This window comes from Candidatus Lokiarchaeota archaeon (assembly GCA_014730275.1).
Classification (GTDB): Archaea; Asgardarchaeota; Thorarchaeia; order Thorarchaeales; family Thorarchaeaceae; genus WJIL01.
In genome coordinates, this window is record WJIL01000068.1 from 57,672 (window position 1) to 115,342 (window position 57,671).

A 57,671-nucleotide genomic window follows, 5' to 3' on the forward strand; every position below is an offset into this window, starting at 1 on the left:
ACCCAATGATGAATGCGAATATGAGTGGCCTCGCTACAATTCCAATAGCTAAGTTATAGACGAGCCGTACTTCAGGTGGATTATATTGCGTTGTATTGAAAACGGTGTAGCGAAGTATTGTATCAAAAGCACCATAGAGCAATCTGTAGCTTCCTGAAGCGTCAACAACTGAGATTGAAGTTGAAAGGACAAGGTCAACTGTGTGCTTCTCTACAAGGATATGACTCAAAGTACCCATAGGTAGTTCAAGTAGGCTTCCACCCGGTGAGGAACTTGTATACGCGTCCAGTTTCACATAGTAGTCTATTTTGAAAGTATAATCCCATCCAGGTTTGAACTTGCCCTCACCAAAACGGTCGCTCTGTAGATTGATCGTTAATTCAACGGATTCATTGAAGTTGTGTTCTGCTGTTGTCTGCGAATCTGCAAGTATACCTACTTTGTCATGAATTCGAATGCCTGACGCGTAGGCTGGAACTTCGAAAGATATCTTATCCTCGTTTGCGGTTCCGATATTGTGTATTGAAATTTCTTCAGTATAGACCAACCAACCCCAAGAGTTCAGCTTCACACTTGTGCTCCGATCAGCCGTCAGATATGGTGTAAAAGAGCTCATGTTGAGAATGAACATCTCAGAAGACATTGGCTCCAAGTTCTCAGTGGTATCATCGACTTTTTCACTAGCCAAAGAGTCTCCGCTTCGGAGATTTGTGGCCAAGCTGGCACGCCTAAGAACATATGGAACAACAGGATACTTCAAGAACTTCAATTCATAGATATTGCCTTCATCTTCAAGGAGTGTGTGAAGAGAGTGGAAGTACATCTCAGATGTGAAGTTGTATGTTTCCTCTACAGAAACAGGCTCAAAGAAATGCAGTCGCCAATGCATGAGATCCGCATCATTAGATATTCGAACTACTTCAATTTCACGATCATTTGCATCTGTGGCTGAAATTGAAAGGAAATGAGGTTCCCATCTAGTGGGTAAGAACACCTCAATCGAGTTGATGGGGGCGGATCCATTGTTCTTGACAGAGAACGTATCCTCCACCTTTGTTTGATGGTGTTCCAAGGTACTAACGGTTCGTGATACCCTTAACCGCATCCCAAGCAGAGGAATCTGCGGCCAGTAGAAAATAACATCCACTGATGCAATACTAGTTACATTGGATGCATCGGTAGCATTGAACCAGATAGTATGTGTTCCATTATCATAATCCGAGAGGTCAGTCTTGGATTCCCAGAGATCGGACTTGAAATTACGATAGAATTCAATCCATTCGCCATCATCAACTCTGTAGAAGCATCTTCGGACTAATCCATCATCAGACGCGTTGACCTTCAAAGTTGTAACCAAACCAAGTATTGCATTTGGTTCAGGATTGACTATCTCCAAAACGGGGGCAGTGTTTGGAACGACCTGCATACTTAGTGGGTTGGTCCATTCCGTATGTTGAGCAGGAAGCGAACTAAAATCATCATTCGGTCCACGAAGAAGAACAAAAGGAAATCGTGCATCAGTCGAGTTATACAGAGGAATGTCATAGGGATCTGTGCTGTTCATCCGAATGAAGTATTCAACCTGTGTTGTTCCGCCAACCAGACTTGCATTTGCGGAGAGTATTCTGCTTTGATTAGCATCTGGGAGATGCTGAAAAGTACTGATGCCATGCTCATCACTATAGGCTATCGAGCTCATATCTGCAGGGTTATCAAAACTCTCACCAATGCGCTTCAAAGTGATAACATATTCAAGGTCCTTTCCATACATGGGGTGTCCCGGTCTATTGTAGGCTTCTTCGGCGGGAATTATGAAATGGCGCTCTTCGCCAATACGCATGCCGATGATTTGGTCGATGTAAGCATTGAGAAGAGCATTCTCTTCAGCAACTTCGGGTCTCAAATCGCCAATAGGAGTATCAGATTCATCACCTGGTGCACTTCCCTCTTGCAAAAGGGTCCCATTTCGAGTATAAAGCTTGTAATCTACAGTGACCACATCATTTGGGGTTACACGTGGATAGCTCGATAGGGGGGTACCAGTAGCAGTTCCATAAATCAAATCACTCCCATTGAGACCATCTGTACTAAAAGTGCCGGTTTGATTCTTCCATCCAAGAGCTAACCAGCCAGATGTGGGGGCAGATAACCCTACGTATAGAACGGAGGAATTATGCTCGAAGAATACGGTTGTACCGGTTGCAGGATCAGTATAGTTTTGGCTATACTCTGTTGGGTCTATGATTCCATCTGCAAACCCGTAGTGGGTATCAACGTACGGAATCGATAGGTTCACGGGGGAATCCGCGGCCGATGCAATGTCTACAGGTTCAACATCAAACGCGGAATTGCCCCAGCTGTGGGGGTGAGACATGGTTGTTGCCATGCTGCTGGCAAAGAGTAATACCAGTAGTGCGAGTGTCACCGACCGTCTATGGAACATGCTCAAGATATGATCACCATGGTTTACTTGTTCGTGAAAATCCAGTTTACAATCAGGATGCTTCACGAACAATCCGCCCATCTTGTGTTTGGTTAAAATAGTTTCGGACAATACAAGTGCCGTACAATTATTGATTCCTAGAGAAGTATTAAAAGGAGGTAGAAACTGACCGGGATATGTGAGGTATGAGCTCGTGTTCACTATTCTGATGGCGTTTCTCATATCCATAGTAATTACGGTAGTGTTCCTGCCCACCACAATAGAAATGTTAGAAGAAAGGAACAAATTCGCTGAAGACGTCCATAAAAAAGACAAGCAAATGGTTCCTAAAGGTGGGGGATTTGTTCTGCTGTTTGCTGTTGTCGCCGCCTTATTGATTATTGTCGGTTTCTCCACGTTCATCATGCAGAATGCGGTTAATCCAGCTATACTTGGTGCATTGGTCTCGATACTAATGGCGGGAATGGTTGGTCTCTTAGATGACAACCTAGATTTCAGAGATAGAACAAAAATCGCTTTGCCCCTAGTTGCATCTATTCCCCTTATGGCACTCAATGTGGGGACAACAACGATGTCAATACCTCTCATAGGTGATGTTAATCTACAGTGGGCATATCCATTACTAGTGGTCCCCCTTATGACAACATTCATTGTTGACAGTACAAACATGTATGGGGGAATGAATGGGCTTGAGTGTGGACTCAGCATCGTAAATTCATCGGCCATAGTAGTCTATGCATTGCTAACCCCAATACTCACAGGAAATGGTCTGGTTCAAAATCAAATGGACGGAGCAACAATAGCAGCTTCATTACTTGGTGCCTCGATTGTGTTCTTCCTTTTTAACAAGTACCCAGCAAAGGTTCTGCCAGGGGATGTTGGAAGATTACCAATAGGAGCAGCTATGGCCGCCTCCCTGATTATAGGCAATATGGATCGATTAGCTGTAATACTGTATTTGCCATTTTTACTGAATTTCATGATGTATCTTGTCTATAGATTGAAGGTAAAGAGAACAGGCATGGATTATCAGAAATTCGCAAAGCCAAAAGAAGATGGTAGTCTTGACGTTGTTGGTCCCTATACCATGTATTGGTTACTCCCCCACTTCTTTCAAAACGTAACCGAGAGGAAGAATGTATTTTTCTTGATACTTTTACAGGCCATATTGGCTTATGGAGGTGTCATTCTTTTACTCGTGGTTGGAATCTAAAGAGTAGTGAGCCTAGGTCAGCTTATCTGAAAGATACACGTCAACGACATAATCCATACCATAACGACTGAATGCCTGTTGTTCAGCCTTCTTTCGTAGCTGCTTGAAATCGTCGATATATGCTTGCCATTTTGGAGTCTCGTAACGAACGTCTCGTTTAAGCTCATCCAAGCGCTTCATATCAGCATCCGTCATTGATTCAGTTGGCAAATCGTAGTTTACAATATCAGCAGCGGTAACACCAATCCACTGAGCTTCGGGGATGGTCAGACCCCTTATGTGAGCTGAACTTGCACTTCCACAAATAATCACCCGTGCAATATGGAGTCCCCAGGGGTCACCATCTGTGAATATGTACAATGGAAGATTCAGGTGTTCATGAAGTCGTTTCATCAACCGTCGTGTCGATCGTGGGGGTTGGCCTCCAAGCTGAACAAGGACAGCATTGAATGTTTCCCATGCTTTCGTTTCAATAAGGCGAGAGAACATGCCTCCAGATTCCACAGCGAGAATCATCTCTGCGTTGGTGTCCAATGGTTCTGCAGTCATTAGAGCTGGGCCTACTGGCAAACCATCCGGGCTTATAGTGAGGTCTACTTCACGACCCTCATATCCAGGGACAGTGTACTCCATAGTAACACGCCCATATATTGAGGAATGTTCCTCAGGAAAAATCCCAAAATCTTCACGTGCCAATCCAGTAAGGGATTCCAAATCAGCAACGATTCGGTCTGATTCCGATTGACTAGAGAAATCGATGTCTTCGCCCTCACTCGAGTAGTAGAGATCCCTGAGTGAGCTGGTACGCTGTGCACCGAGAAGCTTCTTTGCAAAAGCTGCAACCCACATTAGTTGAGAAAAGCTTTTGATATGTTTGATATTCTTGGAATCCCGTGTAATACTTGAGTCACCAAGAACAAATTGCCCTTTTGTTTTGTCAAAGACAATATTCCCCGTAGTCCGGTCAGGAAGCTCTAGAGTGGGAAACTCACCATCACGAAGTGAATCCAGAATCTCCTTGCCCAGTTTTTTCAGAGCGTTTTGAGCATCGTCGAATTTAGACATCAAGATTCACCTCGAAGAGCTGTTCAACCAAAGAGTGAACTGAGGGTACTTCGTCCTCTTCTGAGAGCTCTGCTCCAAGTTCAGCAATGAGAGCAAGCTGCTGAGAATAACTTCTTGCTTCTTTGATTCTTTGAGCCCGTTTTTTCTTCACCTTTGTCATTCGTCGCAAACATCTACCGAGTTCTTTGTAGAGCAAAGTAAGATGAGATTCGATTTCCGCTTCAGTTGCCACTGACTGTTTGCCAGCGGCTTTGTAAGGAACTCGGGTTGAGCAGAAATGAATAAACAAACCAACTTTTCTCGATTTTGTTAGACCGTATCTAGACCAATCAACTTCGTTGAGGGACTTTGTCATTACATCTTCACTGGCATCATAAAGAAGAGGAACTCTATTTGTGAAGCGGAACAAGCCAGGAGTCTTTGCTTTCCGTAATCTCCCGCCAATAGCAATTACTCCCTCAACAATGAATGGATGACCACCCCATTCTGATGGCCCTTTCTGTGCATAACCAACGTCTACGGCATCATATGTTTCAAGAACGGCATTCATGAACGGTTTCTCGCCTATCGGACTAAGAGAATCGATGGTTGGGCGACCCAACCCCTGGAAGTTCTGGAGAGCTGTGCTTAGCCGGCTTATGTCAGACCGCTCAAAATCGCCAACTTCTCGTTGAGGATTCATACCAAGGAATTCAATTATTTTAGAAGAAGTAACACGACCAACCTGTTGGAAAGATTTCCGAAGAAACTCCTGAAGTGGAGACTGAGCACATTTCTTGATCAGTCTTCGGAGTAGCTCCATATCGGCGGCATGAGGATGAGGTTTTGCAGAAACAGGAGGGGTGGGCAGTGTATCGCTGGATGGATGGATGGCGAATTGCTTTTCGCCATCTCGTACGAGCTCAATTTGAGAGTGGGGAGTGGAGACAGAAGTCAATCTGAGGTAATCAACTACTCGGTCATACGCTCTTGCAACTGCACCCTTCATGCTGATACGAACCGATGTGCCGACTTTATTTCGCTTAACCGAGTTTGAAGATACAATAATAGGCCTATTTTTTTCAACATCAATGAGAAGTTCATAGGTCCTGCCTGCCTCGTCATTCTCTGTGCAGGTATAAATCATAACAGGGGTTTCTGTAGTTATCTGGCCGTAGAGCACAGCCATAGTCACTCCAAGTCCAAAGGTACCACGTCTCTGGCGAGAGAGATACTTGCTACCGTAGAGAACTCTGCCAAATGAATCAGCTACATGTGCATGAGGTAAGCCTTCACCATTGTCCGATACAGTGATAGTTACAATCCCTGAGGGGGCTTCATCGATTTCCACCTTAATCTCGGGTCTCTTACGTGCATCCTCGCAAGAATCAAGGCTGTTTTCTACCAGTTCACGGACCGTAGAATAGACAGCTTGTGTAGGATTGCCAAATCCTGCCATCTGGCGATTCCGATAGAAGAACTCCGCTGGTGAAATGCTGGCAAATACTCTGCTTGGATTTTGAGGCATTCTACTCCAAACAACCTTTGATTGACAAGATTATAGGATTCAGTATTATAACGAAACAGCCCAAATTAAAACTCGGAATTTTCCCAAATCTGTGCTTTGTAGCGATTCAAGTCGCGCCGCATACTTTCTAGCCTAGAATAGACAGAGCTATGAGGAGCACCAGAAATCAGCATATCGATAGCTTTCCGAGCATAGTCAAGACCGGGATAATAGCCAATGATTGAGACCGTATAGCCATATACGGAAACCATTGTTTCGGTAGTTTGTTCAATGATTTTGCGCGTCTTGCCATCCTCCCCGATGATTCTGCCAGCAACCCTTCTTATTTGTCGAGGAGATGAGCCGACAATATCTCGTAGTGAGATTATCACAAGACGGGCATCATCATCCATAAGAGTGAATGCATTTCTTGGGCTAAAACCTCGTGCCATTGCACGAATAATGTTTCGAGCCTTCCATGCAAGCACAGGATCCTCTGAGTCTCTACGACCGGTAAGAGTGACTACTCCCTCTTCAGAGATTTCTACATCAACATTCGTCATGTTTTCCAATCGATTCTTGACTTTGCCATCTTGGCCTATGATTACCCCGATTCGGTCACGGGGCACCTTTATGGATTCTTGGAATAGCATACTAGTCTTCACCTCCAGAGGAAACGATTTCTTCAACCATTGTGACCGGGTCTTCGGTTTCGACACCCAGACGACCAAAGTAGCGGGCAAGGTTTTCAATGTCCCGAAACAGGAACTCTTTCGCATGGGGGTGTGCTTTCAGAACGGCTTGAGAAACATCAATGAGTACAGGTCCACCGTACCACATGATGTTGAACTCGCTCAAATCGGCATGAACAATTTCGGCATCCCGATATCCACAAAGAACCATATCCATGATTTCGTTGAATATCTTATCAGGCTCAGGTATTTCTATATCTTTGAGAAGGGGTGCTTGTAGACCCTCTTCGTCATCTCCGATGAATTCCATCACCAGCACATTGCGTTTCACAGCAATTGGTTCAGGCACTCTCACGCCTGCTTCATGGAATCTTAGGAGATTCTTGAACTCCTTGTTAGCCCACTGAGGGATTAATGATCTTGCACCAGTTCCAACTCGCTTGAAGCGAGGGTCACCAGCAATGTACTTCTGCATATACTCCTTTTGTGCAGTTGTCATACGGTAGATTTTGATAGCAACATACGTTCCATCTCGTTTCTGACCTCGATAGACATTCGCTTCTTTGCCGGCGCTGATAATACCATGTACAGCATCAATAATCCCACGATTCAGAAGGTTGTATAGCACCTTGAGCGTGGGTGGATCGATTACACCCTCTACAACTTTCAGTTCATCAGAGTCCTTTCGTTTCTTGCGGTCCTCGTCTTCTTGTGCTTTTTCGAATCGGGAGAGAATATCTTCATAATCTTCTTCCCGTCGATCCATATCCATCCTACCTAACAATCCAATGGTGTTCTTGACCCTGAGAAGACAAAACAAGAGGCAACAATCAACAATCTTTTGGGTATTCTAGAACATTTCCAAGATGCCTTTACGTTCTAGCCAATCGACTTCATTGCCTTTGTACCGCCAAATGACGTCACATTTCTCATCACTTTGAAAAGACCAAGGTACAATCAATACTGTATCTCCAACTCGCATCCAGATTCGCTTTTTCATACGGCCAGGTATTCGACCAACTCGCATCTCGCCATCCTCACAGCGAACCCGGACACGGTCATGTCCCAGCATCTGAACTATTATAGCAAACTGTTCTCCTTCTGATCTATTGGGAGTTCTTACGCGCATCGGTTGGTCTTCATCATTTGATCTATTCCCGCGGGCCAAAACGACATCTCCAAGGTCAACTAGAGTAATATCTAACCTTGCGAAAAGCTTCTGTAGAGAACATTTAAGGGTTGCTGAATATCATACAGAGGTCTCATCCAAAAAGACATCAACCAGCAATTTAAGATTCAGAAGGCCCCTCACAAGCGATTCACACAGCAGGTGAAACTGTAAGGAATAGGTCATACTTACATTTCCGAGAAGACGAATGCTTTTTCTCATGTTGTGTTAACTGGTTGCGGAACATAGTACACCGTACCCTGTAATTTGACCGCCCATATCTTGTCTCCGTTCTCCAAATCGGAGGGCAACGAATCCCCGGGTAGATTCTCCACCTCATACGTTTGAGAATTCATCAGCTGAATTGGTTCTCCATAGGCCTTGGAGATAACCATATACTCTTGCTTATCGGATTCCGGGGCAAGGAATTCAATCTCTTGCCATTTGCTACTCCGTTGTGATACTGTAAATTCGCTTTTGTCTTCGAAACTGTAGCAAACCAGACCTCCCCGTCCCAAAGCACGGACCTGGCAGGGGCTACCAGCAACTTCCACAAAATCACCTTCCTTGAAGTGAGGTAATCGAAGGAGTATAGTTGTTCTATACTTCTCCTTTCCATCGGATTCTTGACCAATCAGTTTGTATGTTTGCTTGCGAGCAGCCATGTAACGGGATTCCAAATCATCAGCAATCATTCTACACAGATGATTTGACCCAATCTTAAGATCAATGCCGTACTTGGTTCGGGTAATCTCATTTATGTATGCCATACTATCTTTGCCATATTCCCCAATTGTCAGGTCGGTTGCCGTGTCAAGAATTTCGTCTTCTTCTGCCTTGGTGAGCTTTCGATCATCAGCGCGAATCTGTAATATGGCCTCATGGTATCCCCCTCTCATCATTCCACAGCTGTCACAAGTCCCATAGTCAAGTCTGACTTCGACATCGTGTATTTCGGTATGAGGGGGTAATTCAGGATGTGAATGCCCTTGAGCAACCACTTCAATGTGCACAACTCGATCCAGTCTTTTCTGTGGCATCACAGAGTATGTCACATTTTCTCCAAGTACTTCGACTTGATCATCAAGAAGAATCTGCAATTGAAGGGCAAGAAGCTCCTCAGGGCTGGATATACGTTCTGTAATCTGTTTCCAGCGACCATGGATTTTGACAGCGCCACATCTATCACAGATGAGCATACGTAGAGGTGTTTCTACCTTGAGAATAGGATGCTCTTCATTGTAGCATCCCTCGCATAAACCCTCAACTACAGCGGGTTTTCCACACAGGTAGCAGGGAGGTCTCATAATCAGCTCATCTCAGACTATGTCATTCTAACTTTAAAGTCGCGGGATATCTAACAATTTTGTGATTAAGTATTGTGCACATAGATTTGTACAGGAAGAATCTAGACGAAAAACAGTCTTGAACAATCTACAGGGTTTATTCAAATCAAAAAGGGACTCGAATTATCTACACGTATAGTAGTTACAGTTGTACCCATTGAGCATGTGGGTGTCCCTGAATATCTACGACCGCGTCTTTGTGAACCATTCCCGCTTCGATAGCAACATCAACAGTGGTTTTACCAACTATATTCACAATCGTGGCTTTCTCAAGATGCTTAAGACAATCATCAACGTGCACCAGCTTGTCACCGTAAAACTCCTCGCTGACCTTGAACTCAAGATCTCCTTTGACCAAGGTTTTGTTCAGCAGAGCCTTATCACACATGGCTACCATGTAGTGATCGATGGTTTCGCGGACCCGCATATAGACCTCCATTTTCATTTCACTTCCATCAAACAGGTCGAATTGATGTACGTGCTCCACATGCTGAGCAGCGCAAATAGTATGCGTTTTTCTCTTTCTCCATGTGAGTATCAGGCCTGCCACAAACGGGGCATATTACGTAGTCTTGGATGTATTCTTCTAGGACATCTTGTACGTTATGTGAGTAGAATTTTCCATTGAAAATAGCATTTCCGCCTTCAATCGTCCCTGCAGTAGCTAGCTGACCAGACACATATTTCAGTACCTCCTTTCCAGGTCGATTCAAGACATCCACTATTTCTTGGAAATTCTGCCAGATAGTCCTATTACCTTGGACTATTAGCTGAACATCCGGCACTTGGAAACGTTCGCCAGATTTGTCAAACGCATCTTTAGGGACCTGAGATCGTCCCCTTTTCAGCAGGCTATCATATTCTTCCATATTATGTCTCTCTCCATTCTCCTTTATTGAAGCTTCTGTTCTCACATGGGAAGATATACGCCCACTTCCTTTTCACGAATCTTGTTTTCCTCCAGTAAGTCGAGGACCTGTAGCTGGATTCCTGCTTTATCTTCACCCTGGGATACGAAGCGCTCACAGATTTCACGCATTTTGATACCTTTTTTGCCAGCCGAGTTTTGAATGAACTGTAGAATTTTTTCAGAAAGAGTAGCCGCGGTATCATCCTCATCGGTGTATGATTCAAGAGTGCTTTCAGTAGATATAGCCTCATCTGATTTTGATTGTAGCTGCGATTGTTCTTCAGGGGGAGTCTCTAGGGTAGAAATACCAGCTTTTGTAAGCATTGCGCGATACCTTTCAAGTAGATGAACGGTCATAGTGTTGGAATCCTTGACTTCCTGAGTTATTTCAGGTACGATGTAGATTTCATCCTCATATTCGCGGATTTTACCAACAACAAGTATGAGCTTATCCTCAGGAGTATTCTCAAGCAAAGCAGCTTCAGTGCCCCAAGCTTTAGCCCTGATTGTTTCAGTACCATCATCTATTGTTATACTTGCAAAATTGCCGTCACCAACGTATTTGTTGACAACAAAGCCAAGTACTACTACACGGCGAAGCTCTACGCCATGGGGGGATACAACATGGGGACCATTCGTTTCATCAAATCTGCCATTTACTATATCATTTACACAGGCTCTAACAGCGGTCATTCGTTCAGCCATCATCTTGATTCACCGTGTATACCATCGTATTGGTATGAGCGTATTTATGATATCCCCCTGAAAGGCATTCTTGAATGTTTGTGATTATACCGATTTTCATGATAGTTTTCAGCTAGAAGAAATCCTCCAAAGCACTCTGTCGGGTGGTATCACGAATTTTTTCCAATGATGCTTCCAGCCTCTCAAGGGAACTATCTACCCGGTTTCTACTGAAGTCATGCTCATCACACAAGAGGGCTCGAATGGCATCAAAATCTGGATCCTTCCATTTCGGGGTTTCGATAGTTACTTCAGGTGGTTTCAAGAAGATGTTACGAATTTGCTCATAAGGAAAATCAAAATCATAGTCAGTAGCCGATTCAATTTCCTCTAGAGTGCCATGTTTCTTCACAAGCTTCAAGGCAGTTTTAGGTCCGACACCTGGAGGAGAATCATTGTAATCAGTGCCGATGAGAATAGCTATGTCTATTAGCTGTTCCCGACTGATTTCCAGTAGTCGGAGATTAAGGTCAAGATCAATGAGTTCCGGTTCAATAGTTACATAGCCGCTAGAAGAGGAGGATTTCCTGCGACCTGATATCGTCAGGTTCCGTATCATGCGCGGACAGCCGTAAAGGAGTGAATCGTTATCTTGGCTCGCACTTGCCCAGACCAAGTCATCTTGTACCAGCTGAGCTGCTAGCGCTTCTCCTTCCGAAGGGGCTTGTATGTGAGGAATACCGAGAGCAAAGAGTAACTCCTTACTATCAGTAACCGTATCCTCGGTAAGTTTGGAACTTGCTTGAGCCGCCTTTCGAGCATCCTCAATCCGGCCTTCCTCCTTCGCTTTCTTCCATTCTTTTCGAGCTTTCCTTCGCACTGTTCGTCTACGTTCGATTTCTTCAGATTTCAGCTCAGGAGGCTCACCATCAAAGACATATACTGGGTGAATGCCCTTCTCAAGCAGATTGATATTTCGGTAAAAGAGGCCGCTCAGATGGCTTGTTACCCGCCCTTTTCGATCTTTGAGAGGGGTACCATCAACTTGACGGATTATAGCCAAGAAGGAGTATATGGTATTGAAAGCATCTACCGCAATCTCACGGCCAGATAAATCCGATAGTGAGAGTGTCTCAGCCTGGACGATTGCTCCAAGTTTCGTACCCATGTTTGTGTCTCCCGCTTATGCTAACATGATAACGCACTATATAGGCATAAATCATTGGTGGCGAGTAAATCCCAATCATTCAAATCAGATTATCGCAGCTTACCCTTCGGTAGGTTTATAATTATTCCAAGACTGGCCCAATCTGTCCAGAGCGACTGGAAATACCGATTGGTGATAATTTGTCGTCTATGAAAGCTATAAGATGTACCTCATGCCATCGTTCCATTTCACCGAAAGAAAACAGCGTCAAGTTTCGATGTCCATCGTGTGGAGAATTCATAATATGGCGCTGTGAAAATTGCAGACGCTTTTCCATTAACTATACCTGCCCCAATTGTGGCTTTGAGGGCCCCTAAATCATGAAAGAGGCATACAAATGGCAAGAGTCATAATCACACTGAAGGTCATGCCTGAAGACGTTGACATCGACCACGAGGCATTACTAGAAAAGATAAAAGAGAATATCCCAGAAGGTACTGATGTAAGAGCAACTGAGATTACACCAGTAGCATTTGGTCTGAAAGCAATTAGAATGAATGTTGCGAGGGAGGAATCAATGGGGGGTACAGAGGATATCGAAGAAGCCATAATGGAGATTGAGGGTGTAGGTCAAGTCGAAGTTGAACGCGTATCAAGAATGTAACCAAGAATCCTCTATAGTAGATGTTACTGGGTGAGAATAGTCTATAGAAGGTACATTCTTATCAAGAAATGTGAGGTATACATTCGTGAACGCTGGTTTCTTTCACTGAATATGAAGCATGTTCACGGAAAGGAATCTAAGCGAGACTATCGCTACGGAAAACCTCATTAGCAGTAAAAATGGTTGAAAACTGTGCGGCAGTTGAGGCATGCCAAATATTGTCCTCAGTTCTAGACTGAAATCTGGAGGAAGCATTTAACCTTGGTTGAAATAGTGTTGAAAGTAGCCGAAGCTGAACACAGGGACATAGGCCGGTTCATAGTTCGAATTGATTCGATGTCCATGGATGAAATGGGAATCCGAACCGGTGACATAGTCCAAATTCAGGGTAATAAAGATACAGCAGCAATAGCTTGGCCCGCTTACCAAGGAGACAAAGGCCAAGACATCATCAGAATGGATGGTCGTATTCGACGAAACGCCGGTGTCAGCTTGGGCGAGAATGTCAAAGTTAGACGAGCTGATGAAGAACAAGCGCGAAATGTAAGTCTTGCACCAACATCAGTTCCAATCAGTCCAGAACCCCGATTTGAGGAGTTTGTTAAGAGAAAACTCCTCAACTGTCCCGTTACGAATGGAGATACCGTATTCATACCTATACTTGGGAGAGCAATTCCATTCAAAGTCACATCCACGAAACCAACGGGTACTGTGGTAGTCCAGCATTCAAGCGTGTTATCTATATCTGAGAAACCAACGGGTGACATTGTAGGAACCTCACAGGTAACATACGAGGAAATTGGCGGTTTGGAAGAACCCATTCAACGTATCAGGGAAATGGTAGAACTTCCAATGCGTCATCCCGAGATTTTCAAGCGGCTCGGTATTGAACCACCCCGAGGCCTCATATTGCATGGTCCACCAGGCACTGGAAAGACTCTCTTAGCCAAGGCGGTAGCTAGCGAATCTGAAGCAAATTTCACCCATATCAATGGTCCTGAAGTAATGTCGAAATTCTATGGTGAATCCGAACAGAAGCTCAGGAAGATCTTCGAGGATGCAGAAGAGAATGCTCCAAGCATTGTTTTTATCGACGAATTGGATGCTATTGCACCCAAAAGAGAAGATGTACAGGGTGAAGTTGAACGAAGAGTCGTTGCTCAGTTGCTGGCCACAATGGATGGACTGAAAGCGAGAGGACAGGTTGTTGTCATTGGGGCTACTAATCGAATAAATGCATTAGACCCTGCTCTCCGCAGACCAGGAAGATTCGATAGAGAGTTAGAAATCGGTGTTCCGGACGAACCGGGACGGCTTGAGATTCTACTCATTCACTCAAGGGGTATGCCTTTAACATCGGAAGGAAAAGGGAAAGTGAGTTTGGATGAGCTGGCAAAAGTAACGCATGGTTTTGTAGGAGCTGATTTAGAGGCCCTCTGTAGGGAAGCTGCTATGAAGGCGTTGAGAAGATATCTGCCAAGTATCGATCTTGAAGATGAACGTATACCACAAGAAGTTCTTGAGAAGCTTGAAGTTAATCGAATGGACTTTACCAGTGCGTTGCGCGAGATACAACCATCTGCTGTTCGAGAAGTCTTCGTTGAAGTTCCCGATGTACAGTGGGAACAAGTCGGAGGCCTTGATGATGTCATCCAAGAGTTAATTGAGGTTGTAGAATGGCCGCTGAAAAAACCCGAGATTTTCAACAGGATTGGAATTACTGTTCCCAAGGGTGTTTTGGTCTTTGGCCCCCCAGGATGTGGTAAGACCCTTTTGGCAAAGGCCGTTGCTACCGAGAGTGAGGCCAATTTCATCAGTGTTAAGGGACCAGAGCTCCTATCCAAGTGGGTGGGAGAAAGCGAAAAAGCTGTTCGTGAGGTTTTCAGAAAGGCAAGAACAGCCGCACCATCTATCATATTCTTTGACGAAATCGACGCAATTGCCCCAACGAGGGGAAGCGTAACAGGAGATAGTCACGTTAGCGAGCGCGTAATAAGCCAGCTATTGACAGAAATGGATGGGTTGGAAGGGTTGGAGGATATTCTCGTTCTGGCAGCAACTAACCGACCTGATTTGATTGATCCTGCACTCTTGAGAACCGGAAGATTTGATAGATTCATCTATGTAGATGCACCAGATAAGAAAGGAAGAGAAGAGATACTCAATATCTACACCAAAGATATGCCACTCGATGATGATGTAGATCTCAAGGAACTTGTAAGGAAGACCGAGCATTTTGTGGGTGGAGACATAGAAGCCCTCTGTCGGGAGGCAGGAATGCGGGCTCTGCGAGAAGATACACAAATCGAGGTTGTATCAAAGCGCCATTTTGATGCCGCCTTGGAGAAGATTCATCCTTCGGTCACAAAAGATCAACTAGATAAATTCCAGAGGCTTAATGAACAACTTAGAAGAGCTGCGTCGGTTTCTGTTGGACCGCAAGGCTATACAATATGAAGGGGAACTATAGTAAATGAGCGAAACTTGGACAGCAATTCCACTACGAAATCTAATAGTCAGCATCTTGAGGAAGCGACATGGGGTCATATTAAATGACGAGCTGAACCGGGCGGTACGAAAGGAGTGGGGAAAAGAGCCCAGTCGTTCTGAGATGAACGCGGCCCTTATGCAGCTTGAAATCAATGGAATCGTACATGTCAGTCAAATCACCAAAACTAAGCGTCGAATCGAAATAATTAAGGACGGATTAGAGTTTCTCGCGGTTGATGAAGATTGAACCGTGTTGATAGGTATGACCCGTAAGAAGGTACTTGCAGCTGGAAAATTCGACATTTTGCATCTCGGTCATCTAGCATATTTAAGACAAGCAAAAGACCTAGCAGGTTCAGATGGAACGCTTGTCGTAATTATTGCGAGAGATGATACTATAGAAAAGGAAAGGGGAGCACCGCCGGTGTTTCCACAAGAGCAGAGACGAAAGCTTGTCGAGGCTCTAGAAATGGTTGATGAGGCTGTTATAGGCTACGATAATGAAGATCATTCCGCTATTGTCATAGACATCAAGCCGGACATAGTAGCTTTGGGATACGATCAGAACGCAAATAGGGTCCACCTCAAGGAAAGCCTGAATAAGGCCGGACTTGAAGTACGAATCGCCAGGCTGAAGAAGAAGAAAGCAGATGGACTATGTTCTTCCACTAAGATCAGGAAACGGATTATCGCCTATTACAAAGAAAATGGCAGTATTCCAGGAATGGAATAGCAACCAATTCTCGCACTTAAAGGACTAATTCTCCACGTTCTTCAGCTTTCTTTATTACCATGTCTCGAGTCCGCCTTCGATCCACTTCCTTCTTCCAGATTACAAAAGCAATTCCAACGGATGCAAAAAGCAAACCTAGACCAAGGAACGTAAGCCATCCGAATGGAAAATGTCCTGAGAAATCCTCAAGTGGACGCTGAATGAAATACGGCCAATTGATGAACACTCCAAATGTATAGAGTAGTCCAACAATTGTGATTTGCTTAAGGTACCCTATCGCTTGTTCATCTTCATCAAACATCAAGCAAAGAGGACCAAGCCAGAAAAGATACCAAGGCATTACCCAGCGAAACACGAACAAGAAGGATGGGAGAAGATACAGATACAGAGGTTTGAGCTTGTTAATTCGGCCTTTCCAAGTAGCATTCTTCATGTCTTCCAAAGAAGGAAGATAGATTTGCACTGTGCTGAGCATGAATATTACATAGACAACAAGTGGAATTAGAGCCGGCGGCCACATGTATGATGGCTGATAATCACCGAATCCAGGGGTTGCAAGGAAAAGGCCCGGAAACAGTGGATTCACTATGTACTTGCTATATGAAGAAGCATTCAGGAAATGCTGAATCAACGAATCGAAATTTGCTCCCAGAAATGTAAATGGAATCACGGTCAAAAGAGTAGAAACGAAGAACCATATTACTGATAGTGGTGCTTCAATAAACAGTAAGGGTAAGAGGACCCCGGAGTAGATTTTTGTCTGAACTGATAAGCCCAAGGTAAACATTGACTTACCCATTTGGCCTTCCTTACGTAACACGAGGGCCATGAGCATAAGACAATCTACAATTGGTTCAAGCTTTCCGCCTCCAGCTGCCATAATCAGACCATAAACGTAGTATCCAGCAAAGAACATTCGTGCCCATTGTTGATTATAGATTTTATCTCCCAGAAGTACTGCTATCAGTACCAAATTCAGATTGAAAACAAGAGTGAGAACGAAATTTAGCCAAAGGGGTTGAAAGCCTCCAGCACCTGGGAAGAGCCATGTACCGATGGCGAAGAAAATGAGACCAAAAACGGGATACTCGTAGGTTATGTTCCCTAAATAACGTGGAAGTGTGTGATACCCGTCATTAAACGGAGGGCCCATTTCTTCTGCAAGCTGATGATCGTTCATATTGTAGATATTGAATCCGTAAATCCAGAATGCTTCACCATACATCTCATTCCTATTACGATCGCGTTCGATTACCAATATATTCGCGAATGGTATGGCAATCATTGAAATGACCAAGCTCAGCACGAGATATCTCCGCATCTCGTAGATTTTCAACGATATCGCATCAAGCATTCTGCATTGACTCCAATCCGTACGTTTCAGAAACGGTTTACGCTAGTTTCGCAGGGCTGGTCCGTAATTAACCTTTTGCAGTGATGAACCAATAATGAGATTATTCAACCGCTCAATGGTGTCTATTGGAGATATGTAGGACAAGGCCATTCATTGCATTCCAAACAACCAGAACATCTCTGCGAGTTGACTTGTATTTTGCCATTTACAAGTTCAAGTGCGTCATATTCACACCTTGTAACACAGCTCCCACAACCCTGACAGAGTGTGGCTCGTGTAACAGTATGCTTAATCTGATCGGCAAAATCTCGAATCTTCTCTGCGCGTCTCCCACGGATAGTAAGTAAGCCAGATCTATGTAGAAGTATCTCCAAATTGCCTCTTTTTGTGAGAAGCACCACGTCACCGTCAGAGAACGTCGTTTCTCCGAATATGGGCATAACCTTTGATACACGATGCAAATCTAGACCTGAAGAAAATTTGCCTTGTATCTCATAGCTACTATCGTCTGTGCGAATGGTGTCATTCAATGATAAGCTCAGTTCACTACTTGGAGAACCTCGATTACGAGAAATATCGAGATCCAATTTCTCAACCAGGTTCATCTGACCAGTTGGAAGGTCTTTCCATCTCCAGAAACCAAACTCGACCCACTCCTCAGGATATCCATATTCATCAGCCCAGTTCATCAACTTGTCTGAAAGACGCTTATGGAGGCGGGGGTGAGTTTCTTTCAATGAATCGAGTTCAGCCAATGACGAGGACGGGCACAAGAAACAGCCAATTCGCTGATAACCGTGTTTGTATAGAGGGTTGTAAGGTACATTCTCCTTGAAAAGATATAGCCAGACCTCCAACGCGTTCCAATCTTGAATGGGATTTGCAGATTTTTGTCCGGGAACCCAAGGATTAGAGGTTACCCTTGGTTCACGAGAACGCCGAAAAGACTCAAGCTTACGTTGACCCATAAAATTGAGAACATCTCCTGAGAATTCGTTCTTAATTGTCTGAGCTGCGGGGCCTAATTTGACTATTTTACAGCACCATCTATAATCTCTGGCAGGAGGACCAAAATCATCCATTGCCTGCCAAAACGCGTCATTCATCTCTTCTCCGATGAGGGGGACATTCTCTTCGCGAGCAAACTGTTTAACAAACTCGGTCGTTTCTGGTAGCTCAATCCCAGTATCAATGAAGAAAATGGGAGGAGGTTCATCTAGGGCATTCTTCACAACGAGATAAGTCGCAAGAGAGTCTTTACCACCACTGAAACCAACCACTACAGGTTTGTTCTCTTCTTCCACAACCCGTTTCACAAAGGATATTGCCTCATTCTCGATGCGTTCTAAGTCCTTTCTATTTGCGGCTACTGCGTCATCCCAAGTCGCTTGTGTGGGATTGATTTGTGGCGCAACAGGTTCAGCCGCTTCTCGCACCTTAATCGCATAGCCTTTCTCTTTTTCATGCATCTCTTCTCCACTCATACGTGCCAAACCGGTTGCAACAACAAGGCCCGAAGGATCGGTAACATATACTTCATCACCAATCTCAATTTCTGCATCACACCCAGACACCCCGGGCTGCATCAAGTTGGCACCATCCAAGAGGAACGGGACTACGTCAGCATCGCATCCGACCCACTTCTGTTCGCTCACCTGGGCAGTCCTTCGACCGCCTTCAAGCGTGAGTAGAAATGTGTACTGTTTCTTTGGTATATCATATCGTAATCGACCAATTACATATCCGTCTATAATAATCTCAAACATTGAATCAAGAGAGGGTGCCTTGTTCATGACGATTGTCTTCATATCAGGCAAAACACTCGTACCCGTGCCTTGTCCAAATTGCCTATCTAAAGCCGCACGTGCTAACTGTAGATGGCCGTCCATAGCTGGAAAGGAATCGCCAGGAGGTGAGATTTCTACTTCACGTACCTCTTCAGCGCACACTCCACATGGGGTCTCTTGGGCTTTTGGTACATTGCATGTGTCACACCAGAATAGGCGTATTTCGCCTAGATAGGGAGCACCGCCCAAAATTCACACCTCGAATAAAATAGAATTAGTCCTCTGCACCACCGATGATTTGAATGCCTCTGCTGGCACCAATTCTTGTTGCACCGGCATCAACCATAGCCTTTGCTTCATCGTAGGTGTGGATTCCTCCAGCAGCTTTGATGCCCAGTCTACCACCAATCGCATCATTCATAATTTCAACATCCTCAATGGATGCTCCCCGGGGACCAAAACCGGTAGAGGTTTTGACAAAGGCAGCTCCAGCGCCCTCTGCTAGTTGACACGCTGCTGTAATTTCGCCTTCAGTAAAAAAACCAGTCTCCAAAATCACTTTCACTGGTTTACCATTTGAAGCTTCAACAACGGCGGCAATATCCTCTTCCACCAGCTCCTCATCTCCAGCCTTCATCGCACCAATATTCATGACCATATCAATCTCATGTGCGCCATTGCTTACCGCACACTCTGCTTCAAAGGCCTTTGCCTCAGTCATCATAGCTCCCAAGGGAAAACCGACTACACTACAAACATTCACATTTGTCTCGGCAAGCTCATCCGAAGCAAGCATTACATTACAGCTATTTACACATACAGCCCCAAATCCATGATCTATAGCTTCTTGGCATAGCTCCCTTATTCGATTGGGGGTGGCATCAGGTTTCAGTTCTGTATGATCTATCATCTGAGCAAGTTTGCTGGATGTGAGCTCCATAGGTACAACTCCGGTCGAAGAGTTGACTGTTTAATGCTATTAATATCTTCGAAAAGGACTATTTAGCTGCCGCCAAGATAAGCCTTGATGTCATCAAGGACCTCTTTCTGCAATCGAATAATGTCATGAACTTCAAGCTCTTCGGCACTATCCACAACACTATTCAGCTGAACAACCGTACCCACCTCGGTGATTTTCTCAAAATCAACTGGAAACTCAACTTCAGCGCCTTTCACAATAAGCTCTGAACGAGTGGGATGGAGCGAGATACGTATACTTCGTACAATGCCAATTCGCCTAGCCCTGCTATCAAGCACTTCTTTTCCTAGTAGACGTCCCGGCATGCTGAGCTCATAGAGCTCTGCCTCAATACTCGGTTTTGTTTCAGATTCGGTCATATTATCCCAGCTCCATAGGATGCAAGAAGGAAATGAAGTAATAGGCTTTTTACAGTATGTATTACTGGTGAATAGTGTGGCAAGAACCGTGGCAGGCACCGAGTCCTTTGTCAAGATGAACCTGATCAAACCAAGAACAATAGAACATCGAGACTATCAGGTGAACCTAGCAGAAGCAGCAGCAAAAGAGAGTACGATGGTAGTTTTGAGTACCGGGCTAGGAAAAACAATCATCGCTGCCCTATTGGCTGCAAAGAGGTTGACCAGGTATTCGAACTCTAAGGTGCTTTTTCTAGCGCCATCGCGACCCTTGGCCAATCAGCATGCCAGATTCATGAAACAGGTGCTTACTATTGGTAGCGATTCCATTGTGTGTATGACTGGTGACGATGCACCCAGCGAGAGGCCTTCCATTTGGAAGAAATCGAAAATCATAGTAATGACCCCTCAAGCATTGCAGAATGATTTAGTTCAAAATAGCTATGACCTTAGCAACGTATCTCTGATTGTATATGACGAGGCGCATAGGGGAGTAGGAAACTACGCATATACCTTCGTTGCAGAACTATACGAAAAACAAGCAGAGCATCCACTCAGCTTGGGCCTCACTGCCTCACCCGGTCACAAACCTGAACATATACGCCAAGTCTGCGAGAATCTTAATCTCACACAAATCGAAGTGCGAAATGAGGGTAGTCCCGATGTGAAGGACTATGTTGTATCGGTAGATACAGATATTCGGTATGTTCGTTTGCCAGCTGAAATAGAGGTTCTCAGGGACATACTCTATGACTTGCTAGATGACTATGCACGACCCATCAAGAAGTATGGCTATTCGCTTTCAGATAGCAGACGAATGAGTAGGAGTGAAATTCTTGAAGTGCAGAGGGAAGTGCGAAGGGAGATAGGATCGTATACCGATCCCCCACGACATCTCTTCCTGATAATGAAGAATCTAACATCTGCAATCCGTATTGTTCAGCTGCTAGAATTTGTGGGTACCCAAGGTCTCACACCCACATTTCGCTATGTACAGAATATGTACGAGGAGGTACGCAATAAGAAGAGCTCAAAGGGTCTTCAGGACTTAATATCCCGCCCGGAATTCGATCAATTTAGAAATCTGCTCGAGGCACTCATTGCCAAAGGCTATCGTCATCCCAAGGCAGATGCACTCCTTGAAATTATCAGTGAACAATTATCAGTCGATGAGGATTCGCGAATTCTGGTTTTTACCCGATATCGTGACACCGCAGCAGAAGTCGTTGATACAATTCAACAGCTGGACGAAGTACGGGCTAGCAAGTTTGTCGGTCAGAGCTCACGAGGCTCTGATAAGGGATTCACTCAGAAAAAGCAGTTAGAAGTACTCGAAGGCTTCAGAAGCAATGAGTTCAATGTCCTTGTTGCAACGCAAGTTGGGGAGGAAGGACTGGATATACCTGAGTGTAATCTCGTCATCTTCTACGATTGCGTACCATCAATAGTGCCGTATATTCAGAGAAAAGGACGAACAGGAAGGAAGTATCCAGGTCAAGTTATCATATTTGTTGCAAAAGGCACACATGACGAATTTTACCACTGGAGCGTGAAAAAGAAACTCAAGAAAATGCCATCAGCATTGGAAGAGGCAGAAGATGACAGTCAGACAAGTTTGGAAGACTTCGCCAACGAGGGGGACCCGACACCAAAAGAGAAACCGAGTAGTCCACCAACTAGAACTAAGGATGGGAAAATCAAGATGATAGTGGACTCCCGCGAGCTGCCAACAGCTGTCGCCAGAGAACTAGCTAGACTTGATGTAGTCATATCAGGAGAAAGCCTTGAAATCGGTGACTATATCGCTTCAGAGGATGTAGCTGTTGAAAGGAAAGAAGCAAATGACTTCATAGAGTCTATGATCGACGGAAGATTGTTTTCACAACTTATTGACCTGAAATCCACCTATCGAAGACCGGTACTTGTCATCGAAGGCGAACAAATTATTGGTTTAAGAGCGGTCAACCCAGCATCTATCTATGGCGCTCTTGCTTCAATTGCAATTCGAATTGGGGTTCCTATCATCTGGACACGGAACGAAGAGGAGACTGCAAACGTACTCTATCGTATTGCATATCTAGAACAGGAGAAGGAGAAGAAGCCAATACGAACGAGGCCAAGTGAATCAAAAAGCCGTGATGCTGATATGCTGGAGTATATCCTCTCAGGTTTCCCAGGCATCGATACAGTGATTTCTCGGGCGATTCTCACTAAATTTGGTACGCTCGATAAAGTCTTCAGCGCTGACAAAAAAGAGTTGCAAAGCGTAAATGGTGTTGGCCCGAAAAAAGCCGGTAGAATCCGAAGATTGCTGCGTACAATCCATCCGTTCTATGAAGGGGAAGAAAAAGAGGATGATGCTGAATGAACGTCAGTAAACCTCGGGATTCTTACCCTTGCCGTTTCGGTACGCCTTCCGAAGCCTGTCAGTTACGTGACGGCTTACTTCCCAGTAGCGCTCATATTCTGAATCGGTTAGATGCAAGATGCTGAGGATTCTTCGTAGCGATACGTAGACATTAGGATCAAGTGTACCAATATTCTTCAAATCCTTTGCCGCTTCATCACGACACTTTCGCCAGAGCGTATCCCATTCAACAAAGAGCTCGGCAATTTCTGCTACCGCGTCTTCGTTTTCGGGTATCTTGAACCCAATCTCCTCAAGGGGGCGAATTATATTTCGCGCTTTGGCAACTTCATAAGCTTCTCGTTCAGGAAAGTCCTCGATGGTAGTAGCTGCAATGAATATGTGTTCAGCTACAGCACGCCAAACCTTCTTCAGAATATGGCTGTTCCCATTGCCTGCATGGGCATAACCGTCGAGTTCAACCAGGTTGCTTTCTTGCAGTTTCTTCAAATGGTATCTAACGGTTTGAGGTTTAATAGAGTTCTCTGGATCGTCCTTAGATAGGAATTCAACCAGCTCTGTTGTGCTCATCTTTTTGGCTTTCAGAGCATTCAGTATCCGCCGTCGAGTATCATCGTTCAATGCGTGTACGGCTGAAATTGCTTCATCACTGGTTAAGATTTTCAAAGCTTCCAATCCAAACCGCGCCCCCGGATTCAATCTTCATTCTTCCTTATGCAAATTAAAGGTTTCAGAAATGTTCATCGTCGTTATGAGAGGGGGGTTGCCCCGCCTGCCATTTACCGCTCTCATTGTAATCAACACCCCAGACAAAGTCAAGGGTGGAATCATGTTCGTGCCTTACGCAGGCACGTATATCCATTGCCGCATATCTTGTAGGCAGGGCACTCTCTTGATCAAGTCTTTCTTGAGTAGTTTTCTGAGAGCGTACCTTACGGTCCGCGGAGCAAAGGATACTTTATCCAGCAGTTGCTTTGGTGTTACACCATCTTTACCACTGCTGCGAAGTATATCAAGAACGATCTTCTGACTCTTAGTCAGCTTGAGATCCTTCAATTCTTCCTGCAGTTCTTCATCGCTCATCATTTATTATTCACCTACTTTCATTATCTCAACGTACCTAGAGGAAGTATAGTTCCCAGCGGTACATCACATGATATTATGGTTACAATCACCCTTATTAATGTATCGCAGTTTGGTTCGTGGTATCGCAGTCCCACACCGCGGTATAAAATATCTCTTGGGAATCAATCAAACTAGCTGGCTCGAATGAATTCACACTTCACCAAAATATATAGTATAGTGAAACATCGAATGCAAGGATGGCAATGAAGAAAGCTGCAATACTCGCTGCTGGCGATTCGACCCGAATGATGCCTCTTTCAGCAAACGTCCCAAAACATCTTCTTCCCATAGCTGGGAAGCCGTTGTTGTTTCATACATTGGAGCAGCTTGAAGCTGCTGGTATTGAAGAATCGTTGATTGTATACGGATACAACGGTGAAGAGCTGAAGCGCGCTGTGGAATCCAGAGACTGGGGCAAAATGAATATTCAGTACACATTCCAAAAAGAGCGCAAAGGAACCGCTCATGCTGCATCATATGCCAGTGACTTCGGCGGAAAAGATGAGATTCTACTGATGTATGGTGATGTCATGGTTGCCCCAAACACCTTTAGCAATCTCATCAAATTTCACGAAAACGGCGGCTACGAGGCGACGATGTCCTTGTATGAGGTGGAGGATCCATCTGCGTATGGTGTCGTCCAAATACAAGATGGGTTGGTAAATCGTATTATAGAGAAACCAGATTCTGACGCCCAGGGAAACCTCGCTAATGCAGGTATCTATGTTGTTGGAGATAGTGTATGGGACGCAATCAGTAAGACAAAAGAATCTGAAAGAGGAGAATATGAGATAACAGATTCAATCGAAAGCATTGCAAAAGAGGGGAGGGTTGGTGGATTCAGACTTCCGTCATGGTGGATAGATATCGGAAAGCCGTGGGATATTCTAGAGGCAAACAAACTAGTCTTGCAATCTCAAAAACGGAGACTAGATGGTTCAATTGAGGAAGGGGCGCATATTGAAGGAGAAGTAGTTGTGGAAGAGAATGCGAAAATCCTGAGCGGCGCATACATCATAGGACCAGTGTATGTAGGAGCAGAATCCAAGATAGGGCCAAATTGTTACATACGACCGCACAGCTCACTTGGTCAAGACGTCAGAATTGGGAATGCAGTAGAAATCAAAAACAGTGTGATTATGGACCATACGAATGTCGGTCATCTTTCATATGTTGGCGATTCAGTAATTGGACACAACACGAATCTAGGTGCTGGAACCATAACTGCGAACCTCAGGCATGATGATGCAGACATAAAGGTCACAGTGAAGGGAGAAAGAAGAAGCTCTGGAAGGAGAAAACTTGGTGCAATCCTCGCAGACAATGTGAAAACAGGAATTGGGACTTGTCTTGGCCCAGGGGTAGTTGTTGGACCGGGAGGGAGAACTGGAATGGGAGTAATTGTTGATAAAGACATAGAAGAGGATACATTAGTTATGGCTCAACAGCAAGTAGAGCAAAGAAAGATGAGTGGCAACGAATGACGCAAATGGCATTCAGAGAACGGAACATAGTCAGGAAGAATGCCCAAAAAGTAGATGTCCTGTTCGGGTATTGCTATCCTTCCACCTACAGAACAGGTATGACTAGTCTATCGACCCACTTGTTCTATACATTACTCAATGGTCGGGAAGATACATCTTGCGAGAGATATTTCCGTTATGATGTGCCATCTGCCTCTTTTTCGCTGGAAAGCGGTCGACCACTTAAGGAAAACCATGTAGTAGGTTTCTCCCTAACATATGAAGAAAACATCACTGAGATTCTTGAGATGTTGGCACGTGGACAGATTCCATTGCTTGCCAAGAATCGGCGGGGAGAGGATCCAATTGTGCTAGTGGGCGGGGCGGTCGTAACGTCAAATCCTGAACCATATCGCGATTTTGTGGATGCTTTTGTTATTGGTGAAGGGGATGAAGTAATACATGATATTATCGAAGCCGTAAGAAATGCCAATTCACGAAACGAAGCTATCGATAACCTTGCAGATATAGAAGGACTATATGTGCCCAGCACCGCACCGGCAGTAGTCAGGCGCATACAAATCGAAGATCTTGATAGTTCGCCATATCCCGAAGCACAGATTATACCGAATGTCGCAGATGGTTCTAAGTATGAGCCAATATTCGGAAAAGCATTCCTTTTGGAAACTTCAAGAGGGTGTGGCCATGCTTGTGGGTTTTGCCTGATTGGTCATCTATGTCGTCCCAGACGTATCCGCTCACTTAATGTACTCCAGAGGTTAGTGGAAAGGGGATTAGAAAAAACGCCAGTGAGAAAAATTGCACTGATAGCATCCTCACTCGGGGAGCGGGATAATGTGGAGGAGCTCACATCGTGGATTGTCTCACAAGGACTGAATCTCTCTGTTCCATCCCTTCGCGCCGATGCTGTGAACCCGAATCTGCTTTCTGCAGTTGTAGCTGGTGGGCAACGGACCCTTACCATTGCCCCTGAAACGGGATCCGAAGAACTCAGGCAACAGATTGGGAAAGGACTTACTGATAATGAGATATTCAGGGCGATATCATTGGCTGAAGAGGCAGGCTTCACTTCGGTCAAACTCTATTTCATTGTAGGATTACCACATGAAACAGAACAGGATGTTGAAGCAATTGTTCGGCTAGTCAAGAACATAGCAGACGATTCACGAATTGAAATCAAGGTAAATGTGAACCCATTTGTGCCGAAAGCTGGAACAAGATATCAGCGAGATCCACAACCTACGCTGGACATACTTCGAAAGAAGACCGGAGCCGTAACCAACGGCCTCAATCGAATTCCTAATGTAGTATGTACGACACTCGATGTGAGAGCTGCACGCATACAAGCAGCACTCTCGTTAGGCGATCAAAATCTTTCAGAAGTTATTCGACTTGCCACAAAATATGGGGGGTACGGAGGGTGGAGACGAGCCGAGGCAGAAAGCGGGATTGAATTCTTCTCTGTGGCGAATGACGCAGAACGGCTCAAGGGAGACTTGCCTTGGTCATTCATCAAATCATGACCCTAAATGAACTGTGTCAGCATATGGATTATAAGTCTACTAATGAAGAATAACACAAGTAATGCCATCGTGAAAAGAAGTCGGTGAGAGATTATGTCTGACAAAGATGATTTCGCCAAGAACTATCCTGCGCTTGACAGAGAGATGAAAGATGGTAATATGAAGAAAATGAAAATCGATGGTGTTAGTGGAAAACCGAACCAAGAAGAGAGAAAGCGGGAACAAACATTTCTTCCAGATATAGCAGACTACATACGAAGATGCGATACAACTGAAGAGGCTTTTGAGATTGTGGATTACATGCTCAAGCGCGGCAAAATTAATCAAACAGAAGCAAAAGAAATCAAGAACGCCATCAAACAAAAAGGTCTCCGTGTTTTTGGTGAGAAGAAAGAAGAAGGCCATTATCTCCATCATGGCATTGACAGCTAAGAATTTGCGATTATGAGAAGTGTTTATGGTCTTCCGCGGTAGAATATACACCTCCAGATGAAGCTGCGGGAAACAGTTATATGGGGAGTTTATACTGTATTCTAGAGATTTCTATATAGAAATCAAAATAGAGGGCTCGATTATGACCAAGCGAGAAGAAGTCAAAGATTCGGAATATAAATACATTCGAGAGAAAATCGAAACAGACCTTGATGATTTTGATCTCGAAAAATGGCAGGATGCCTGCCAATCCTTTGGGCCGTTGAACTACAATAGAAGCACCCGTAAGATGTGGTATGAAAAGAACGAGGATAAGCTTGAAGCAGCACGAGAGATAGTGGATTTTGTCGAGGGTTGGACCGACAAACTCAGAGCAGATGAGACTCTTGAACAGCTCAGGAAAGGCGCTATTAGAGAGAGCGTAGTTGATGTTGTTCGTGATGCTCAAGAGAAGATGGGGATTAGCAAAAACAGACTGAATGTTGTTAAATCCGCAGCTTTCAAGACCTTGGTGAAGTTTGCAGAACAGCCTGGCCGGTTGGAAGAAGGGCCATATGAAGGTAAGAAAAAGCCGGACAAGTTCAAGAAGAAAGTGAAGCGGTCCAGAAGAGGAAGGAAGAAAGAAAAAGGCGACTTTGAACCGCCGCAAGTGGACCTGATTCACGAGTATGAGCTCGAAGGAAAAGACAATCTACAGCTCACTATCCAGTTAAAAAACGATTTTCTTCATCCGTACCAGAATGTAGAAATCGAGCTTGAACTGGATCCAAACATCTCTGTAAAGAGTGTCGAAGGATGTAATTGGTCGCCTGATGAGAACAGGTTGGTCATAGGCTTTCTTCCGGCAGAATTGAGTGTTGACCCGCTTACACGAGATATCAAAGTGAACCTTTCACTTGACAAAAAGAAGAAGAAGTACTCAATTAGTGGAAATCTCTTCTACGATGATACGGACAAGGGCTATGAAACAGAGAAGAAACTTTCCAAGAAAACCCTTACAATATAGAATAAAGTCTCAAAATATCTACTCCTATGCTCATGATGGGGTTCAGAGCCCACTGAGAGTATGCAGTAGGTTTTGAAGATAGCTGGGGTTCTTCCAGTTCATGATTTCTGCATACTTCTGTTTCTGTTCCAAGGCATAGAGAGCTAGAATCCTGAGCAAGTCACCCTTGAAACCAGCAGCCCCATGAATTGTATATCCCCGATTTGAGAGTCTCTTGACAATTTGATTCCCAGCTGGAAGATAGACCATTCGATCAGAATGTCGAGTCTTGTCGAACGCCAAGACTACACCGGAGGTCTGATGGAACCAGTCGTCTCCAAGTGCTGTGATGTACTTACGGCCCAAAGCCATATAGAACAAGTCGTAATCTGATGAAGATATCTCCCTGAAATCATGTAGTATCCCCAGTTTTCGTGATCGACGTTGGATTTCTGACTTAGTCATGGTGCTGAAGCTACATTCATAGGGAGGGATAATCTCATTCTCGTTCAAAAAGCCAAATCCTGCAGAGATTATGAAAAAATCAACTGTAACACCGTTAATCTCTCGTAACATATCCACTCCCTTGCAGAGTTCGCGATTCTGGTTTCCTGTGTACATATTCCTAGCTTCAACGGTGAGATCCTGCAGTTTCTTTCTCCAAATTGGTAATGCGTTTTGATTCTGCAACTCTTCACAGGTTGGTTCGTTAGGGGATGATGTCCTCTTTCTCTTGCCGCAACTTCCAATTACACATATTCTCATACCCTTCACCTCAGAAAGCATCTGACTGAACGGCCTTCTTCCTTGGAGAATGATAAGCGTCATAAGAGACTTGCTGTCGAAAAGACATGCGCGTTAACATCCTAGCTGGTGAAAAAATGACATCGATTAAGCGCATGAATCCGGATAAGCTAAGCTACCTCATTCCTTGGTGGAGCGATTATGTTGACTCTAACTATAACTTCAGAACAGACGAACCAACAGACGGGCGAAAAGTGACGGCCCATGAAATCTATGATAAACCACCCTATGACGGAATCTTAGCATCAAAGACAAAAATTGAGAGCAACAAGAAGAACATGCGCAGAATAATGAAACAGGGCATACACGATTACTTGAATTTCAGCGGTCCTGTTTTTGGGGACTGTGGTGCATATGGATACATCGACGAGGCAGAACCGCCATATTCACCTACAAAGATAGCTGATTACTATCACGACATCGGGTTCGATTACGGTGTCAGTGTAGACCACCTGATTGTAAAGAGCGTAGAAAGCGAAAAGGAAAAACGATTCGAGATTACGCTCGAGAACGCCGAAAAATTCCTTCAGAGACACCAAGAAAAGGGATATGAATATGTCCCTGTTGGTGCCGCTCAGGGGTGGGATACCGTTTCATATCGAGAAGCAGCTGAAGAACTCATTGACATGGGATACGATCACATCGCAATAGGAGGGCTAACACGGTCGCCCACCACAACAGTTCTTGATATGTTGAATTCGGTTCACGGCGTCCTTGAGAGGTATGATCAAGATATCTCCGTCCATCTTTTTGGTGTAGCACGTCTCAAAGCCATACAAAAACTAATACGATTAGGAGTGACTTCCTTTGATTCTGCATCATATCTGCGTCGTGCCTGGTTAGGAGCAGGAAGCAATTACATGATGCCCGGAGACAGAGGTTATGCTGCTATTCGCATACCCCAATCCGATCGTAGTCCTTCAGCACGGAAAATTTTGGAAACCGGCCAAGTCGATATTGACACACTTAGAGAAATTGACAGAGGGTGTATGAACCTGATGAGAAAATACGATCGGGGAGAAGCTGATATCGATGAAGTAATGGACGCTATTCTTTGGTATGATTCTATGCTTGGAGATGATAGAGACCACGAAGAACACTACCTGAAAACACTGAAGGATAAGCCGTGGAAAGAATGTCAATGCGCAATATGCCAGAATATCGGTGTGGAGGTTATCATCTTTCGTGGCAATAATAGAAACAGGCGAAGGGGATTCCACAATACGAGGGTTTTCTATAACGAGCTCCAACGAATTCTTTCGCAGGAGAAAAAGAAGAGCGGGCAGACTTTCCTCGACGAGTATTAATCGGGGTTCTAACAAAACAACTGATACATATTTGAAGGAGAGGAGGTATGGTCTACTCTGGTGGATGGCCCCTTTGAAGTCACCTCATGTAACACATCGATTTGATAGTCCTGTAGTACTCAAGTTCACAGAATCAGTAATCGAATCATGGTATCCAAATGAACAACCAATTCTTTTCGTGCCCTGTGCTAAATCGAAGCCCATACAAAACTCCAGGAGTCACAAACAGCTCTTTCATAGATTCCAAGACTGTTGCGAGATGCTCATCATATCTGAACCGATGACAGTAATTCCCTATAGCTTCTTTGATTATCCAGCGTATGAATATCCCCCCTCTGCCCTTTGGCGAATTGAAGGAGAAGCTGAGAAATTCAAACGCAGACTTGCCCGATTCTTACAAAGAAAACGGTTGAACGAAAGGTGTTGTCGTTTTCTGTTACCTCAACATCACCTACTTATTCTCTGGGCCGCTTGGGAAAGAGCCTTTGGGAATGTGAAGAATCTAGATGGGTATGGCTATACCTATGCAACACGCTGGTTCTTTGCAAAAAAACTCATGCAAGAACTGTGTGACTAAATTGGTTCGTACACGCCGCGCTCCTTGGCCCACTCAATGGTATCAGGATCACATCGTTTCAATTCTCGTTCAGGAAATGCACTGAGTAGATTCCATCCAAGGTCCAAGGTCTCTTCAAATGTTCTATCTTCGGTTTCTCCCTGGTTGATGAAATTCTCTTCAAAGTCATCCGCAAAATTCAGGTATTTCTGATCACGTTCCGTAAGTGCTTCTTCACCTACAACCGCAACAAGATCACGTAAATCTGTACCCTCTGAGTATGCATAGTACAGCTGAGCCTGTACCTCCTTGTGGTCGAAACGTGTCATACCCTCACCAATTCCTTCTTTCATTAGCCTACTCAATGAAGGACCCGGATCAATGGGAGGGTAGATACCCCTACGATGGAGTGGTCTTCCCACAATCATCTGTCCCTCAGTTATGTACCCGGTCAAGTCAGGGATAGGATGTGTCATGTCGTCTTGAGGCATTGATAGTATAGGCATTTGAGTTATTGTTCCTTTTCGACCTTTGATTCTCCCTGCGCGCTCATAGATCAGGCTCAAGTCTGTGTAAAGGTAACCAGGATAGCCCCGTCTTCCAGGGACTTCATTTCTTGCGGCACTTATCTCTCGTAGGGCTTCTGCGTAGTTTGTCATATCAGTAAGTATCACAAGAACATGCATATCAGCCTCATAAGCAAGATACTCAGCCGCAGTAAGCGCAGTCCGAGGAGTAATCATCCGTTCAATTGCTGGATCATTTGCCAGGTTCAAGAACAGAGCTGTATGCTCTAGCGCCCCGGTTTCTTCAAATGTATTAATGAAATATTGTGCCTCTGTAGCAGTAATCCCCATCGCAGCGAATACTATAGCGAAATTCCCTTCTTCTTCAGTAATCTTTGCTTGTCTAACAATCTGTGCAGCGATTCGATTATGTGGAAGGCCTGAACCCGAGAAAATAGGGAGTTTCTGGCCACGTATCAATGTATTTAGACCATCAATCACAGAAAGACCAGTCTGGATTGGTTGCCGAGGGTACTGTCGGGCGTATGGATTGATTGCAGAACTATAGATGTCCCGTTCTTCTTCCGCGGTTAACGGTGGGCCGTCATCCAGAGTATCTCCAGAGCCATCCAAAACACGACCGAGGATGTCAGTTGATACAGGAATCTTGAGTGTTTCACCAATGAAACGTACCGAGGTTCTATCCGTATCAAGTCCAGTTGTGCCTTCAAAGACCTGTACTACAGCCTTACCTCTTCCAGTCTCCAATACTGTTCCAGTCAGAATCTCTCCATCGGGCGAGCGTATTTTCACTACTTCATTATAGGCAACATTGTGAGTGTTCTCTACAACTAGCAGTGGGCCGCTTATGTCTACAACAGTCCGATATACGATTGATGTCTTCTTAGTCATATCAGAAGCCGCCTCAACTAGGGATACTGACCCTTTGCGGTCCTAGTTGAGGTATAGTTTTAAGAGTTGCGAACTACCCAGTTGAAATCAAACCCAAGGGACGACATGAAGAAAAGCAAGGATAGACGCCAATACGAGCCCTCGTATGATAAGCGAGTGCCCCTTCGATTTGAGATCGATTGAACTTGGAGTGAAGTACAGAATTGCTCCAACGAGTATAGCAATTGCAACGATTATCTCTGCAAATAGTACAAGAACCGATATTACTTCCAGATAACTCAGTCCCAGCACATTATACCATACTGAGCTAGCATTCTCAGGTGTTGCGGGGGTAACATTGCAAAAATCAGCGACTGCATGCACCACATAGGGGCCAACGAAATAGAAACCTATACCGAAAGCAATCAAATGCTTTGATAGGCCATCGCTCAGTCCAGTTGCAAAAACCATCAGTCCTACGAGAATAAGTAAGAGATACCCTCTAGTCGATAATGCCAAAAAGAAATTCAGAAGCCAATTCATGATGTTGAACCACTGGGTTGGAGGCTCAAAATCAAATGGGAATTGGAGTAAAGGAAGAGGGAACATACATCTCACGGGAAGCTATCTATAGAGAGGAATATAACGGCCCCTACATCAGTTCAGTTGCCAGCTGGTCAAAATCCTCTTCTATTAGCCTTTTATATTTGGAGAAACGCAAAGCTGCAGCAGGATGATAAGTCATGAAATACCGATGGTTCGTATCATCGCAGAACGTACCATGAACACTGGATACTGTTGTGTAACCAAGCAAAGTGGAAATTGCAACGCCCCCAAGTAAGACAACAATATCGGGCTTAATCAGATTCAACTGTTCTTCAAGATATGGAACACAGGTCTCAATTTCTTCGTTCTTTGGTGTGCGATTATTAGGAGGGCGACATTTTATCACAGAGGTTATGAAAACATCTTTTCGGCTACAGGGGAGTCGATTTTCTATAAGGTCTGTTAGAAGCTTCCCGGACCGCCCGACAAAGGGTCTTCCCGTTTCATCTTCTCGTTTTCCTGGTGCTTCACCTATGAAAGCGAGCCTCGTATCTATGCTTCCCTCTCCCGGGACTGCATTCTTGCGGCCCTTGTGAAGAGGGCACTTTGTACATGACCGTATGGTTTCATGTAGTTTTGCTATTTTTTTCTTAACAGACATCATGTCATTGTATCAGGCAAGGGTAGATAAACACACCACGTATGTTCTTAGTGGATAATCAGGCAAAGTCAGACATAACAGTAGCCGATTCAGAGAATTCTCTAAACAGGGTCTTGAATTCTTGTTCCATCTTCTCTTCAATGGAATCCATAACGTCATTATAGCTATCCCAGGGAGCCAGTTTCATTCGTGCAATATTGTCAAGCACGCTGAACTCCAATACTCTCCGTACGCTTACTCCAAGCTTGACTGCTTTTGACATATTCTTGGAGAATTCAATAATAATCCTGAGCATTCTGTATGTTTTCTCAAGGGGACAATATGTGTCTATTTCATGAAGGGCACTTTGCGTTAGGAAGTCCTCTTTAAGGATTGTAGCTGATTCAAGTACGGCTCGTTCGGACTCGGGTAAAGCATCAGGGCCGACCAGCTGTACAATTTCACGAAGCTCTTGGTCTTTCTGAAGAATCGCCATCGCTTCCTTTTCCAGCTTTGGCCAATCCTCTCCAAGATTGTTCTTGTACCAGTCTTTGAGATTTCCCTTGTAAAGGGAATAACTTTGCAATGTGTTGATAGCGGGGAAGAATCGTCGTGCGGCAAGATCCTTATCAAGTGCCCAGAATACTTTAACGATTCTCAGTGTGGCCTGTGTTACGGGCTCGGAGAAATCGCCACCAGGTGGGGATACAGCCCCACATATAGTAACGGAACCTACTCGTTCCTCAGAACCTAGAACTTCGACTTTTCCTCCTCGCTCATAGAATTGGGCCAATCGAGAACCCAGATAAGCCGGATAACCTTCTTCAGAAGGCAGTTGTCCCAATCGTCCGGAAATCTCACGAAGAGCTTCGGCCCATCGGGAAGTAGAGTCAGCCATGAGGGCAACATCGTACCCTTGGTCCCGGAAATACTCCGCTATTGTAACACCCACGTAGATAGATGCTTCACGTGCGGCAACGGGCATATTTGATGTATTAGCTATGAGTACCGTACGTTCCATCAAAGGCCGACCGGTTTGTGGATCTTCAAGTTCAGGCCAATCCTCCAACGCTTCAGTCATTTCATTTCCACGTTCACCACAACCAACATAGACAACCACCTGAGCATCTGCCCATTTTGCAAACTGATGTAGAGTCACTGTTTTTCCGGTGCCAAAACCACCAGGAATGGCCCCCGTCCCCCCTTTCGCTTGAGGCATAAATGTGTCAATTACTCTCTGTCCCGTTACAAGAGGGGTATCGAGTTCGACGCGTTCTTTAAAGGGGCGCCTTCGTCTAACTGGGGCACGTTGCATCATGATAATCTCATGTATTTCGCCTTTTTTATCCTCTATCTCACAAATAGAATCTACAACTGTGTATTTTCCTTCAGGTACAATTTTCGTCACCGTTCCGCCTTTTCCTGCAGGAACCAAAATCTTGGAAGTGATAATTTCATTCTCTGGTACTTCACCAAGAACATCACCTTCCACAACAGCATCACCCACCTCGACAGCGGGTTTGAAGTCCCATTCCTTCTCTCTGTCCAGACTTGGTACCGTTAACCCTCGGGATATGAAGTCTCCTGAGGCTTTTCGTAGCTCCGGAAGAGGTCTTTGAATACCGTCATAAATGGAGCCGAGAAGTCCAGGACCAAGCTCAACTGAGAGTGTGTCACCAGTGGGTGCAACCGGTTCGCCAGGTGATACTCCGCTTGTCTCCTCGTAAACCTGTACAGTGAAGTCCTTTTCGCCAACCTCTATTACTTCTCCAACCAGCTCTTCCTCTCCCACACGTACAACTTCATACATACGGACAGAGGGAATGCCACTGCATGTGACAACAGGTCCGGAAATTGATTCGATTTGTCCAGTGCTTCTTGTCAGTATCAACTACCTCCAAATTAGAGTTTGACTTCAATGCCGACTGCTTTGCGAACGAGCTCATTGAGCATGGCTTCATAGGCTCCCGTAGCTCCACTGCGATCTGGAATAAGCAGGATAACTGGTACGGGGGCTTCTGATAGCTCCATTATCGTATCTTCAACTTCCGAGGCAAGTGGCTCCGTTATCAGAATAAGACCCATACTGGGATTGCGAAAATACTCTCGAAGAGCTTCCCGTGTATCTTGCGGTGAATTGGGGATGGTGCAACGTTGGACTCCGGCCATCTTCAGGCCAGTAATTGTATCCCGGTCACCAATAGCCGATATCTCATCACTTGACATATAGAACTCCACGCCACAATCGGACTTCAGGCTGTGCTGAAGTGAAATCCTAAAAAGGGTTTGGAAAGAGTCGATGGGGGTGAGGAATCATTAGAATTCTTGCTCATCGCCGCTCCGTAAATTGCGAAATGATGTCGCTTTCTTCGATAAGAGTCCAGCAATATAGGCATTTCAACTGAGTTGGACACCGCGAAAGAACCTGATACTTGGGTTCAATGGGTTCTCGTTCTTTGTTGGTAATGCAACGAGCGTTTGGACACTCTACAACATTGGTAATTCTGTCAGGAAGTTGAACACGTGTTTTTTTCACAACTTCTTCATTCTCAATTACGTTAATGGTTGCGTCTGGTGCTACAAGTGCAATCTTCGCAACCTCTTCATCTTCCAATATACGGTCTTCGAGTTTCACTATATCCTTTCTTCCGATGCGTGAGCTGGTGATATTCATGGCAAGTGTCATAATGTTATCTTCTTCACCGGTAATGCCAAGGATATTGAGTACATCAAGTGCGTGTCCTGCCGCAATGTGATCTATGACAGTGCCAGCAGCAATTTTCACAATCCGAATTTTCTGGCTTCCTTCTTTAGGCACTGAGAGTTCCTCTTTTTGGTCTCTTCCCCCTGTCCTATCTTTTAGACCTTCCCATATTTGTTCTATCGACAATGAATGAAAAATAATATCGCCATATAGGCGAAGCTTGATATTTGTATTTTCAAGACCTCAACGTGAGGTGCCCTATTTGGTACTAGAAGGTCTTGGAAAATCACTCAACTCTGCATTGAAGAAACTCTTTGGTGCCGGAGTCGTAGATGAAGAGCTAGTGAAAGAGCTCGTCAAGGATATTCAGCGGGCCTTGCTCCAAGCTGACGTAGATGTTAACCTCGTGATGGCAATCACCAAACGAGTTGAGGAACAGGCACTAGATGAAGATCTTCCACGTGGTATCTCCAGGCGCGAGCATATAGTACGTGTGGTCTGGGATACACTCGCTCATTTCCTCGGCGAAAAGCGGGTTCCTCTCAGAATCGAACCCGGGAAGCCCAATCTCGTTATGCTTGTTGGAATACAGGGTTCAGGGAAGACGACAACAACTGCAAAACTAGCCAGATACTTCCAGAAAAGGGGTATCAAATCAGGGGTCATTTGTGCAGATAATTTCCGACCTGGCGCATATAATCAACTCAAGCAATTAGCTGAGCAATCAAATGTCCCATTCTATGGGGACGAAGACGAAGACAGCGCCGTCAAGCTTGCCAAACGAGGCTACAAAGCCATGAAGCAAGCTGGAGTCGAACTTATTCTCTTAGATACCTCAGGACGACATAGGGAAGAAACAGGCCTCATCAAAGAAATGCAGAACATTTCAAAAGCAGTTAAGCCCCAAGAAATCATACTTGTTATCGATGGAACACTTGGACAGCAAGCAGGCTCCCAGGCTGCAGCATTCAATGAAGCAACTGATGTGGGTTCAATTATCGTTACAAAATTGGATGGAAGTGCAAAGGGAGGTGGTGCACTTTCTGCAGTAGCTGCGACAGATGCTCCAATCAAGTTTATTGGCACCGGTGAAGATTTGGACGCACTTGAGCCCTTCAAACCTACTAAATTCGTCGGCCGTCTTCTAGGAATGTCAGACATAAAGGGCCTCATTGAGAAAGTGCGCGAGGCGCAAATCGAAGTTGATGATGACGCTGCTATGAGAATGATGAAGGGGCAATTCTCTCTGAAAGACATGATGGCTCAACTGAAACAGTTGAAGAAAATGGGACCAATAGGGAAGGTCATGGAGATGTTGGGATTGAAATATAAGCTACCAGACAATGTGGCTGAAATTCAGCAAGAGAACCTCCAGAATTTCGAAGTCATTATGAACTCAATGACCAAAGACGAACTAGAAGAACCGGATATCATCAAATCATCCAGAATTGAAAGAATCGCCCAGGGATCAGGTACTAGCAAAAGAGATGTTCGCGAACTCCTAAAGCAACATTCGCAAATGCAGAAAATGATGAAGAAACTAAGCAAATCTCGTCGCGGAAGAAGAGGCGGCATTCCGGGCATGGAAGGACTTCCAGGGCTCTAAGCGAAAACATTGTTTTGTGTTACTTGATGTGATGACATGAGGCGCCGATTCTTAGTTTCATTCCCAAACTTGCCCATAGACCGTGGAGATGTTAAGAAGGGGGCGAACAAACCGGCGGTGGCAAGGGCTTGTCGGTGTGTAAATGTTGGTTTGTTCCTTTCTCATGACCTGCGAAGAGATGTTGAGGTTCTTCTGTTGATTGGACCAAAAGAGAATTTGGGGTCAATAGCATTTCCCGGTAAAACACTGAAGAGAGTTGCACCCGATGAGAGGTCTGTATCATTCTTCTTACTCAAAGCATATAGAATCTTACAGGGTCTTCAACCAGATTCCTCTGAAACAATGGACAATGGCATAGTTGTAAGTAGGACATCATTGGATAAACTATACAAGTTCAATAGTTCAAAAGCAGTCTATCTCTCCAGAGATACGAAAGCAAGTCATCTCATTGGAGGCGGCATCAAACAGTATGCAGACTATATCTACGAGTGTGAGGAGGGTTATTTTGGATCACTTAGTCATTCTTCGCAGATCATCTTCAGACCCCCAAATCCGGAACGAATGATACTAGACGTGAATGTATACTGCGACCAGATGAAGTAGCATTAAGAAATCTTCATAATGCTAAACTGAGAGTTTCTGTTTGATGACCAGAAGCGAGTGTGAACTGAGTGCCAACAAATGTCTCGCCTGAATTCGATGCTCAAAGGAAGGTTTACGAGGAGGAAACCAACTTAGAGCAGAAAATTAAGGAGTTGGAGAAGCTAATTTCTCTATTACCCCGTCACAAAGGCGCAGAAAACATGCGAGGGCATTATCGCAGAAAACTTGCCAAGCTAAAGGAAGAACTACAAAAAAAGAGAGAACAAGAGAAACTAAGACGGAGCGGGAGGGCAGAAGAGGGAGCTGTACGAAAGGAGGGCGCAGGACAAGTATGTCTTCTTGGGATGGCAAATAGTGGGAAGTCTAGTATCATAAACGCGGTTACAAACGCTGAATTTGACATTGCAGATTATCCCTATACCACCCCGAAACCCACACCGGCGATGCTCAAACTCGAAGATATCAACATCCAGCTTGTCGAATTGCCTGGCGTATTTAAAGGCAGTTATGATTCCGACATGGGTAGAAAGTCATTATCTGTGGCAAGAAATGCTGATTGTATTGCACTCATCATCGATTTATCCAGAAACGTTTTAGACCAGATGGAAACAATCAAACGTGAGCTAGACCGTGCGGGAATACGTCTCAACAGAGAACCTAGTGCTGTCAGAGTTGAACGGGTAGGAATGGGAGGGCTGCAGGTATACGGAGTCGATAAGTTTCACGGATCCAAGAAAGAAGTCTATGAATTCCTCCAGAAACGAAAAATACGTAATATGATAGTTAGATTCCAGAAAGAAGCAACACTGCAAGACTTGGAGGATGCCCTTGATGCGAGTGTTGCATACGTTCGAGCACTTATAATAGCAACCAAGGGTGATGCCCCAGGTTCCGAAGAGCAGTATGAATCTCTTCAAGAACACTATTCTGACAGATTTGAAATAGTTCCAATTTCCATAGCTGAAGATAAGAATATAGAGAAGATGAATTGGGCGCTATATGATAATCTGGATATTCTACGAGTTTACACGAAGATTCCAGGAAAGGACAGAGAAGACAAACCGATAGTCCTTCCAAAGGGATCGATAGTCGAGGACGCAGCGGAGAAAGTTCACAAGGAGCTTTTCGTAGAGAGATTTCGTGCTGCAGTTATTATTCGAAACGATGCCAAAGTTCAACGTCGACAGGTCGGCTTGAAGTATCCCCTCAACGATGGGGATATACTACAGTTAATGCATTCATAATTAGGTGGTGCCGTTATTGTGAGTGAATTCCCCAATATTATCGTGGTGCTTGTTGAGCCGGAGACACCGGGTAATGTGGGGTTCACCTCTAGAGTGCTTGCAAATTTTGGGGTATCTAAGCTTAGGATAGTAGGTGTGGATCCTCGATATGATGATGAAGCACAGATATTCGCAGTTAACGCAAAAGATGTCTTAGAATCAGCACAAATATACGAGACGCTAGATGCTGCTCTTGAAGACATCCATGAAGCGTGGGCAGCAACAGCTAGAATTGGAAAAAATCACAACGTGACGCGGGCTGCTGTTCCCTTGCCCGATATACCAAATCCGAAAACTCTCGATGCAAATGTTGCATTGGTATTTGGACGGGAAAGCAACGGATTGACAAATGATGAGGTTTCTCTTTGTGATTTGATATTCACAATTCCAGCTTCAGAGGAATACAATAGTCTGAATCTAAGTCATGCTGTCGCAGTGACACTGTATCACCTTTTCGAAAACTATGCTGAAGAAGAGCCTCCTGAGCCCAGTGATGCAAGACCTGCAACCAGACAGCAACGAGAAATCGTCAACAGGTTTTTCGAAAAAGCAATCGATTGTGTAGATATCCAAGATTACCGCCGGCCTATAGCAAAGCAAGTCTTCCGCAATCTCCTAGGTCGTGCATATATGACTGGCCGGGAAGTAGCAACATTAACCGGAATAATCCGCAAATTCAAGGAATTGGCCTGTGATAGTGAGCCGGAGGATTAGTATGTACCATATCCTAGTTTTCGGCGGAGCTCAGGATCGATTTCATCAAATTCAATCCTACATGAAGTTGGAAGCTTGTATGAGGCCTTCTTCAGGGCTTTCCTTGCATCTTTTAGGCTCTCCCGATTACATCGCACAGTAAGAATCGCCTGATGCCTGTCCACTCTTGCGGCCCTTCCAATAACCTTCCCAAATGCTTTCCGCATACCATCTTGAACACGGTCTGCACCTGCTCCTGAAATCATTTTGTTCTCCCTGAGGAAATGGAAAGGCTTGATTCTTACCCGCAGATGGTATTTTGGACGAGTTACATTACGAAGTAGCCATCTATTAGCGGCGACACGAGCTGCTTCAAGTGAATGATGTCGTATCTGGCAGGTTTGAAGAGCCACCAATGATATCTTGATTTCGAAGTCTCCCTTTGTGTTTCCCATGTCAAAGCTTGTTATCCTCATGGGTGGTTGTCGATGTATGTACTTCTTGCGTACAAAGGGGGGACGGTCTTGAAGTCTGTAACAATGTCCGGGTCGTCTTCCCATTCTACTTCACCTAGTTGTTTGGTCTGAGGCCTTATGCAGCCAACTTATAGCCGCACACTTTGTGAAATCAATAAAAGGATTGCGGCATGGAGGGCGAAAGGTGTTCCAAACCATATATGGAGGATAACTAGCAAAACAGGAAACAGAATCTAATTCAACAGCGCGGCAATCATAAACGGAAAAATGATTGTTGCGTCGCCAATCACCGTCTCAAAAGCACCAGTTTCCTGCACTTTCTCCCATGATACGCCTTCTTTAAGTGGTGCACCACCGAGACTCCCCCCTTCCGGCCGATCTAGAGTTATTTGTATTGCAAGATCCAACCCACCTCTCAAGATGGTGCTACCCATTGTGAAATGCTTCGTAAGTCCACCGCCCAAAATCACTGCACCGGTACGGTTAGCTGACTGCACCATTTTACCCAAAATTCTCATATCTTTGACAAAATCCAGTGAGCACATCTTTGTAGTACTGTATGTGTACAAATGAAAGCCAAGCATGGAATCAATCAAACCAGGTGAAAAGATGGGAACATCTGCTTTCGCAGCCTGAAAGGTAATAGAGTTTTCATCATTCAAAGAAAGCCCAAGTTTGTAAAGGAACTCGCTTGGTGATATATTCGTTCTTTGTTTCTGAGGAAGACTGTCAAGGAAATCATAGATTTTTCCTTCAAAAAGCTCGAAATCATCATCCCGAACGGTTATGTCTGCAATGCGACCCAATCCTCCTTTTCGTAATTCGCCATCAGTTTTCCCCCCTGGAACTCTGTAGTGTGAACCACCATATGCCTCAATCAAATCATGAACAATGTTGGCACCACTCGTTACTATAGCATCAACCATGCCATTCTCAACAAGGCGTGTTATCACCAATCTAAGACCGCCTGGAACCATCGGGCCAGACATCGCTAGGAAAGTGAAACACTGTGGTTCATTAACTATCCGCTCCAAGATTGCCATAGAACGTCCCAGCCTTCCAGCACCAAGAACACCAATTTTTCGCATTGAGTGGATGATTTCCTTTGCGGAAGACTCGCTTCGTGGATCGATGTGTTCCACCTTATCCATTCGGTTCACCAATTGGAACAGCATATTTCAGGGTGATAAGGGTATTGAAGAAAAAGTAACGCGAGTCCAGATTCATTCCGGGAGGGCATTTATCTGGACACGCGTATCTGCACGAAGCATATGATGTGATGAAAGATACAGGATTCAGTCTTTTGCCATGAATGTTTCTTCTTAATCGAACTCCTGTGTTGGGGAGAGGGATAACTGAAAGTATTGAGTGCACCACTCAACAAGTTTAAGCGTAGTTGAAGCTCACCTTTCATTATGCAAATAACGATACCCGCGGAGCTGCTCACATATTTGATTATAGGAGCCGCCTTGCTCATCCAATTCATGTGGATGTGGCTAATCAGAAAAGGGCGTGATTTCTACCTTCGAGATATTGCCCATTTGAGAAAGCCTTCTGGAACACTATCAAAATACTATCATTGGCGTATCTCAAAGATACGGAATGCGGTGGGAGAAGGAGTGGCATTCGAATTGATTCTCATAGCGGGGATACTGGGGATTTCCTATTTGATTTCGTCAATATCTGCCCTCCTTCAAACATTGCCAATAGTATTGATGGTGACAGTATTGTCTCTCATTAGCATCATTCAAGGAGTCAGACGAGTAAGAAGACTCACTCAAGAAGAACAGAAGGTACTTGGCAGGTTGGAAAAGGCTGAATACAAGGTTGAGGAAGTGCGAGACATCGTTGATAATTTGGCACAGGCCGGCAAAGAAGGCAGTGGCGAAACTTGGTTTGTGCTATTTAAGCTTGCAACCAAGCAGACCCCAATAGGCGTATCTATCAGAGAAGTATTACAGGAAAGAGCTAAACAACTGTCCAAGAAAGCGAAAAAAGCACAGCTTGACTTGCCATTGAAAGAGGAATCTGAGGGGGATAAAGGTCCAGCCATTGAATTTGAATAAAATCTTATTCAGCAAGTCTTATATGAAATATATAGAGCGTGAACGAGAACGCCCCAAAAGGAGAAACAAACACAATGTCCAACAATGAAATGCTAAAGGGTCGAAAAGGCGTTGTAACTAGCTACAGAAGAGGCAAACATAAGCAGCATACAAACCAAGTTCTTCTAAAGTTTCAGGAAATAGATTCTAGATCTACAGCTTCGGCTCTTATTGGCCGCGGAGTAAAATGGACGTCCCCGAAGGGAAAGGAAATCCAAGGAAAAATCGTGGGCGTTCATGGAAACAATGGTGTTGTCCGCGCAAGTTTCAGGAGGAACCTCCCCGGGCAAGCAATAGGAACTGGCGTTCAACTGAAATAGTCATATCCGTATGTTTTTGATTGATGGATGACTACTGAGTATTGGCTCCGATGACGATAATGGCTAGCTGAGGGTGTTCAACCCAATGAAGTTTCATAGTTAAGCCGAGGAGTCACTATCATGTTTGAATGTCCCAAGTGTACCGACTACTTCTTGCCCATAGCTAGACAGCATGACAAATGGAGTGAGTTCACGTGATAGAAGTGGTTTTGTTCTTACTAGCTTATTTCGGGGCAGGTTTCACTCTGAAAATGGGTGATGATTTTTTGGATGATTATGGACAACCAAGCTACGCGTGGTTGCCATTTGCTGTATCTGGTGCATTGTTCGGGTTTCTGATGGCAGAATCCCAATGGGACTTGCTGTTGTTTTCATCGATTGTAATTGGGGTTTTGGTATCCGGGAAAGTGAATAAACCCCAATTTAGTATTGGATTCATCATGATTGGAATCATGTTGTTAATACGAGGTTTTCCAATCATTACTTCTCTAACCGAGTGGTTGCTAGTTCTTGTAATCCTCTTGATAGCATCCGTTGTTGACGAACGAGGAAATGATTGGGCGGACAGACAACAGACCATTTTTGCATCCAATTTTTTCAAATACCGATTCACTTTGAAGATTTCAGTTCTGTTTCTAAGCGTATTTTGGCCAGGATTCTGGAAAACTGCGGTGGGTTTGTGGTTATTTGATATGGGATACGAAATTGCCGGCATGGTGGATAGAAAACGCGTTCAAGACAACCATTGATATGCGAGGGTACAACAGACATCTAAGAAGACTGGATGTAGTCCTTTTTCCTTGGCAAAATCTACGCCCTCTTGGCTTGGCAAAGCAATTCCATTAACACCCGCCTGAATTGCCAATTTATCAGTTTGTATCTTATGGTCTCCAAGGGGTCTCGCACAACCTAGCAAGAGGGGAATTTGTTCTAAACCAAGTCTTGCGATAGTGAGTATTTTTCCGACAACTTCTGGAGCTGGGGGCGTAACCTCTTCCATGGGGGTATTCCGGACAGGGCTGAGGACAATTATCACAAGAGCTGCGGGTGAGAAGCCTGCAATCATGTCCAGCGCCTCAAGTTCACCCCCAAGTTTGCCATAATTCAAACCAACCAGAATATGAGGAGCAGTAGGAATCTTAAAGTTGTTTAACATTCGCAATGATTCAATCATTTTCTCTGGTGCATTATCAATGTGATAGACCTGCTCTGCTACATCTGAGGATCCGATGATATCAAGCATAACAGCATCAACATCCGCTTTCTTCAGCATAAGAGCTGTATCCTCGGTCACAAGACCTGTATGAACCACGACTTTCAGTCCTAATTCCTTCTTTGCATAGGCAATTGCCTCACCGAATTGATTAATGGGTACATGTCCAGAGGGATCTGAGCCCCCACTAATCAGCGCTCCCTCGCCGCCCCGTTCACTAATCTTCTTGCATTCAGACATCAGTTCCTCAGGAGTCACAGTAGGTTTCATACCGTTGAGCAATCGACCCTTACAATGTTCACACATTAGTGAACATGATAAGCCGGTTACACTAAGTGAGGGATAATTAAACCGATTTGATTGTTCGTGACTATCTATCTTGTAAGGATAAGCAGTAGGACTATAGCAGAGAAGGTCATTGCCAAAGCGACTCAGTCGTGATTCAAAAGCTTCTTCCATAAGTGGCATAGTGTATTCAAATGGGGATTCAAGAATCTCTTGTCCTTCCTCTAATATCCTAAAGGTCAAGTTGGTAGCCAAATATCTCTATGTGATGCGGACTATTAGCATTTTGATGTCGGACCGAAATGCCACACACAAAGTTACAAGTATAGCTTCTTCATGGGGGAACAAGAGCCTCATGACAGTATCTAAGACTGGGTGATTGATGTGGCAAACAACAATACTGATGAAATTGATGTCTTCTTCAACGCTAGAAGTGTTGCAATTTATGGCGCTTCTCAGTCACCAAATAGCGTTGGACAGGCAATAGTCCAGAATTTCATAAAACCGCAGTATACTGGAAAAGTGTACGCTGTTAATCCGAAGTATGATCAAGTACTCGGTGTTCCTTGCTTTCCCAACCTACAAGAGATACCAGGCCCTGTCGATCTCGTTGTAGTAGCTGTACCCGCCCGAATAGCACCACGTGTTTTCGAAGATATTGGTAAGAAGGGATCAAAAGCTGCAATCGTAATTTCAGGCGGTTTCTCTGAGACTGGGGAGAAGGGGGCACAGTTAGAAAACGAGATTGTCGATATCGCACAGAAGTATGGGATTCGCATAATCGGGCCCAATTGTGTTGGTGTTATTGACACGCAAACAAATGTCGATACATTCTTCTTACCAGAATACCGGTGCGGTAGGCCAAAACCAAGTAACGTCGCCAATATTTCGCTTGTCTCCCAGTCAGGCGCATTCGCAGCTGCAATTGCAGACTGGACATCAGAACTAGGACTAGGGATTAGCAAGATTATCAGTTTGGGGAACAAATGCGATGTCGATGATGACGATCTCCTTTCCTACCTCGCTGAGGATGATTCAACACAGGTCATCTGTTACTACACCGAAGGCTATGATAAAATGGGAGGGCGTTCCTTCTACAGACATGCAAAAGAGATTACTCATCACAAGCCAGTAATCGTTTGTAAGTCAGGTAGAGGTGAAAGAGCCAAACGTGCCGCCAGCTCCCACACTGGTTCAATTGCAGGATCAGATAACATTGCAGATGCGGCGTATAAGCAATCCGGTATTATCCGCGCAGACAACTTCGAGTACATGTTTGATATGGCAAAAGGATTGGCAATGCAACCAGCCGCTAAAGGTGATCGGGTCCTCATAGTAACTAACGGCGGAGGCCTGGGCGTAATGACCACAGATGCTCTTGAGGCAATTGGATTGGCTATTCCACCACCATCCCCAGAATTGCATGAGAAATTGAACGAAAGGCTACCCGGCTACTGTGCCATAGGTAACCCAATTGATGTTGTAGGGGATTCGGATTCTAGCCGGTATGATATCGCATTTGAGGAGGCCATCAGTAGCGGCGAGTATGATATCATTGTTGTAGGGATGTTGCTACAAACACCGAGTCTCGGCATGGATATCACCAACGTAATAGCAAATCACCAACGCCAATCAGAATTCCCGTTTGTTGTAGTGTCAATGGGCGGGGCTTTTACGACGAAAGCAGGCGAGGTAATGGAATTAATGGGTTGCCCCACATATGCCACAGGAGAAAAAGCAGCACTGGCAGCTAAGGCACTTGCCGAGTTTGGAGAAGTCAAATTCGGCGATGAATTCAATAAGACTGTAGATGCCTGAGAAACCATAAATATGAGTGACAAATGTTCATGATAAAGACAGAGGTCTGATAGATTGAAGATTGCAAAGGAGATATTCGAAACCGCGCGCGAAGAAGGAAGGACCTTCGTTTTGGAACACGAAGCCAAGAGAATCATGCAGGAGTATGATCTTCCAATACCTGAATTCAGTACGGCTGCAACAGCTGAGGAAGCTGTCAAGGAAAGCAAAAAGATAGGATATCCAGTAGTTTTGAAGATTCTATCAAAAGATGTACTCCATAAATCCGATGCGGGCGGAGTCAAAGTCAATTTGAATAGTGATGATGAGGTCAAAGAGGCCTTCCAAGAAATCATGGAGAATGCCAAGAAATATGGGAAAGAGCAAGACCACGAGGTGGATCTCAGCAGGGGCGTATTCATTTCAGACTTCGCAGAAGAAGGAACTGAAGTGATTGTAGGGGTTACAGAAGATCCCCAGTTTGGGCATGCACTGATGTTTGGCCTTGGGGGCATATTCGTAGAAGTCCTCAAGGACGTGACCTTCCGATTGATTCCGCTAACAGAAGTAGATGCACGCGAAATGGTCAAGGAGATAAAGGCCTCCAAGATTCTTGAAGGAGTTAGGGGTGAGCCTCCAAGGGATGTTGATGCCCTAGTTGAGATAATCATGGCAGTCTCTAAAATGGTAGAAGAGAATCCAGAGATATCGGAACTGGACTGCAACCCCACATTTGTGTACGCTGAAGGGAAAGGGGCCACGGTCGTGGATGCCCGGATTCTGATAGAGGAAGAACAGAACTAATAGATTTACTTACTCAGAAGCTCATAAACTGCTATCAGACCACGCTTCAAATCCGAGTGCGAGAAGGTATCTGCATTCTCGGGTACTGAACCGATTGAGAGTAGAAGAACAAGTGACAGTAAACGGGGAACAAGGGCTGTGTGCTCAAGCAGAAACTCCCTGTTCCCAGTTGCATCGACAATGAGACCCTCCAATCTACGACTCAGCAAGCTCAAATGATGACCAAGTGTTTCTGAGAAGGTGATTTCTCTAAACAGTTTCCTAAAACGAGAAGTGTTGTCCAACAACTCTGGTGGCATTCCGGCTTGTTGAAGAAGAGTCATTGCGTTGACAATGGCCGCTTCGTACTCATTTGGCCCAACTACAGGACGGGCATGCTTGGCATTATCGAGCTGTACAAGAAAACGTAAAGAATTGGTCAAGATGTTCCTTGAGATACTTGGTAGAGTGGAGGACACCTTGGTGAGCAGTTGACTATGCTCATCTTCGAACTTCGCCGCTTGGGAAGACTCCAGACTATTTTCAAATTCGCTGGATATTCTGACTTCAACAATTCTGGGTAATTGTTCGTGAGTTCCAATCCTTCGTACCGCAGTCAATGCGAGAAATTCCTCTCGAGAAACATAGAATAGGAGAATCCGAACCAAATCATATGCAATTTCGAAATCCTCCTCATTGATTCTTGATTTTCCTTTACTCCGAGCCAAAGCTGCACAGAGGATAGCCCACGAGCTGATAGCCCCGTCACAGATGCTCTTGCGCTGCTTCTGTTCGAAATCATGTTGTTTGAGAAAACGGGAAAGGCGTTCAGCAGCCCCATCAATTCTTCCTAGCGCGCTACTTCCCAGTTTTACCTCACTCAACGATTGTAGGAAATCACGAGGGTCACGAGATGGAGGGCGGATAATGAAGCTTGGAGCCGACCTACTCATGCGCCACCATTTACTTGTCGAAAGAAAGTAATCAAGAACATCGACAGACAGGGTTACATCAGAGGGGGTAGAGGTATCTCTTGAGTCAAGGTAGGTTACGAGTTGAGAGAAGAGGGAAAGAAATCGAGACAGGTGAGTGGGTAGATTTTTACCTGCAAATTGATATTCAGAAAATCTTTCAACAAGAGATTTAATTCTATTCAAAGCTCCTGTTGAAAGCTCACATTTCGCTAAGCCGTGATATACATCTATTGGCTTTCGTGCCAAAGTTCGATATCTCCACTTGTCTCTGTTGTAGAGAGAAGAAATCATCCTGTGAATATAAAAGACTGTGTCATTGAGCTAACTAAAGAGGTCAGCGGCCATAGCGTCTGGAACGCTGTTCGTAAGCTCGTAGAGCACGCCATATATCTATACGCCGCACTGCCGGCCAGTATATTTGAGCAAAGTACAGCTCTGAGTAGGCAGATTGCCAAAGCAGGAAACCAGACAAACGCTCTTCTCCAGAGGTTCGTATTATCAAATCCGGATCCTTTATGCCATTGGTGTAAAGGTGGTTTTCAACAATGTTTTCATCAATTTCCTCAGGTGAGAGTTCCCCCGATTTAATCTCCCGACCAATTTTCTTCACTGCGTCAACGAGTTCAGCTCTACCAGAATAACCTATAGCAACATTGAGAATGTGCTTATCATACTCTTTCGTTTCCTCTTCTGCCATTTGTATAGCTTCAGCAACTTCGTCGGGTAATAAATCGACTCTGCCAATCGCCCGAATTCGAACTTGGTGTTTGTGGATATCAGGATTTCCAACTACCTCGGAGAATTTCTCACGAGCTATCTTCATGATTTCGCTGACTTCTCGTTCGGCTCTTTTGAAATTCTCGAGTGAGAAGGCATATATTGTACATATTTTGACGCCAGATTCCCAGAGGATTTTGAGCACTTCCATGACTTTCTGTGCGCCTTTTCGATGGCCATACCATGGTGTATCGAGGCCATGTTCTCTGGCATATCTTCTATTTCCATCAAGAATCATACCAACATGCTCTGGAGCATTCTCCGTATCCAGCTGGCGATTCAGCCACCACTCATACAGTCGGTAAACTGGTCCGGCGATATTCATGCTCAGCACATATCCTCGTGAATCAAGCCTGAACTAGACGTTAAAAGATTTAATGATGTAGGACCGCTTCTATCAAATCATGGTTGCGACTTTTTCTGCCGCTCGTTTCATGTCCAAGAAAACCAAACCCAATTTTGCATCGGCAGTAGTGGATACAGTAAGGCAGGCATTCATGCCAGCTTGAATTACAAGAAGCCAACCGTCATTACCCTTGATATTTACCTGCTCCAAATCCCCCTTTCCTAGCTCAATGGCAGCTTTCTCTCCCAAAGTCAACATTGCGGCCGTCATCGCAGCTACCTTTGCCTCATCAACATTTGTGGGCAGGGCTGAAACGATAGGCAATCCTTCGACACTAACTATCGCACATGCCTGTATTTCAGGAATACTACCTTGTAACTCGTTTAGTACGCTTTCCAGCGTTTCACCGCGCGATTCCGCCATCTGTTTTTTCACCTTTACTTGTACATTCGCTTGAGTATTACCTCTCGTGCTATAGCTTGGAACGCCCTCTTAACTCCAACGCCCTGTATAGCAATAGTTTCATACACGGGTATATTCCCGCCTAATCCTAAAACATCGAGCATCTCGTCTCGTGACATCCTGTTTGGAAGATCTCTCTTGTTGAGCATGATTACTATGGGGACCTCACGCTGTAAAGCATCGCCCATAAACATCTTCAGCTCTTCAAAGCTCTCCGCGTTCTCATCTCTCTGATCTGGAGATGAATCAGCAACGAAGAGGATGCCATCGGTACCTTGGAGGACGACCTTTCTCTGATGCCGATGTCGCTTTTGGCCAGCCACTGTAAATACGTCAAACAGAACCCGGCCGCCTGCACTCATGGGTACATAGTCGAAGAAGAGTGTTCGGTTTGTCTCATCTTCAATAGATGTGAAATCACCCTTTTGTAGTCCTTCAACTTTACCGTACAACCATCGTAGTGCTGTGGTCTTTCCACCTAGGCTTGGGCCATAGAATACGATTTTCAGATGAATGCGACCTTTATCGTCCTTCCGCATAGCAAACCACCTTTGTATTTTCTACAGTTCCGTAACTGCCAAATGGAGACATGTGAGGGCCCAAGTCTGGGCCATATGGCAGGGAATATGTAGGGGTAATAATCGTCACGTCCTTTAGTGAAAGGAAGATTCCTAGGTTGTATCCCCTGGTACGGGGTCGGCTGCCGTAAGAGGTTGCCCTCATAAAAGGCTTTGTGGCACACATCTCAAGGTCCTTGCCAATAATGGGAGATCCCCTAGACCTTCTCGAGCTCTTCCAAAGCCTGTTTGAGTCCTTCCTCGTCAAGCTCTTTACTCTTAGCAGGAGTTGATGTCTCGACTGCCAAGAACTTGTCGAGCTCGTCAGCCAATTCCTTGCCTTGCTTTTTCATGACAAGACGAATGAGTCCAATGTTTACCTCAGCTCCAGAAACGACGCTAAGAACACCTTTCCCACAAGCCGATGCGAAGATTTTCCCATCGGAGAACTCAGAGGTGACTATTTCCAAATCACCGATCTGAAGATTCTTACCTTGTTCTTCACTTGCACAGAAAACCGCGCTAGCAATAGCACCAATCGAATCGGTATCAACAGGGAAAGGGGCCAACTTTGATACGTTGGCAATGGTAAGGCCGGTCTTATCAGTCAAGATAACGCGTTTAATCCCCTTATCCTGCCTAATAATCTCAGTCAAGATTTTGTCGAATTGTTTTGGGTCGCTCATAATCATTACCCTCTCAATCTTTATTTCTTAAGGACTATCAGAATCAAGCCCTCTTTCTCATCAGGCGCGATATTAATCTGACCTTTAGATGTGTCAAGTGTGAGGAACGACAGCGAGCCCTCTTTGAGCTCTCGTACTGCGTCCAAAGCTTTGCCAACAAGAGAAGTCACAATTGCTGCGATATTCTCTGTTGTTTGAGCGTCTAGGTCGCTGCTCAGGGGTAGTCCTTCCATGCTTGTTACGATTACGCCGCGAACCCCTTCCTGAGCTTTGAGCTTGGAAAGGATTGATTGTAGTTTTTCTTGGCTTATCAACTTCTGGAATCCCCGCTGATGGCAATCATGCTCTTGGCATTTTGAAGCACACTTTTGCCTATTTTAGACTTGTGGCAATGTGCTATCTGAAATATGTCCTAATTGCGCAAAATATACCATCATTGGTTAAAAGATGGCCAGATTTAGCATATCGGAACAAGATTTCAGGCGTAGTGAGTTGTTACTCTTCGTCCTCATCGTCATCTTTCAGTAGCGCCCGAGAATTTCGCCTCATCTGTGCAAAGCTCTTTGTTGATGCTAAATCGGCAGCTGCTGATGGCCCCGCGCGAGGTGCTTTTTTCATCATCTCTTGGGTCTGCTGAAGTTCTTCCTCTTCAGAAGCCAGAGCTTCATCTACCCGCCTTATGTTGTTTTCAATCGATGAGGGTGCTTGTTTCGCGCGGCTTGTCATAGCTTTCCTGAAGGATGCTATTCTCTTTGCGCCTTCGCTGTGTTTTCCACGGAAAGCTTCTTCACCAGCCTTCTGGGTGGTGAATGTAGCAGCAAGCTTCGGATCAAAACTTGCCATGATTTCATCCTCGTCTTTTGTGACATTCAAACGGGTCGTTACAGAACGAATACGCCTTGCTCCACTCTTATCGAGGTACTCCACCTGTAGCTGTACAGGAATGCTATCAGTATCGAGTTCCTCTTCTGGTTCCATTTCAAAGTAGAGTTCGTGATTTTCTCCTACAACGCCCACTTTTCCGGACTTCTTTGATTTCATTTCATCAATCACTGCACGTGACATACCTGATGCATCCTTGACACGTACACCGGGTGGAGTTATCATGCGGACAGTAACATCTCGTGCAATGGAGGAAGCACCCGCAAGGGCAGACATACTTCTGTCAAGCTCATTTGGCGTTACATAGTACATCTGACCGCCTGTTGCCTCTGGAAGGAGGCCAAGCGTCTTAAGCTCCATTCCAGAACCCCCGGCGATTCCCACCACATCAAAAGCTGTACCAATATCACGAAACATCTGCCCCATCTGTTCATAGTAATCAGTTGCGGGTGTAACCTGGAATCCTTCCAACGAGCCAACACCTTCATTGGCAAGACCATCTGTAAGAAGTAAAAGCCGCCCAATATCTCGATGTTTCGCAATAGTATATCCCATAGCAACCGCGGGGCCTAATGCAGTACCTCCTTTCGGGCCCAAGTCTGCTACGTGCCTTTTTAACCGGTCACTATTTTTCCCGACAGCGACCATTTTCACGTCATCCAATAGAGTCCGACTTGTTTCTAATATCCGGTTCAAACTGGGGAAAGCCTCCCTTGGAAGATGGACAGCTTCTCCAGTCAGCGGATTTCTATAGGCGACCGAGCTTTCAAACTCAATTATGCCGAATAGAGTCTCTGGTGAATTCGCTGCCAGAGAGTCAATTGAATTCCGTAGACTTCTTTTAACGGCCTCAAGATTTGCGCCACCCATCGAGCCAGATACGTCTATGAGCGCTAAGAAAGCGCCACTGGCAGTTGACACTTCTTGTTCAGTAGATTCATCTTCGGAAGGGGGTGGTGCAATCAGAAAGTCGGATTCATCTCCTGCTGTAATAATCTCGCCTTCTACGACATTGAGAGTTCCACAGAACGGACAGATGAAATGTTTTCCAACTTTGGGATCTTCCACAATCTGGTCAGTACTGATAAGATATCCTCCACAACGTTCACAAGCAATTGGTTTTCCTACGATTTTCCTAACCTCGTGGGTAAGACCGCTGAATTCCACACGCATGACATAGGGGATATCGTCTAGAATTTTCTTTGAGGCCGGAAATGAGTTAGATGTGGGCTTGAGTAGGGGCATAGTTGTATCAACCTCAGCAGGTTTTATCTTTCAGTAGTCAAGATGTTATTAAGTGAATCGTCGTACGTTTAGAATAGAGAGGTTGACTACAAGTACGTGGGATTACACGAGCAACCCTCTATCGTAGAAGATATATATCCTGCAACAGCCCAGTAGCAAGAACACGACAGAACCAAGGAGGACAAGAATATTGGTTGATGAAGGTAGAGTTGAAGAGATTATAGCAGAAACCATGTCAGAAAATGCCGTAATCGAAGGAATGGTAGCGTGTAACGCAGAAGGAGAGGTAATCTTTGGTCATACGTTATCTGACAGCATAAAGCACAAAAAAGTAGCAGATTTGGTGGTAAAGCTCAGCTCGCTTTCCTCACAACTCAGTGGAACTGTTGATAAAGGCGAATTGAAAGAAGTGAGCATCACTTCAGAGAATGGATATGTCATCATCCTTGGGGATGTGGAGCTAGTACTCGCCGCCATCGTAGGTGAAGAAGGACGGGAATCAATGGGGCTTATCCGGATGACCCTTAGAAGAGCGCTAGTATCCATGTTGGACTAAATACTAGTTGAGCGACATTCTTTTCAATCATAAGAGTGAACGCAAAAGTATACTAGGTATATATCAAGTATTACGCAGATATTACCAAGCGTGATATTCCACATAATATCTCATAATCATGATGGTAGAGCGGACATAATGGACCGTATTTGAATTTGCGCTACAAAAACCGGATGGGAATGAATATTGGTACACATCGAACGGCTTGAATGTAAAGGCTTCAAATCCTTTGGCCGGAAAAAAGTATCAATAAAGTTCAATCCGGGGTTCACATGTATTGTGGGTCCAAATGGGTCAGGCAAGTCCAATGTAGTTGACGCTATTCTTTTTGTACTTGGACAACTCAGCGCTAAAACACTTAGAGCAAATGTTTTTGCGGATCTACTCTATTCACCTCCAAAGCCGAATATGCCTCCGGAGGCAAAATCAGCAACTGTTAAGCTGTATTTCAACAACAGAGATCGCAAGCTCCAAGTCGAGTCTGATAAGGTAGTAATCGAGAGAGAACTAGATGAATCGGGAAGGTCAACATGTCGAGTAAATGGAAAGGTTGTTACTCGTTCGACAGTAGTAGACATCCTCGGGGGCATTGGCGTTGATCCCAACGGATACAATCTGGTACTTCAAGGGGAAATAGCTCAGATTGTGAAATCCAGCCCAACACAGAGACGAGAACTCATAGAAGAAATAGCAGGCATCTCTGCGTACGATGAGCAAAAGGAGAAAGCGCTGAAGAAGCTTACCGAGAGCGAGAACAATCTTGGAAAAGTGGAAATGCAACTCCGAGAACGTCAACGGCAACTTGACAAGCTAGAGGAGGAAAGGGGCGATGCACTACAGTACCAGAAAACACGCCAACTTAAACGAGAGACTAGAATTGACAGCCTCGCTTGGAATATTGTGAAATCAGAAAGCCGAATTGAGACGATCAAAGAGACCCTTGCAGAAAAGGCCGAGGAGTATGAACAGCTCGAAAAGGAGCTCCACAATACTATTCAAAAAATAGAGAATACAGAAGAAGAGATTGGAAGAATAGATGATGAAATTGATCAGATTGCGGGTGAAGATTCAGCGCGAATATCAGAAAGGTTTGGTGTCGTGTCAGCTGCTGTAGAGCATTTGATAGAGGAACTAGATGAGGCCAATCGTAGTCTCAATGAAGCAAAAACAAGGAAAGAAAGGAAAGAAGAGAGACTTGAAAAGATTAAAGAAGAAATTCAAAAACTGAATGAGAAACATGGCCTAAAACAGGATTACCTAGAAGAGGTTACCGAAGAAGTTTCATCAGTAGAAACCAAGATTGAGCGATTGGAAAAGAGATTCGAAGAAGAACAGTCCAATTACTATAGGATTACACAGGAACTACAGCAATACAACAACAAGATGCGTTCTCTTGATGAAAGCATAGCACAGATTAGATCCACAATCAAATCAAATAACAGAGAATTGGGCTATGCCTATGAGGAACTTAGAGACAGTAAGGAGGGGCTGAAGCGGGTAACGGGAGAGGTAGCACAGCTTGAGAAGGAGATACCAGAGAGGGCCCAGAACATAGAGCAAATGAAAACATCAGAAAGATCCAAACGAAACGAGTTCCAGGACATCGAAGAGCAACTCGAAAGGGTCAATGCAGAAGTAGATGAAACGACCAAGGTCCTGTCATCTACGAGAGAAGAGTTAATCAGATTACAGGCCAGACAAGATGCGCTGAAAGAAGCTGAAGAATCGTTCCTGAAACGTAGAGAAGCAGTTGCTAGAGTATTGGAACTACGAGATGCAGGTGCTATAGAAGGGATTCATGGCACGGTCGCAGAATTAGGTACGATTGACCCAGATTATGCCGTTGCAATGGAAATAGCGGGTGGTAGCCGTCTTTCATATGTGGTTGTGGAAAACGAGAAAACTGCAACAAAATGCATAAACGCGTTGAAGACTGAACGGGTTGGAAGAGCCTCATTCATTCCCCTAAATAAGATAAAAACGAGGTCTCCTGGAAAACTTCCCGATAATGAGGGAGTAGTTGGATTTGCACTCAATCTTGTGAATTTCGATCCGAAGTTCCGCCCAGCCTTTGAATTCGCCTTTTCGGATACTCTGATAACCGAAGATTTCAGAACAACGAAGAGAATGGGATTTAGTGGGTGGAGGGCAGTTTCACTAGAAGGAGATATTGTTGAACGATCAGGTTTGGTTACGGGTGGACACTATCAGCACAAATCGAGGGGTCTCACCTTACAGGTGAAAGATGAAAGCCCCCAAATCATCGAGAAGCTAAATGGTCTCAAGAAAATATTAGGCGACTTGCGAGCTAAGCAGGAATCCCTCCGTAATCGAAAGGAACAGTTGGAGAAAGAAATAAACCAACTCGGAAATGAAAGATATAGACAAGAAATTAAGCTTGATAGACTAAAGGGGAACTTGTCCGAAAACGAAGAGAGAAGGTCTCGCCTAACTGAGCGAATTCATAAGTTGAATATAACAATCGAAGAGCTGGAATCTCAGACTGAAGAGCTCCAAGAGAAGGACGAACAACTGACCAGTGAACGAAATCGAGTAAGAAGAGAACGTGATGATTGTAACGAGAGATTAGCAAAATCGGATGCAGCACAGATAAACCAAGATCTCAAGGATTTGAAGAAAGTTCTAGAGCACGAGAAACAAAAAAGGGAGAGAACTGAGAAAGAGATAACAAAAATCAGACTCACTATTGATGAGAGATTGTCACCAAGAGCAGATGAACTGGCAAATGATGTTGAATCTATAGAGAGAACCCTTCCTGAGCTGAAAGAGCACATACAGGAATTGGAGTACAAACTAAGGAAGAAGAAGAGCGAGTATCAGGAGCTGCAGACCAAAAGAGAAGAAATCGAAGATGCGGTCAAGGACAAGAGAGTCTATCAACTTGACTTAAAGGAAGAAGTCAGGAATCTCCGCCTTCGTCATGAGGAAATACGAGAAGAGCAGACATCCAATGAGAAAGCGGTATATCGGCTTCAAACCGAACAGAGTAAGCTGGAAGAAGAAACTGTCGCTTTTTCGGCTGAATTGGATGAAATTGCTGATAAAGACAAGGAACTGGAGAAACGAAGAGACGCTGAAGAGTTAACATATAGCGAGATTGAGGATTTGGAGGAGGAGGTTAAAGAATTCCAGCGCGAATTGGAAGAGATGGGGCCCGTAAATCTTAAGGCCTTAACAGACTACGATATTGAGAAAGAGAAATACAACGAGATTGTTGAGAAGAAGGCCAGGCTTGAAGAAGAACACAAAGAGATTCTGAGTTTTATGGAGGAGCTAGAACAGGAAAAGACTCGAAAATTCTTAGAAGTCTATAATGAAATAGCCGACAATTTCTCTGAAGTTTTCGCTAAACTATCACCGGGAGGAGAAGCACATCTGATGCTCGAAAATCCCGAACATCCACTCATGGGAGGCATTACGGTCAAATCCAAGCCTAGAGGAAAAGATTTGGTATCGCTGGAAGCTATGAGTGGTGGGGAGAAAACAATAACAGGTTTGGCACTGATCTTCTCCATCCAAATGTATAACCCTGCGAGTTTCTACATTTTCGATGAAATTGATGCCGCCCTGG

At 44.7% G+C, this 57,671-nt stretch carries 58 protein-coding genes (2 of these 58 cut by a window edge); 24 read left to right on the plus strand and 34 right to left on the minus strand.

All coding sequences use genetic code 11. The annotated features are described in order from the left end of the window. Positions 1-2,848, minus strand: partial view of a hypothetical protein gene (locus GF309_07380; GenBank protein ID MBD3158593.1) — the 5' portion only. Its footprint begins 527 nt before the window's first position; only the first 2,848 of its 3,375 coding nucleotides appear in the window; it begins with the start codon at positions 2,846-2,848; its stop codon lies beyond the left edge, outside the window. Here GF309_07380 and GF309_07385 point away from each other — a divergent pair. Beyond that, entirely contained in the window at positions 2,652-3,656 is a 1,005-nt protein-coding gene (locus GF309_07385; protein ID MBD3158594.1) for a hypothetical protein, read from the plus strand. The two genes, GF309_07380 and GF309_07385, sit on opposite strands and share 197 nt — an antisense overlap. A 12-nt stretch (positions 3,657-3,668) precedes the next feature. Here GF309_07385 and GF309_07390 read toward each other — a convergent pair whose 3' ends face one another. The 10 genes from GF309_07390 to GF309_07435 form a co-directional block, all read right to left on the minus strand. Next, positions 3,669-4,721, minus strand: a complete 1,053-nt coding sequence (locus GF309_07390; protein MBD3158595.1) for a DNA topoisomerase IV subunit A — start codon at positions 4,719-4,721, stop codon at positions 3,669-3,671. Further along, a complete protein-coding gene (locus tag GF309_07395; GenBank protein MBD3158596.1) occupies positions 4,714-6,228 on the minus strand; it encodes a DNA topoisomerase VI subunit B in 1,515 nt (504 codons plus the stop codon). The genes GF309_07390 and GF309_07395 overlap by 8 nt, the downstream gene beginning before the upstream one ends. Before the next feature lie 65 nt (positions 6,229-6,293). Beyond that, positions 6,294-6,986 (minus strand): RNA-processing protein, encoded by a 693-nt coding sequence (locus tag GF309_07400; protein MBD3158597.1) that lies wholly within the window; start codon positions 6,984-6,986, stop codon positions 6,294-6,296. Next, on the minus strand, positions 6,862-7,671 hold the full coding sequence (locus GF309_07405) for a serine protein kinase RIO (GenBank protein ID MBD3158598.1): 810 nt from the start codon (positions 7,669-7,671) through the stop codon (positions 6,862-6,864). Before GF309_07405 ends, GF309_07400 begins: the two co-directional genes overlap by 125 nt. 78 nt (positions 7,672-7,749) lie before the next feature. Continuing rightward, positions 7,750-8,028, minus strand: coding sequence for a translation initiation factor eIF-1A (gene eif1A, locus GF309_07410; protein MBD3158599.1), 279 nt, complete (start codon positions 8,026-8,028; stop codon positions 7,750-7,752). A 257-nt stretch (positions 8,029-8,285) separates the two neighbouring features. After that, positions 8,286-9,374, minus strand: coding sequence for a hypothetical protein (locus GF309_07415; protein MBD3158600.1), 1,089 nt, complete (start codon positions 9,372-9,374; stop codon positions 8,286-8,288). Between the two features lie 181 nt (positions 9,375-9,555). Further along, complete coding sequence (locus GF309_07420; GenBank protein MBD3158601.1) at positions 9,556-9,858, minus strand: DUF424 family protein; 303 nt, start codon at positions 9,856-9,858, stop codon at positions 9,556-9,558. 10 nt (positions 9,859-9,868) lie between these two features. Further along, positions 9,869-10,282: a translation initiation factor IF-2 subunit beta gene (locus tag GF309_07425; protein MBD3158602.1), complete on the minus strand. Its 414-nt coding sequence runs from the start codon at positions 10,280-10,282 to the stop codon at positions 9,869-9,871. A gap of 41 nt (positions 10,283-10,323) precedes the next feature. Further along, positions 10,324-11,031 (minus strand): hypothetical protein, encoded by a 708-nt coding sequence (locus GF309_07430; protein ID MBD3158603.1) that lies wholly within the window; start codon positions 11,029-11,031, stop codon positions 10,324-10,326. A 109-nt stretch (positions 11,032-11,140) separates the two neighbouring features. After that, positions 11,141-12,175 (minus strand): flap endonuclease-1, encoded by a 1,035-nt coding sequence (locus tag GF309_07435; protein ID MBD3158604.1) that lies wholly within the window; start codon positions 12,173-12,175, stop codon positions 11,141-11,143. A 188-nt stretch (positions 12,176-12,363) separates the two neighbouring features. Between GF309_07435 and GF309_07440 the strand changes: the two genes are divergently transcribed. The 5 genes from GF309_07440 (at position 12,364) to GF309_07460 (ending at position 16,041) form a co-directional block, all read left to right on the plus strand. Next, the gene (locus GF309_07440) at positions 12,364-12,531 is read left to right on the plus strand and encodes a DUF1610 domain-containing protein (GenBank protein ID MBD3158605.1); all 168 of its coding nucleotides are present in this window, start codon (positions 12,364-12,366) and stop codon (positions 12,529-12,531) included. A gap of 20 nt (positions 12,532-12,551) precedes the next feature. Further along, the gene (locus tag GF309_07445) at positions 12,552-12,818 is read left to right on the plus strand and encodes an elongation factor 1-beta (GenBank protein MBD3158606.1); all 267 of its coding nucleotides are present in this window, start codon (positions 12,552-12,554) and stop codon (positions 12,816-12,818) included. A gap of 261 nt (positions 12,819-13,079) precedes the next feature. Next, on the plus strand, positions 13,080-15,275 hold the full coding sequence (locus tag GF309_07450; protein MBD3158607.1) for a CDC48 family AAA ATPase: 2,196 nt from the start codon (positions 13,080-13,082) through the stop codon (positions 15,273-15,275). A gap of 16 nt (positions 15,276-15,291) precedes the next feature. Next, entirely contained in the window at positions 15,292-15,555 is a 264-nt protein-coding gene (locus GF309_07455; GenBank protein MBD3158608.1) for a hypothetical protein, read from the plus strand. 15 nt (positions 15,556-15,570) lie between these two features. Beyond that, positions 15,571-16,041, plus strand: a complete 471-nt coding sequence (locus GF309_07460; GenBank protein MBD3158609.1) for an adenylyltransferase/cytidyltransferase family protein — start codon at positions 15,571-15,573, stop codon at positions 16,039-16,041. Between the two features lie 16 nt (positions 16,042-16,057). Here GF309_07460 and GF309_07465 read toward each other — a convergent pair whose 3' ends face one another. From GF309_07465 to GF309_07480, 4 genes are all read right to left on the minus strand, one after another. Beyond that, positions 16,058-17,395 carry a hypothetical protein gene (locus GF309_07465; protein MBD3158610.1) on the minus strand — a complete coding sequence of 446 codons (1,338 nt, stop codon included), beginning with the start codon at positions 17,393-17,395 and terminating at the stop codon, positions 16,058-16,060. Between the two features lie 122 nt (positions 17,396-17,517). Beyond that, complete coding sequence (locus tag GF309_07470; GenBank protein MBD3158611.1) at positions 17,518-19,434, minus strand: phosphoadenosine phosphosulfate reductase family protein; 1,917 nt, start codon at positions 19,432-19,434, stop codon at positions 17,518-17,520. A gap of 22 nt (positions 19,435-19,456) precedes the next feature. Continuing rightward, positions 19,457-20,122 (minus strand): deoxyribose-phosphate aldolase, encoded by a 666-nt coding sequence (gene deoC, locus GF309_07475; GenBank protein ID MBD3158612.1) that lies wholly within the window; start codon positions 20,120-20,122, stop codon positions 19,457-19,459. 62 nt (positions 20,123-20,184) lie between these two features. Then, positions 20,185-20,520, minus strand: a complete 336-nt coding sequence (locus GF309_07480; protein ID MBD3158613.1) for a hypothetical protein — start codon at positions 20,518-20,520, stop codon at positions 20,185-20,187. 19 nt (positions 20,521-20,539) lie between these two features. Between GF309_07480 and GF309_07485 the strand changes: the two genes are divergently transcribed. After that, positions 20,540-22,927, plus strand: a complete 2,388-nt coding sequence (locus tag GF309_07485; protein ID MBD3158614.1) for a DEAD/DEAH box helicase — start codon at positions 20,540-20,542, stop codon at positions 22,925-22,927. A 3-nt stretch (positions 22,928-22,930) separates the two neighbouring features. Here the strand turns inward: GF309_07485 and GF309_07490 are convergent, their stop codons facing one another. Further along, positions 22,931-23,626 carry a helix-turn-helix domain-containing protein gene (locus GF309_07490; protein ID MBD3158615.1) on the minus strand — a complete coding sequence of 232 codons (696 nt, stop codon included), beginning with the start codon at positions 23,624-23,626 and terminating at the stop codon, positions 22,931-22,933. A 141-nt stretch (positions 23,627-23,767) separates the two neighbouring features. After that, positions 23,768-24,010 carry a MarR family transcriptional regulator gene (locus tag GF309_07495; GenBank protein MBD3158616.1) on the minus strand — a complete coding sequence of 81 codons (243 nt, stop codon included), beginning with the start codon at positions 24,008-24,010 and terminating at the stop codon, positions 23,768-23,770. Positions 24,011-24,249: 239 nt separating this feature from the next. On the opposite strand from GF309_07495, the gene GF309_07500 reads away from it, so the two are divergent. The 4 genes from GF309_07500 (at position 24,250) to GF309_07515 (ending at position 28,497) form a co-directional block, all read left to right on the plus strand. Further along, a complete protein-coding gene (locus GF309_07500) occupies positions 24,250-25,536 on the plus strand; it encodes an NTP transferase domain-containing protein (protein ID MBD3158617.1) in 1,287 nt (428 codons plus the stop codon). Beyond that, on the plus strand, positions 25,533-27,059 hold the full coding sequence (locus GF309_07505; GenBank protein MBD3158618.1) for a radical SAM protein: 1,527 nt from the start codon (positions 25,533-25,535) through the stop codon (positions 27,057-27,059). Before GF309_07500 ends, GF309_07505 begins: the two co-directional genes overlap by 4 nt. A gap of 93 nt (positions 27,060-27,152) precedes the next feature. After that, positions 27,153-27,491, plus strand: a complete 339-nt coding sequence (locus tag GF309_07510; GenBank protein ID MBD3158619.1) for a DUF2095 domain-containing protein — start codon at positions 27,153-27,155, stop codon at positions 27,489-27,491. A 142-nt stretch (positions 27,492-27,633) separates the two neighbouring features. Further along, positions 27,634-28,497 (plus strand): hypothetical protein, encoded by an 864-nt coding sequence (locus GF309_07515; GenBank protein ID MBD3158620.1) that lies wholly within the window; start codon positions 27,634-27,636, stop codon positions 28,495-28,497. Between the two features lie 42 nt (positions 28,498-28,539). Here GF309_07515 and GF309_07520 read toward each other — a convergent pair whose 3' ends face one another. After that, positions 28,540-29,241, minus strand: coding sequence for a hypothetical protein (locus tag GF309_07520; protein MBD3158621.1), 702 nt, complete (start codon positions 29,239-29,241; stop codon positions 28,540-28,542). A gap of 86 nt (positions 29,242-29,327) precedes the next feature. Between GF309_07520 and GF309_07525 the strand changes: the two genes are divergently transcribed. Together GF309_07525 and GF309_07530 are read left to right on the plus strand one after the other, a co-directional pair. Then, on the plus strand, positions 29,328-30,587 hold the full coding sequence (locus tag GF309_07525) for a queuine/other tRNA-ribosyltransferase (protein ID MBD3158622.1): 1,260 nt from the start codon (positions 29,328-29,330) through the stop codon (positions 30,585-30,587). Between the two features lie 73 nt (positions 30,588-30,660). After that, positions 30,661-31,164 carry a hypothetical protein gene (locus GF309_07530; GenBank protein MBD3158623.1) on the plus strand — a complete coding sequence of 168 codons (504 nt, stop codon included), beginning with the start codon at positions 30,661-30,663 and terminating at the stop codon, positions 31,162-31,164. Here the strand turns inward: GF309_07530 and GF309_07535 are convergent. The 6 genes from GF309_07535 to GF309_07560 form a co-directional block, all read right to left on the minus strand. Further along, on the minus strand, positions 31,161-32,561 hold the full coding sequence (locus GF309_07535) for a V-type ATP synthase subunit B (GenBank protein MBD3158624.1): 1,401 nt from the start codon (positions 32,559-32,561) through the stop codon (positions 31,161-31,163). The two genes, GF309_07530 and GF309_07535, sit on opposite strands and share 4 nt — an antisense overlap. Before the next feature lie 87 nt (positions 32,562-32,648). Beyond that, positions 32,649-33,083, minus strand: a complete 435-nt coding sequence (locus GF309_07540; protein MBD3158625.1) for a hypothetical protein — start codon at positions 33,081-33,083, stop codon at positions 32,649-32,651. A gap of 109 nt (positions 33,084-33,192) precedes the next feature. Further along, a complete protein-coding gene (locus GF309_07545; protein ID MBD3158626.1) occupies positions 33,193-33,750 on the minus strand; it encodes a uracil-DNA glycosylase in 558 nt (185 codons plus the stop codon). A gap of 55 nt (positions 33,751-33,805) precedes the next feature. Then, complete coding sequence (locus GF309_07550; protein MBD3158627.1) at positions 33,806-35,611, minus strand: V-type ATP synthase subunit A; 1,806 nt, start codon at positions 35,609-35,611, stop codon at positions 33,806-33,808. Between the two features lie 17 nt (positions 35,612-35,628). Then, positions 35,629-35,952, minus strand: a complete 324-nt coding sequence (locus tag GF309_07555) for a V-type ATP synthase subunit F (protein ID MBD3158628.1) — start codon at positions 35,950-35,952, stop codon at positions 35,629-35,631. A gap of 103 nt (positions 35,953-36,055) precedes the next feature. Next, a complete protein-coding gene (locus tag GF309_07560) occupies positions 36,056-36,544 on the minus strand; it encodes an aspartate carbamoyltransferase regulatory subunit (protein MBD3158629.1) in 489 nt (162 codons plus the stop codon). A gap of 148 nt (positions 36,545-36,692) precedes the next feature. Between GF309_07560 and GF309_07565 the strand changes: the two genes are divergently transcribed. The 4 genes from GF309_07565 (at position 36,693) to GF309_07580 (ending at position 40,636) form a co-directional block, all read left to right on the plus strand. Further along, the gene (locus GF309_07565; protein MBD3158630.1) at positions 36,693-38,036 is read left to right on the plus strand and encodes a signal recognition particle protein; all 1,344 of its coding nucleotides are present in this window, start codon (positions 36,693-36,695) and stop codon (positions 38,034-38,036) included. Positions 38,037-38,072: 36 nt separating this feature from the next. Further along, on the plus strand, positions 38,073-38,639 hold the full coding sequence (locus tag GF309_07570; GenBank protein MBD3158631.1) for a hypothetical protein: 567 nt from the start codon (positions 38,073-38,075) through the stop codon (positions 38,637-38,639). Positions 38,640-38,707: 68 nt separating this feature from the next. Continuing rightward, a complete protein-coding gene (locus tag GF309_07575) occupies positions 38,708-39,883 on the plus strand; it encodes a TGS domain-containing protein (protein MBD3158632.1) in 1,176 nt (391 codons plus the stop codon). A gap of 15 nt (positions 39,884-39,898) precedes the next feature. After that, the gene (locus GF309_07580) at positions 39,899-40,636 is read left to right on the plus strand and encodes a TrmJ/YjtD family RNA methyltransferase (GenBank protein ID MBD3158633.1); all 738 of its coding nucleotides are present in this window, start codon (positions 39,899-39,901) and stop codon (positions 40,634-40,636) included. Here GF309_07580 and GF309_07585 read toward each other — a convergent pair. Both GF309_07585 and GF309_07590 read right to left on the minus strand, forming a co-directional pair. Beyond that, positions 40,633-41,175, minus strand: a complete 543-nt coding sequence (locus tag GF309_07585) for a 50S ribosomal protein L16 (GenBank protein ID MBD3158634.1) — start codon at positions 41,173-41,175, stop codon at positions 40,633-40,635. The genes GF309_07580 and GF309_07585 overlap by 4 nt on opposite strands. Before the next feature lie 149 nt (positions 41,176-41,324). Next, positions 41,325-42,266, minus strand: coding sequence for a deoxyhypusine synthase (locus GF309_07590; GenBank protein MBD3158635.1), 942 nt, complete (start codon positions 42,264-42,266; stop codon positions 41,325-41,327). A 240-nt stretch (positions 42,267-42,506) separates the two neighbouring features. Between GF309_07590 and GF309_07595 the strand changes: the two genes are divergently transcribed. The 3 genes from GF309_07595 to GF309_07605 all read left to right on the plus strand — a co-directional run bounded on the left by GF309_07595 (position 42,507) and on the right by GF309_07605 (position 44,265). After that, positions 42,507-43,157 carry a hypothetical protein gene (locus GF309_07595; protein ID MBD3158636.1) on the plus strand — a complete coding sequence of 217 codons (651 nt, stop codon included), beginning with the start codon at positions 42,507-42,509 and terminating at the stop codon, positions 43,155-43,157. An 89-nt stretch (positions 43,158-43,246) separates the two neighbouring features. Then, on the plus strand, positions 43,247-43,516 hold the full coding sequence (locus tag GF309_07600; GenBank protein ID MBD3158637.1) for a 50S ribosomal protein L35ae: 270 nt from the start codon (positions 43,247-43,249) through the stop codon (positions 43,514-43,516). Between the two features lie 194 nt (positions 43,517-43,710). Continuing rightward, a complete protein-coding gene (locus GF309_07605; GenBank protein ID MBD3158638.1) occupies positions 43,711-44,265 on the plus strand; it encodes a hypothetical protein in 555 nt (184 codons plus the stop codon). On the opposite strand, the gene GF309_07610 is transcribed toward GF309_07605, so the two are convergent. Next, a complete protein-coding gene (locus GF309_07610; protein ID MBD3158639.1) occupies positions 44,250-45,257 on the minus strand; it encodes a radical SAM protein in 1,008 nt (335 codons plus the stop codon). The genes GF309_07605 and GF309_07610 overlap by 16 nt on opposite strands. Positions 45,258-45,389: 132 nt before the next feature. On the opposite strand from GF309_07610, the gene GF309_07615 reads away from it, so the two are divergent. Both GF309_07615 and GF309_07620 read left to right on the plus strand, forming a co-directional pair. Continuing rightward, positions 45,390-46,832, plus strand: coding sequence for a CoA-binding protein (locus tag GF309_07615; protein MBD3158640.1), 1,443 nt, complete (start codon positions 45,390-45,392; stop codon positions 46,830-46,832). A 54-nt stretch (positions 46,833-46,886) separates the two neighbouring features. Further along, the gene (locus GF309_07620) at positions 46,887-47,615 is read left to right on the plus strand and encodes an acetyl-CoA synthetase (GenBank protein MBD3158641.1); all 729 of its coding nucleotides are present in this window, start codon (positions 46,887-46,889) and stop codon (positions 47,613-47,615) included. 5 nt (positions 47,616-47,620) lie between these two features. Here GF309_07620 and GF309_07625 read toward each other — a convergent pair whose 3' ends face one another. From GF309_07625 to GF309_07655, 7 genes are all read right to left on the minus strand, one after another. Continuing rightward, on the minus strand, positions 47,621-48,814 hold the full coding sequence (locus GF309_07625; protein MBD3158642.1) for a hypothetical protein: 1,194 nt from the start codon (positions 48,812-48,814) through the stop codon (positions 47,621-47,623). A gap of 88 nt (positions 48,815-48,902) precedes the next feature. Beyond that, a complete protein-coding gene (uppS, locus tag GF309_07630; GenBank protein ID MBD3158643.1) occupies positions 48,903-49,670 on the minus strand; it encodes a di-trans,poly-cis-decaprenylcistransferase in 768 nt (255 codons plus the stop codon). Positions 49,671-49,742: 72 nt separating this feature from the next. Beyond that, the gene (locus tag GF309_07635; protein MBD3158644.1) at positions 49,743-50,114 is read right to left on the minus strand and encodes a hypothetical protein; all 372 of its coding nucleotides are present in this window, start codon (positions 50,112-50,114) and stop codon (positions 49,743-49,745) included. 14 nt (positions 50,115-50,128) lie between these two features. Beyond that, entirely contained in the window at positions 50,129-50,692 is a 564-nt protein-coding gene (locus GF309_07640; protein ID MBD3158645.1) for a gliding-motility protein MglA, read from the minus strand. Positions 50,693-50,928: 236 nt separating this feature from the next. Beyond that, on the minus strand, positions 50,929-51,402 hold the full coding sequence (locus GF309_07645) for a hypothetical protein (protein ID MBD3158646.1): 474 nt from the start codon (positions 51,400-51,402) through the stop codon (positions 50,929-50,931). A gap of 14 nt (positions 51,403-51,416) precedes the next feature. Next, positions 51,417-51,710, minus strand: coding sequence for a hypothetical protein (locus GF309_07650; GenBank protein ID MBD3158647.1), 294 nt, complete (start codon positions 51,708-51,710; stop codon positions 51,417-51,419). 181 nt (positions 51,711-51,891) lie between these two features. Continuing rightward, a complete protein-coding gene (locus tag GF309_07655; GenBank protein ID MBD3158648.1) occupies positions 51,892-53,523 on the minus strand; it encodes a Sec23/Sec24 zinc finger-containing protein in 1,632 nt (543 codons plus the stop codon). Between the two features lie 190 nt (positions 53,524-53,713). Here GF309_07655 and GF309_07660 point away from each other — a divergent pair, with 190 nt between their 5' ends. Continuing rightward, positions 53,714-54,079, plus strand: coding sequence for a hypothetical protein (locus tag GF309_07660; GenBank protein MBD3158649.1), 366 nt, complete (start codon positions 53,714-53,716; stop codon positions 54,077-54,079). A 183-nt stretch (positions 54,080-54,262) separates the two neighbouring features. After that, positions 54,263-57,671: the 5' portion of a chromosome segregation protein SMC gene (smc, locus tag GF309_07665; GenBank protein MBD3158650.1), read on the plus strand. Its footprint extends 185 nt past the window's final position; the window shows 3,409 of its 3,594 coding nt (coding positions 1-3,409); its start codon is at positions 54,263-54,265; the stop codon falls past the right edge of the window.

What these genes read in the sequence shown, in the direction of transcription:
- GF309_07385 (MBD3158594.1), top strand. Translation starts at nt 2,652, where the DNA reads ATGGCGTTTCTCATATCCATAGTAATTACGGTAGTGTTCCTGCCCACC.
- GF309_07390 (MBD3158595.1), bottom strand. Translation starts at nt 4,721, where the DNA reads ATGTCTAAATTCGACGATGCTCAAAACGCTCTGAAAAAACTGGGCAAG.
- GF309_07395 (MBD3158596.1), bottom strand. Translation starts at nt 6,228, where the DNA reads ATGCCTCAAAATCCAAGCAGAGTATTTGCCAGCATTTCACCAGCGGAG.
- GF309_07400 (MBD3158597.1), bottom strand. Translation starts at nt 6,986, where the DNA reads ATGCGAAAGAGTTCCTGTTTCGGGACATTGAAAACCTTGCCCGCTACT.
- GF309_07405 (MBD3158598.1), bottom strand. Translation starts at nt 7,671, where the DNA reads ATGGATATGGATCGACGGGAAGAAGATTATGAAGATATTCTCTCCCGA.
- eif1A (MBD3158599.1), bottom strand. Translation starts at nt 8,028, where the DNA reads ATGCGCGTAAGAACTCCCAATAGATCAGAAGGAGAACAGTTTGCTATA.
- GF309_07415 (MBD3158600.1), bottom strand. Translation starts at nt 9,374, where the DNA reads ATGAGACCTCCCTGCTACCTGTGTGGAAAACCCGCTGTAGTTGAGGGT.
- GF309_07420 (MBD3158601.1), bottom strand. Translation starts at nt 9,858, where the DNA reads ATGAAAATGGAGGTCTATATGCGGGTCCGCGAAACCATCGATCACTAC.
- GF309_07425 (MBD3158602.1), bottom strand. Translation starts at nt 10,282, where the DNA reads ATGGAAGAATATGATAGCCTGCTGAAAAGGGGACGATCTCAGGTCCCT.
- GF309_07430 (MBD3158603.1), bottom strand. Translation starts at nt 11,031, where the DNA reads ATGATGGCTGAACGAATGACCGCTGTTAGAGCCTGTGTAAATGATATA.
- GF309_07435 (MBD3158604.1), bottom strand. Translation starts at nt 12,175, where the DNA reads ATGGGTACGAAACTTGGAGCAATCGTCCAGGCTGAGACACTCTCACTA.
- GF309_07440 (MBD3158605.1), top strand. Translation starts at nt 12,364, where the DNA reads ATGAAAGCTATAAGATGTACCTCATGCCATCGTTCCATTTCACCGAAA.
- GF309_07445 (MBD3158606.1), top strand. Translation starts at nt 12,552, where the DNA reads ATGGCAAGAGTCATAATCACACTGAAGGTCATGCCTGAAGACGTTGAC.
- GF309_07455 (MBD3158608.1), top strand. Translation starts at nt 15,292, where the DNA reads ATGAGCGAAACTTGGACAGCAATTCCACTACGAAATCTAATAGTCAGC.
- GF309_07460 (MBD3158609.1), top strand. Translation starts at nt 15,571, where the DNA reads ATGACCCGTAAGAAGGTACTTGCAGCTGGAAAATTCGACATTTTGCAT.
- GF309_07465 (MBD3158610.1), bottom strand. Translation starts at nt 17,395, where the DNA reads ATGCTTGATGCGATATCGTTGAAAATCTACGAGATGCGGAGATATCTC.
- deoC (MBD3158612.1), bottom strand. Translation starts at nt 20,122, where the DNA reads ATGGAGCTCACATCCAGCAAACTTGCTCAGATGATAGATCATACAGAA.
- GF309_07480 (MBD3158613.1), bottom strand. Translation starts at nt 20,520, where the DNA reads ATGACCGAATCTGAAACAAAACCGAGTATTGAGGCAGAGCTCTATGAG.
- GF309_07485 (MBD3158614.1), top strand. Translation starts at nt 20,540, where the DNA reads ATGCAAGAAGGAAATGAAGTAATAGGCTTTTTACAGTATGTATTACTG.
- GF309_07495 (MBD3158616.1), bottom strand. Translation starts at nt 24,010, where the DNA reads ATGAGCGATGAAGAACTGCAGGAAGAATTGAAGGATCTCAAGCTGACT.
- GF309_07500 (MBD3158617.1), top strand. Translation starts at nt 24,250, where the DNA reads ATGGCAATGAAGAAAGCTGCAATACTCGCTGCTGGCGATTCGACCCGA.
- GF309_07505 (MBD3158618.1), top strand. Translation starts at nt 25,533, where the DNA reads ATGACGCAAATGGCATTCAGAGAACGGAACATAGTCAGGAAGAATGCC.
- GF309_07510 (MBD3158619.1), top strand. Translation starts at nt 27,153, where the DNA reads ATGTCTGACAAAGATGATTTCGCCAAGAACTATCCTGCGCTTGACAGA.
- GF309_07515 (MBD3158620.1), top strand. Translation starts at nt 27,634, where the DNA reads ATGACCAAGCGAGAAGAAGTCAAAGATTCGGAATATAAATACATTCGA.
- GF309_07520 (MBD3158621.1), bottom strand. Translation starts at nt 29,241, where the DNA reads ATGAGAATATGTGTAATTGGAAGTTGCGGCAAGAGAAAGAGGACATCA.
- GF309_07525 (MBD3158622.1), top strand. Translation starts at nt 29,328, where the DNA reads ATGCGCGTTAACATCCTAGCTGGTGAAAAAATGACATCGATTAAGCGC.
- GF309_07535 (MBD3158624.1), bottom strand. Translation starts at nt 32,561, where the DNA reads ATGACTAAGAAGACATCAATCGTATATCGGACTGTTGTAGACATAAGC.
- GF309_07540 (MBD3158625.1), bottom strand. Translation starts at nt 33,083, where the DNA reads ATGAATTGGCTTCTGAATTTCTTTTTGGCATTATCGACTAGAGGGTAT.
- GF309_07545 (MBD3158626.1), bottom strand. Translation starts at nt 33,750, where the DNA reads ATGATGTCTGTTAAGAAAAAAATAGCAAAACTACATGAAACCATACGG.
- GF309_07555 (MBD3158628.1), bottom strand. Translation starts at nt 35,952, where the DNA reads ATGTCAAGTGATGAGATATCGGCTATTGGTGACCGGGATACAATTACT.
- GF309_07570 (MBD3158631.1), top strand. Translation starts at nt 38,073, where the DNA reads ATGAGGCGCCGATTCTTAGTTTCATTCCCAAACTTGCCCATAGACCGT.
- GF309_07585 (MBD3158634.1), bottom strand. Translation starts at nt 41,175, where the DNA reads ATGGGAAGACGACCCGGACATTGTTACAGACTTCAAGACCGTCCCCCC.
- GF309_07590 (MBD3158635.1), bottom strand. Translation starts at nt 42,266, where the DNA reads ATGCTGTTCCAATTGGTGAACCGAATGGATAAGGTGGAACACATCGAT.
- GF309_07595 (MBD3158636.1), top strand. Translation starts at nt 42,507, where the DNA reads ATGCAAATAACGATACCCGCGGAGCTGCTCACATATTTGATTATAGGA.
- GF309_07600 (MBD3158637.1), top strand. Translation starts at nt 43,247, where the DNA reads ATGCTAAAGGGTCGAAAAGGCGTTGTAACTAGCTACAGAAGAGGCAAA.
- uppS (MBD3158643.1), bottom strand. Translation starts at nt 49,670, where the DNA reads ATGAATATCGCCGGACCAGTTTACCGACTGTATGAGTGGTGGCTGAAT.
- GF309_07635 (MBD3158644.1), bottom strand. Translation starts at nt 50,114, where the DNA reads ATGGCGGAATCGCGCGGTGAAACGCTGGAAAGCGTACTAAACGAGTTA.
- GF309_07640 (MBD3158645.1), bottom strand. Translation starts at nt 50,692, where the DNA reads ATGCGGAAGGACGATAAAGGTCGCATTCATCTGAAAATCGTATTCTAT.
- GF309_07645 (MBD3158646.1), bottom strand. Translation starts at nt 51,402, where the DNA reads ATGATTATGAGCGACCCAAAACAATTCGACAAAATCTTGACTGAGATT.
- GF309_07655 (MBD3158648.1), bottom strand. Translation starts at nt 53,523, where the DNA reads ATGCCCCTACTCAAGCCCACATCTAACTCATTTCCGGCCTCAAAGAAA.